The organism is Dickeya sp. MK7 (genome assembly GCF_000406305.1).
Taxonomy (GTDB): domain Bacteria; phylum Pseudomonadota; class Gammaproteobacteria; order Enterobacterales; family Enterobacteriaceae; genus Dickeya; species Dickeya fangzhongdai.
In genome coordinates this window covers 4012259-4069929 of sequence record NZ_CM001984.1, presented here as the reverse complement: position 1 = coordinate 4069929, position 57671 = coordinate 4012259, and the positions used below count along the sequence as shown (strand labels likewise).

Annotated in this window: 50 protein-coding genes (2 of these 50 running past the window's edge); 17 read left to right on the top strand and 33 right to left on the bottom strand. The window is 60.0% G+C overall.

The features are described from left to right. The 3 genes from DXXMK7_RS17600 to DXXMK7_RS17590 form a co-directional block, all read right to left on the bottom strand. Nucleotides 1-965, bottom strand: the 5' portion of a protein-coding gene (locus DXXMK7_RS17600; protein ID WP_038920201.1) for a sodium:solute symporter family protein. Its footprint begins 457 nt before the window's first position; 965 of the gene's 1422 nt are visible here — the first part of the coding sequence; it begins with the start codon at nt 963-965; its stop codon lies off the left edge, out of view. A gap of 37 nt (nt 966-1002) precedes the next feature. Beyond that, on the bottom strand, nt 1003-1887 hold the full coding sequence (locus DXXMK7_RS17595) for a dihydrodipicolinate synthase family protein (protein WP_038665811.1): 885 nt from the start codon (nt 1885-1887) through the stop codon (nt 1003-1005). An 81-nt stretch (nt 1888-1968) separates the two neighbouring features. Then, entirely contained in the window at nt 1969-3105 is a 1137-nt protein-coding gene (locus DXXMK7_RS17590; protein WP_038920200.1) for an iron-containing alcohol dehydrogenase, read from the bottom strand. Between the two features lie 214 nt (nt 3106-3319). Between DXXMK7_RS17590 and DXXMK7_RS17585 the strand changes: the two genes are divergently transcribed. The 4 genes from DXXMK7_RS17585 to DXXMK7_RS17570 all read left to right on the top strand — a co-directional run bounded on the left by DXXMK7_RS17585 (nt 3320) and on the right by DXXMK7_RS17570 (nt 7382). After that, entirely contained in the window at nt 3320-4606 is a 1287-nt protein-coding gene (locus tag DXXMK7_RS17585) for a four-carbon acid sugar kinase family protein (RefSeq protein WP_038920199.1), read from the top strand. Next, nucleotides 4599-5579 (top strand): D-threonate 4-phosphate dehydrogenase, encoded by a 981-nt coding sequence (locus tag DXXMK7_RS17580; RefSeq protein ID WP_038665817.1) that lies wholly within the window; start codon nt 4599-4601, stop codon nt 5577-5579. The genes DXXMK7_RS17585 and DXXMK7_RS17580 overlap by 8 nt, the downstream gene beginning before the upstream one ends. A gap of 227 nt (nt 5580-5806) precedes the next feature. Beyond that, nucleotides 5807-6634, top strand: a complete 828-nt coding sequence (locus DXXMK7_RS17575; RefSeq protein WP_038920198.1) for a DeoR/GlpR family DNA-binding transcription regulator — start codon at nt 5807-5809, stop codon at nt 6632-6634. A 250-nt stretch (nt 6635-6884) separates the two neighbouring features. Further along, a complete protein-coding gene (locus tag DXXMK7_RS17570) occupies nt 6885-7382 on the top strand; it encodes a VOC family protein (protein ID WP_038920197.1) in 498 nt (165 codons plus the stop codon). A gap of 71 nt (nt 7383-7453) precedes the next feature. Here DXXMK7_RS17570 and DXXMK7_RS17565 read toward each other — a convergent pair whose 3' ends face one another. From DXXMK7_RS17565 to DXXMK7_RS17520, 11 genes are all read right to left on the bottom strand, one after another. Beyond that, nucleotides 7454-8020: a TIGR00730 family Rossman fold protein gene (locus DXXMK7_RS17565; RefSeq protein ID WP_038920196.1), complete on the bottom strand. Its 567-nt coding sequence runs from the start codon at nt 8018-8020 to the stop codon at nt 7454-7456. A 373-nt stretch (nt 8021-8393) separates the two neighbouring features. After that, nucleotides 8394-9035 (bottom strand): orotate phosphoribosyltransferase, encoded by a 642-nt coding sequence (gene pyrE / locus DXXMK7_RS17560; RefSeq protein ID WP_038920195.1) that lies wholly within the window; start codon nt 9033-9035, stop codon nt 8394-8396. After that, the gene (locus tag DXXMK7_RS17555; RefSeq protein ID WP_049842471.1) at nt 9028-10092 is read right to left on the bottom strand and encodes a quinone-dependent dihydroorotate dehydrogenase; all 1065 of its coding nucleotides are present in this window, start codon (nt 10090-10092) and stop codon (nt 9028-9030) included. The genes pyrE and DXXMK7_RS17555 overlap by 8 nt, the downstream gene beginning before the upstream one ends. After that, nucleotides 10085-10921: a pyridoxal-phosphate dependent enzyme gene (locus DXXMK7_RS17550; RefSeq protein WP_371206768.1), complete on the bottom strand. Its 837-nt coding sequence runs from the start codon at nt 10919-10921 to the stop codon at nt 10085-10087. Before DXXMK7_RS17550 ends, DXXMK7_RS17555 begins: the two co-directional genes overlap by 8 nt. Before the next feature lie 18 nt (nt 10922-10939). After that, nucleotides 10940-11119 (bottom strand): hypothetical protein, encoded by a 180-nt coding sequence (locus DXXMK7_RS22910; protein WP_202960845.1) that lies wholly within the window; start codon nt 11117-11119, stop codon nt 10940-10942. Next, nucleotides 11116-12333, bottom strand: coding sequence for a Xaa-Pro peptidase family protein (locus tag DXXMK7_RS17545; RefSeq protein ID WP_038920194.1), 1218 nt, complete (start codon nt 12331-12333; stop codon nt 11116-11118). Before DXXMK7_RS17545 ends, DXXMK7_RS22910 begins: the two co-directional genes overlap by 4 nt. A gap of 4 nt (nt 12334-12337) precedes the next feature. Continuing rightward, nucleotides 12338-12694: an NUDIX domain-containing protein gene (locus DXXMK7_RS17540; RefSeq protein ID WP_038920192.1), complete on the bottom strand. Its 357-nt coding sequence runs from the start codon at nt 12692-12694 to the stop codon at nt 12338-12340. After that, nucleotides 12687-14099, bottom strand: a complete 1413-nt coding sequence (locus tag DXXMK7_RS17535; RefSeq protein WP_038920191.1) for a 4-hydroxyphenylacetate 3-hydroxylase N-terminal domain-containing protein — start codon at nt 14097-14099, stop codon at nt 12687-12689. The genes DXXMK7_RS17540 and DXXMK7_RS17535 overlap by 8 nt, the downstream gene beginning before the upstream one ends. 506 nt (nt 14100-14605) lie before the next feature. After that, on the bottom strand, nt 14606-15484 hold the full coding sequence (locus tag DXXMK7_RS17530; RefSeq protein WP_038920190.1) for a metal ABC transporter substrate-binding protein: 879 nt from the start codon (nt 15482-15484) through the stop codon (nt 14606-14608). A 111-nt stretch (nt 15485-15595) separates the two neighbouring features. After that, entirely contained in the window at nt 15596-16450 is an 855-nt protein-coding gene (locus DXXMK7_RS17525) for a metal ABC transporter permease (protein ID WP_038665848.1), read from the bottom strand. Beyond that, on the bottom strand, nt 16447-17199 hold the full coding sequence (locus DXXMK7_RS17520; RefSeq protein ID WP_107760414.1) for a metal ABC transporter ATP-binding protein: 753 nt from the start codon (nt 17197-17199) through the stop codon (nt 16447-16449). Before DXXMK7_RS17520 ends, DXXMK7_RS17525 begins: the two co-directional genes overlap by 4 nt. Nucleotides 17200-17583: 384 nt before the next feature. On the opposite strand from DXXMK7_RS17520, the gene DXXMK7_RS17515 reads away from it, so the two are divergent. Next, nucleotides 17584-18519 (top strand): extracellular solute-binding protein, encoded by a 936-nt coding sequence (locus DXXMK7_RS17515; protein WP_038920188.1) that lies wholly within the window; start codon nt 17584-17586, stop codon nt 18517-18519. 8 nt (nt 18520-18527) lie between these two features. Next, nucleotides 18528-19280 (top strand): molybdenum ABC transporter permease, encoded by a 753-nt coding sequence (locus DXXMK7_RS17510; RefSeq protein ID WP_038920187.1) that lies wholly within the window; start codon nt 18528-18530, stop codon nt 19278-19280. A 19-nt stretch (nt 19281-19299) separates the two neighbouring features. Here DXXMK7_RS17510 and DXXMK7_RS17505 read toward each other — a convergent pair whose 3' ends face one another. From DXXMK7_RS17505 to DXXMK7_RS17495, 3 genes are read right to left on the bottom strand one after another with little or no spacing between them, the layout of a single operon-like run. Beyond that, nucleotides 19300-20211: a BadF/BadG/BcrA/BcrD ATPase family protein gene (locus DXXMK7_RS17505; protein WP_049842466.1), complete on the bottom strand. Its 912-nt coding sequence runs from the start codon at nt 20209-20211 to the stop codon at nt 19300-19302. After that, complete coding sequence (locus DXXMK7_RS17500; RefSeq protein WP_038920186.1) at nt 20208-20756, bottom strand: glucosamine kinase; 549 nt, start codon at nt 20754-20756, stop codon at nt 20208-20210. The genes DXXMK7_RS17505 and DXXMK7_RS17500 overlap by 4 nt, the downstream gene beginning before the upstream one ends. Nucleotides 20757-20765: 9 nt before the next feature. Beyond that, nucleotides 20766-22073 carry an ABC transporter substrate-binding protein gene (locus tag DXXMK7_RS17495; RefSeq protein ID WP_038921115.1) on the bottom strand — a complete coding sequence of 436 codons (1308 nt, stop codon included), beginning with the start codon at nt 22071-22073 and terminating at the stop codon, nt 20766-20768. Between the two features lie 640 nt (nt 22074-22713). Here DXXMK7_RS17495 and DXXMK7_RS17490 point away from each other — a divergent pair. The 7 genes from DXXMK7_RS17490 to DXXMK7_RS17460 all read left to right on the top strand — a co-directional run bounded on the left by DXXMK7_RS17490 (nt 22714) and on the right by DXXMK7_RS17460 (nt 31516). Then, complete coding sequence (locus tag DXXMK7_RS17490; RefSeq protein ID WP_038920184.1) at nt 22714-25179, top strand: hypothetical protein; 2466 nt, start codon at nt 22714-22716, stop codon at nt 25177-25179. A 1-nt stretch (nt 25180) separates the two neighbouring features. Next, nucleotides 25181-26302, top strand: a complete 1122-nt coding sequence (locus DXXMK7_RS17485; protein WP_049842465.1) for a glycoside hydrolase family 105 protein — start codon at nt 25181-25183, stop codon at nt 26300-26302. Nucleotides 26303-26369: 67 nt separating this feature from the next. Next, nucleotides 26370-27470, top strand: coding sequence for an ABC transporter ATP-binding protein (locus DXXMK7_RS17480; RefSeq protein WP_038920183.1), 1101 nt, complete (start codon nt 26370-26372; stop codon nt 27468-27470). Between the two features lie 15 nt (nt 27471-27485). Continuing rightward, entirely contained in the window at nt 27486-28487 is a 1002-nt protein-coding gene (locus tag DXXMK7_RS17475) for a carbohydrate ABC transporter permease (RefSeq protein ID WP_038920182.1), read from the top strand. Nucleotides 28488-28499: 12 nt separating this feature from the next. Beyond that, entirely contained in the window at nt 28500-29552 is a 1053-nt protein-coding gene (locus tag DXXMK7_RS17470; RefSeq protein ID WP_038920181.1) for a carbohydrate ABC transporter permease, read from the top strand. Then, complete coding sequence (locus DXXMK7_RS17465) at nt 29553-30593, top strand: LacI family DNA-binding transcriptional regulator (protein WP_038920180.1); 1041 nt, start codon at nt 29553-29555, stop codon at nt 30591-30593. Between the two features lie 161 nt (nt 30594-30754). After that, nucleotides 30755-31516 (top strand): hypothetical protein, encoded by a 762-nt coding sequence (locus DXXMK7_RS17460; RefSeq protein WP_038920179.1) that lies wholly within the window; start codon nt 30755-30757, stop codon nt 31514-31516. A gap of 7 nt (nt 31517-31523) precedes the next feature. Here DXXMK7_RS17460 and DXXMK7_RS17455 read toward each other — a convergent pair whose 3' ends face one another. The 15 genes from DXXMK7_RS17455 to DXXMK7_RS17385 all read right to left on the bottom strand — a co-directional run bounded on the left by DXXMK7_RS17455 (nt 31524) and on the right by DXXMK7_RS17385 (nt 53350). Beyond that, nucleotides 31524-33971: a hypothetical protein gene (locus DXXMK7_RS17455; RefSeq protein WP_038920177.1), complete on the bottom strand. Its 2448-nt coding sequence runs from the start codon at nt 33969-33971 to the stop codon at nt 31524-31526. A 59-nt stretch (nt 33972-34030) separates the two neighbouring features. Then, the gene (locus DXXMK7_RS17450; protein ID WP_038920176.1) at nt 34031-37795 is read right to left on the bottom strand and encodes a contractile injection system tape measure protein; all 3765 of its coding nucleotides are present in this window, start codon (nt 37793-37795) and stop codon (nt 34031-34033) included. Further along, nucleotides 37792-40368: a hypothetical protein gene (locus tag DXXMK7_RS17445; RefSeq protein WP_038920175.1), complete on the bottom strand. Its 2577-nt coding sequence runs from the start codon at nt 40366-40368 to the stop codon at nt 37792-37794. Before DXXMK7_RS17445 ends, DXXMK7_RS17450 begins: the two co-directional genes overlap by 4 nt. A gap of 3 nt (nt 40369-40371) precedes the next feature. Further along, nucleotides 40372-41199 (bottom strand): hypothetical protein, encoded by an 828-nt coding sequence (locus tag DXXMK7_RS17440; protein ID WP_038920173.1) that lies wholly within the window; start codon nt 41197-41199, stop codon nt 40372-40374. A 97-nt stretch (nt 41200-41296) separates the two neighbouring features. Then, nucleotides 41297-45382: a baseplate J/gp47 family protein gene (locus DXXMK7_RS17435; RefSeq protein WP_038920172.1), complete on the bottom strand. Its 4086-nt coding sequence runs from the start codon at nt 45380-45382 to the stop codon at nt 41297-41299. 70 nt (nt 45383-45452) lie between these two features. Then, the gene (locus tag DXXMK7_RS17430; RefSeq protein WP_038920171.1) at nt 45453-45872 is read right to left on the bottom strand and encodes a GPW/gp25 family protein; all 420 of its coding nucleotides are present in this window, start codon (nt 45870-45872) and stop codon (nt 45453-45455) included. Nucleotide 45873: 1 nt separating this feature from the next. After that, complete coding sequence (locus DXXMK7_RS17425; RefSeq protein ID WP_038665902.1) at nt 45874-46173, bottom strand: PAAR domain-containing protein; 300 nt, start codon at nt 46171-46173, stop codon at nt 45874-45876. A gap of 370 nt (nt 46174-46543) precedes the next feature. Next, on the bottom strand, nt 46544-48334 hold the full coding sequence (gene vgrG / locus DXXMK7_RS17420; protein ID WP_038920170.1) for a type VI secretion system tip protein VgrG: 1791 nt from the start codon (nt 48332-48334) through the stop codon (nt 46544-46546). Between the two features lie 12 nt (nt 48335-48346). Beyond that, on the bottom strand, nt 48347-48994 hold the full coding sequence (locus DXXMK7_RS17415; RefSeq protein WP_038920168.1) for a peptidoglycan-binding protein: 648 nt from the start codon (nt 48992-48994) through the stop codon (nt 48347-48349). Between the two features lie 15 nt (nt 48995-49009). Then, complete coding sequence (locus tag DXXMK7_RS17410) at nt 49010-49192, bottom strand: hypothetical protein (RefSeq protein ID WP_038921113.1); 183 nt, start codon at nt 49190-49192, stop codon at nt 49010-49012. 19 nt (nt 49193-49211) lie between these two features. Then, the gene (locus tag DXXMK7_RS17405) at nt 49212-49670 is read right to left on the bottom strand and encodes a phage tail protein (RefSeq protein WP_038920167.1); all 459 of its coding nucleotides are present in this window, start codon (nt 49668-49670) and stop codon (nt 49212-49214) included. Nucleotides 49671-49737: 67 nt separating this feature from the next. Continuing rightward, nucleotides 49738-50208 (bottom strand): phage tail protein, encoded by a 471-nt coding sequence (locus DXXMK7_RS17400; RefSeq protein ID WP_038920166.1) that lies wholly within the window; start codon nt 50206-50208, stop codon nt 49738-49740. Nucleotides 50209-50259: 51 nt separating this feature from the next. Further along, entirely contained in the window at nt 50260-51813 is a 1554-nt protein-coding gene (locus DXXMK7_RS17395; RefSeq protein ID WP_038920165.1) for a phage tail sheath C-terminal domain-containing protein, read from the bottom strand. Between the two features lie 146 nt (nt 51814-51959). Continuing rightward, a complete protein-coding gene (locus DXXMK7_RS17390) occupies nt 51960-52757 on the bottom strand; it encodes a hypothetical protein (protein WP_038920164.1) in 798 nt (265 codons plus the stop codon). 5 nt (nt 52758-52762) lie between these two features. Then, complete coding sequence (locus DXXMK7_RS17385; RefSeq protein ID WP_038665918.1) at nt 52763-53350, bottom strand: DUF4255 domain-containing protein; 588 nt, start codon at nt 53348-53350, stop codon at nt 52763-52765. Nucleotides 53351-53734: 384 nt separating this feature from the next. Between DXXMK7_RS17385 and DXXMK7_RS22730 the strand changes: the two genes are divergently transcribed. From DXXMK7_RS22730 to DXXMK7_RS17375, 3 genes are all read left to right on the top strand, one after another. Then, nucleotides 53735-54244 (top strand): hypothetical protein, encoded by a 510-nt coding sequence (locus DXXMK7_RS22730; RefSeq protein WP_127353485.1) that lies wholly within the window; start codon nt 53735-53737, stop codon nt 54242-54244. A 401-nt stretch (nt 54245-54645) separates the two neighbouring features. Further along, entirely contained in the window at nt 54646-55275 is a 630-nt protein-coding gene (locus tag DXXMK7_RS17380) for an NAD-dependent dehydratase (protein ID WP_038920162.1), read from the top strand. 34 nt (nt 55276-55309) lie between these two features. Next, entirely contained in the window at nt 55310-55888 is a 579-nt protein-coding gene (locus DXXMK7_RS17375; protein ID WP_038920161.1) for a flavin reductase family protein, read from the top strand. A 58-nt stretch (nt 55889-55946) separates the two neighbouring features. On the opposite strand, the gene ssb1 is transcribed toward DXXMK7_RS17375, so the two are convergent. Beyond that, a complete protein-coding gene (ssb1, locus tag DXXMK7_RS17370; protein ID WP_038665930.1) occupies nt 55947-56492 on the bottom strand; it encodes a single-stranded DNA-binding protein SSB1 in 546 nt (181 codons plus the stop codon). A 244-nt stretch (nt 56493-56736) separates the two neighbouring features. Between ssb1 and uvrA the strand changes: the two genes are divergently transcribed. After that, nucleotides 56737-57671, top strand: partial view of an excinuclease ABC subunit UvrA gene (gene uvrA / locus DXXMK7_RS17365; RefSeq protein WP_038920160.1) — the start only. 1897 nt of this gene lie beyond the right edge of the window; the window shows 935 of its 2832 coding nt (coding positions 1-935); the start codon lies at nt 56737-56739; its stop codon lies off the right edge, out of view.

The following is a 57671-nucleotide window of genomic DNA, read 5'->3' as shown; positions in this document are numbered from 1 at the left end:
AAGATCGACGCTACCAGTGAGGTGGTCACCACGCCGGCCAGCCACGGGTTCATATCCTGCAGGAAGATCGGCAGGGCGTACAGGCTCTTGATTTCCGGGTGTACGAACTTGGCGGCCACACCGATAATCGCAATCGCCAGCGCGATCGGCATACAGAACAGGAACGCAATCCAGGTGGCGCGCTTGGCGGATTTCTCATCCTTGGTGGAGGCGATAGCCTGAATCACGAACTGGGTACAGAAAATGGAGCCGATGGTGCCGATGAGCCACGCGCCGATGGTGCTGGCGCCGATGTTGCCGTCCCAGGTCCAGTAGAATTCCGGCATCTTCTCGACCATCGGCGTGATGCCGCCGGTCATTTTCAGCGCCACGTACAGGATGATCATCACCCCGACGTACTTCAGGCCGCTGTGGATCAGCGTCACGTACGCCACGCCTTTGATACCGCCGAAGTAGAAGTAGAAGGTACTGACGATGGCGGTAATCAGCGCCGCTACCGGCAGGCTCACTTTCAGCACGGTGGAGATGGCGGCGGCGCCGCTGACGTAGTTACCCACGTTTACCAGCAACAGCGCGTAGATCATGATGATGGAGATGATGTTCTTGGTGGTATTGCCATAACGTTCGGCGATAGCGCCAGAAATAGTGATTTTCCCGGTGTTATAGATCTTTTTCACCAGAATCATCCCGAACAGCAGGAAGCCGATGGCGGCGCCGATCACCGACCACGAGGCGGCGATGCCGCTTTCAAAGGCCGCCTGCGAGGTACCGACCGTGGACTTGGCGCCGATAAACTCGGTCATCAGCAGCACGCCGACGATAAACGCCGGCAGCGCGCGTGAGCCTTCCATGAACTCCGAGTTGGAGTTACTGCGCAGCCGCAGCGTCAGCAAGGATGTAAGGGCGATGTAGACGACAATTATCCCGACGATGATAAGTGTGTCTGTCAGATCAAAATGGTTCATGGTTTTCGATCCTGTAGGAGTAAGGGTAAGTTCTCATTCAGTGCGAGAACGGTTTGATAATGGTGCGAATAACGTCTTCGTCTTGTGCTGAGAACTGAATCGGGTAGCGACTGACGCCCACATCCTGTCCCATCAACGTCAGCGCTTTCTTCACCACGGCCGGTGAGAACGCCACGGCGTACAGCGTCTTACGCAGTTCGCTCACCTGCTCCTGCGCCTGGCGGGAACCTTCGATGTCGCCAGCGTGGAAGCGATGCCAGATCTGGCTGATGGCTTCCGGCGCCACGTTGGCGAGGCCGGAAATACAGGCGGAACAGCCGTCGACAAAGCCCTGATGGATCAGCGAGTCCGGCCCGTTGAGCACGTCGCAGTTCGGCATGTCTTTCACCGCCTGCAGGAAGCCGCTCAGGCTTTCGTAGCTGCCGGCGCTGTCCTTGATGCCGATGATGTTGGGATGTTCGGCCAGAACCCGCACCGTTTCCGGTTGCAGGGTGTTGCCGGTGCGAGCCGGAATGTTGTACAGGAATATCGGCACCGGCAGCGCGTCCGCTACTTCACGGTAGTGGGCAATCAGCTCGCTTTGTTTGAGCGGCACGAAGTAAGGGGTGATCACCGACACCGCGTCCACGCCCAGCGCGGCGATGCGTTTGCCGAGCTTGATGGTTTCGCGGGTGGAGATTTCGCCGATGTGCGCCACCACCGGCACCTTGCCGGCGACTTCATCGACGCAGGTTTCAGTGACGGCCACTTTCTCGTCGGTGTGCAACACAAAGAACTCACCGTTGGTGCCGTTACAGAAAATGCCGTTGCCGTAGCGCATCTGGCGTTGAACCTGCTGGCGCATGGCGGCGGGGCTAAATTCCCCCTGATGGTCAAAAGGCGTGACGATCGCCGTCAGTACGCCTGTAATCGGTCTAGTCATCGTTATTGTTCCTCGTTATCTTCATCATCCAGAGCGACGTTGTTAAAAATCGAAGTTAAAACAAACAGTTAAAACTCACGATTAAAACAGCGTTGAATAAATGGCATGGACGTCTTGCGCCGTAACGGCGGTCGGGACGTTTTTCATCAGCCGCTGCACCTGCAGTGCGGATTCCACCAGATACGGCAGGTGATCCGGGCTGATCCCCAGTTGTTGCAGCGAAGACGGCAGGTTCAGCCGTTTCACCAGCGCAGTGAAGTAATCCACCAGCGCCTGGGCCTTTTGTTCGGTGGTCAGCGACAGGTCGGCATCCGGCAGCAAGTCGTAGGCCTGTGCGAATTTTTCCGCCGCCGCGTGCTGAACAAAGCGCATGCAGGGCGCCAGCAGGATGGCGTTCGCCACGCCGTGCGGGATGTGGTACTTGCCGCCCAGCGGGTAAGACATGGCGTGCACCAGATGGGTGCCGGAATGGGCGATGGAGGCGCCGCCATAGTAGGAGGCCCACAGCATATTCAGACGGGCTTCCAGATTGTCCGGTTCGTTCACCGCGGTTTCGATGTTGGCGAACAGTTTCTTCATGCCGATCAGCGCATAGTTGTCCGCCACCGGGTTGGCGATGGTGGCGGTGAAGCATTCGATCAGGTGGCACAGCGCATCGATGCCGGTAGACGCGGCGATATGCGCCGGCATGCTGGTGGTCAGTTCCGGCACCAGCGCCACGTAGTCCGGCAGCATGACCGGGGTGATGATGCCGACTTTGGTTTCTTTCTCCGGGATTGCCAGAATGGCGTTCGGCGTGGCTTCAGAGCCGGTACCGGCGGTGGTCGGGATCAACAGGGAAGTGGTGCGGCGGGTCGGCTTACGGCCTTCCAGCAGACTGTCGAGCGTGATGCCCTCTTCACCGGCGCACAGCAGCGACAGCAGTTTCGCCACGTCCAGCACGCTGCCGCCGCCCACGCCGACCACCAGGTCCGGCTGGGTGGCCGGCAACTGTTGCAGCACGGCCGCCACATCATGCTGGCTGGGTTCGGCCGGCACATTATCTATCAGGGAAAGTTGCGGCACGCCTGCTTTCAGCTGCGCGATCAGGGCCTGTACCCCGGCCAGCCCCACGATATTCTTGTCCGTCACCAGCAGCACGTGCTGCCTGCCGCGCAGGAGGTAGCCCAGATCCTGAAGTGCCTGATAACCGCTGATGAGGGTGCTGTTGATATTCATACTGGTACCTTGTCTTTTCGCTGTGACTTCAGCTGGATAAGTCTGATTTTTTTCAATCATATTTCCGTTTCATGACAGAAAAAAATCGTTTTGCTCGCATTGTGTGGATAATTTATAGGTTAAATTGGTTTTGAATAATTTGATGTTGCTCACATATAATCAAACGTGATTCAATATAATCATTTTCAGGTAATCGAACTGACGGAGAGCGGTTATGTCGGACGGGCGTGAACTCACCCGGATATTGGTGGTGGCGGATGACTTCACCGGCGCCAACGATGCGGGCGTCGGACTGGCGCTGCAGGGCGCACGGGTGAATGTGATGTTTGACACCGCGGCGATCCGTGCCGGGCAGCCGGATGACGCGCTGGTGGTCAACACCGACAGCCGTGCGGTCGCGGCTTCGCTGGCGGCGGAACGTACCGCGCAGGCGGTGGGAATGTGGCGTAAAAGCGGCGCACGCGGCTGGATTGTCAAAAAGGTGGACTCCACGTTGCGCGGCAACCCGGGCGCGGAAATCGAAGCCGCGCTGAACGCCGCCGATCTGTCGCTGGCGCTGATAGCGCCTGCGGCGCCGGCGCTGGGCCGCATCACCCGTGACGGGCAGGTATGGGTGCACGGTAAGTTGCTGACCGACACCGAGTTCGCCAGCGACCCGAAAACGCCGGTGCGTTCGGCGTCAATCGGCGAGCGGCTGGCGGAACAGACCGGCCTGGCGCAGGCGGCGCTGTCTCTGAACGAGATTCGCGGCGGCGATCTGGCGGCGCGCCTGCAACAGTTGCAGCACAGCGGGATACGGCTGGTGGTGCTGGACGCCGAATGCCAGCAGGACCTCGACCGTATTATTGACGCGGCGGCGCAACTGGCGGAAAAACCGCTGCTGGTCGGCTCCGCCGGGTTGAGCGAGGCGCTGGCGCAACATCTGGCGTTTCCGGCGCCCTGTCGCGCGTTGCTGGCGGTGATTGGTTCGATGAGTGAAATCGCTCAATTGCAGATCAAAGCGGTCAGCCAGCGGCCGGACGTCACGCTGATTGACCTGGATATCGCCGGATTGCTGGCGACCGGCGACGACACGCTGGCGCAAACGTGCTGGCAGGCGGCGGCGGTGCTGGCGGCGGGCCGCCACTGCGTGATTCGTACCTGTCACGACGATAACCAGCGATTTGAGGTGGACCGTCTGTGCCAGCGCTACGGCATGAGCCGTCAGCAACTGGGAGACACGATCAGTCGCCGGCTGGGTGAGCTGACGCGGCAAATTGTGCAGCGTCAGCGGCCGGGCGGGCTCTATTTATCCGGCGGGGATATCGCCATTGCCGCGGCGACCGCATTGCAGGCCAGCGGATTCCGTATCAATGGACAGATTGCATCCTGCGTACCCTGGGGGCGTCTGCTGGACAGTCTGGTAGGCGATATTCCCGTGATGACGAAAGCGGGCGGGTTTGGCGATGAGGCCACCCTGCTAAATGTTTTGCGATTTATTGAGGAGAGCGCGTGTGAGTAAAATTATTGCGGTAACTATGGGCGACCCGGCGGGCATCGGCCCGGAAATCATCATCAAATCGTTGGCGGAAGGCGAGTTGTCCGGCGCACCGGCGGTGGTAGTGGGCTGCGTGCAGACGCTGCGCCGCATTCTGGCGTTAGGCGTTGTGCCGCAGGTGGAGCTGAACGAGATTACGCGTCCTGCCGAAGCGCGTTTTGCGCCTGGCGTTATCAACGTGATCAACGAACCGCTGGCTGATCCGCAGGGCCTGAAAAAAGGGGTGGTGCAGGCGCAGGCCGGCGATCTGGCGTATCGTTGCGTGAAACGCGCCACCGAACTGGCGATGGCGGGCGAGGTACATGCCATTGCCACCGCGCCGCTGAACAAAGAAGCGCTGCATTCCGCCGGGCATCTCTATCCGGGGCACACCGAACTGCTGGCGAAGCTGACCAACAGCCGCGACTACGCGATGGTGCTGTACACCGACAAACTGAAGGTGATCCACGTTACTACCCATATTGCGCTGCGCAAGTTCCTGGATACGTTGAATCGTGAACGGGTGGAAACCGTGATTGCGATGGCGGACACCTTCCTGAAACGCGTCGGCTACCAGGCGCCGCGCATCGCCGTGGCCGGGGTGAACCCGCACGCGGGCGAGAACGGCCTGTTCGGCGACGAAGAGATCACTATCGTCGGCCCGTCCATCGAGGCGATGAAAGCCAAAGGCATCGACGCCTACGGCCCGTGCCCGCCGGATACCGTCTACCTGCAGGCGTACGAGGGGCAATACGACATGGTGGTGGCGATGTACCACGATCAGGGGCACATTCCGCTCAAGCTGCTGGGCTTTTATGACGGCGTGAATATCACCGCCGGACTGCCGTTTATCCGCACCTCCGCGGACCACGGCACCGCGTTTGATATCGCCTGGACAGGTAAAGCGAAGTCTGAGAGCATGGCGATCTCTATCAAATTAGCGATGCAACTGGCCTGATAGAATCGCAGAGTATATACCCTAAATAATTCGAGTTGCAGAAAGGCGGCAACCGAGTGAATCCCCAGGAGCTTACATGAGTAAGTGACTGGGGTGAGTGACAAATTGGCGTAAGCCGATTTGAACGCTGCTAGCAGCGGCCCCGAAGGGGCGAGGCCCATGAAATGGGGCGAGTAACGCAGCCAACGCATCTGCAACTTGAAGTATGACGGGTATGATTTTTTTGAATACGTCGTGGGGCACACACATTGACTGATACGTTGCGCATAAGCGGAGAACGCGTGAAAGGACAAAGCCGTCTCGATCAGATTCTGGACTATCTGAAAAGCCATAATCTGGTGACGGTGGATGAACTTGTGACGGTCATTGATGCGTCCCCGGCGACGATTCGCCGCGATTTGATCAAGCTGGACGAGCAGGGCGTCATCAGCCGTAGCCACGGCGGGGTGACGCTCAACCGCTTTATCCCTTCCCAGCCGACCACCAATGAAAAGCTGCAGCGCAATCTGTCGGAAAAACAGGCCATTGCGCGGCAGGCGGCGTCGCTGGTGCAGCCCGGCAACGCGGTAGTGCTAGATGCCGGCACCACCATGCTGGAGCTGGCGCGCAATTTAACGCATCTGCCGCTGCGGGTGATCACCGCCGATTTGCAGATCGCGCTGTTTCTCTCCGAGTTCAAGCAGATCGAAGTGACGATCATCGGCGGGCGCATCGACGACAGCAGTCAGTCCTGCATCGGTGAGCACGGTCGCCGTTTACTGCGCAGCGTCTATCCAGACATCGCCTTTATCAGTTGCAACTCCTGGAGTCTGGAGAAAGGCATCACCACGCCCACCGAGGAAAAAGCCGGCATCAAGCAGGATCTGGGCACGAACGCCAGCCGCCGGGTGTTGCTGGCGGACAGCAGCAAATACGGCGCCTACTCGCTGTTCTGTGTGTCGCCGTTGTCTGAACTGACCGATATCATCACCGACAGCGATTTGCCGCCGGAGGTGGAGCGCCAGCTGCGGGCGCAGCCGTTCAATCTGCAACTGGTGAACGTGGCGGGCCGCTGACCGGCGGCTTTGCCTTTATTCTCTATTTCCCTTTATTCCCCATTTCCCTTTACTCTCTATTTCTCTTCACTCTCTATTTCTCTTTACTCTTGCGTTGCTCTTCACTCTCTTTTTCCTTCGTTGTCTTGCCCGTTTTGATTTCCTCCGGCTCATGCGTACGGCGACTTTGGTTGCCGGAAATCGGCATATGTTCCACCGCGATAGTGTGTCAGGATGACTGCTTATACCATCAGGCTACAAGGAGATAAGCATGGGGATTACCCGCCTGAATCACGCGGTGCTGTATGTGTCCGACGTGGAGAAAAGCACCGCATTCTACCGCGATACGTTAGGTTTTCGCCCCAAACCGGGCGGCAGTCAGGCCGTGTTTACCCAGGCGGCGGAATCGGATAACGATCATGATCTGGCGCTGTTCGCCAAAAATCTCGGTCAGCAGCGGGCCGGCGTGTTTCGCGCCCGCGGCGAGCAGCCCGGCGAACATGAGCCGCCGGCGGGGTTGTACCATCTGGCGTGGGAAGTGGATACGCTGCATGAACTGAAGCGGATTCGTGACCGGCTGGCGCAAGACGGGCGGCTGGGGCTGGAGGAAGACCACGGCGTACACAAGAGCGTGTACGGCCACGACCCGGACGGCCTGCTGTTTGAGGTCACCTGGTTTATTCCCGCCGACCAACTGACGGACGCGGACCGCGATCACCAGGGCATTCAGCCGCTGGACTTCGAGCGCGAACTGGCGCGTTTCGGTTGATTGATGACGTTTCGGTTGATTAATGAATAGTTAAAAAGCTGAGGCACGGCTGCCTCAGCGTAGCGCTGCGGTTATTTATCCCACTTGGCTTTGGGCGGAACATAGGACAGTGCGCTATCCAGCACCGCTTCCGGGCGGTCGGAAACAATCAGCATGTCGAGGTACTCTTTTTTCATGAAGCCTTCGGTGACGATCTTGTTCACGAAGGTGATGTATTCGTCGTAATAGCCATTCACGTTGAACAGGATGCAGGGCTTGTGATGAATGCCCAGCTGCGCCCAGGTCCACTGTTCGATGATCTCTTCGAGCGTACCGGCGCCGCCCGGCAGCGCGATGAATACATCCGACAGTTCGGCCATTTTCGCTTTGCGTTCATGCATATCCGCGGTGATGACCAGCTCCGTCAGTTTCGGGTGGGCAATCTCTTTTTCCACCAGATGTACGGGCATGACTCCGGTCACGGAGCCGCCGTGCTGCAACGCGGTATCCGCCACCAGCCCCATCAGGCCCACTTTGCCGCCGCCGTAGACAATACCGGCCTCTTTCCCGACCAGATATTGAATAAGTTTTTCGGTTTCCTGCTGATAAATATTGTTATTGCCAGGCGCGGAACCACAGAATACGCAGAAATTTAACATATATTCCCTTTTAGTCAGGCGGTGCCAGCAATGAAATAAATCCAGAGTCTGGCGCTGCGGGCAAATATACCGGAGAGCAATGAGGGTACTGGAAGTGTCAGGGGCAATCAAGCGATGTTATTCAGCGAGAAATAGCCGGTAATATATTCTTCCTGCTTCAGGTTGTCGGTGTGATAAATGATAAGCGAAATAATAATCTACTGATTTTAAAATAAACCCTAACTGGTTTCGTTAATTATTATTCGGATGGTTTATGAGAGCGATTCACCGCCTGACAGCGGTATCGCGCAAGCATATATCCGTCATCCTGTGCGTTGGTTCCCCAGTCACCTGCTGATGCTGGTGACTGGGAATTCACTGCGTCGCCGCGGTGTTACTGGCAGTAGCGCGATAGATAGGCTTCCATCCGGCGAACCTGTTCGGCGTGCTGAGGTCGCTGGCGCATCACCTGCAGGATATCCGCGATGGTGGTCAGCGCGGATACGCGGAATGTGTTTTCCTGTCGAACGCTTTCCAGCGCATATCGCCCGCTGTCGTCCGCTTCCTGCCGGTCGATAGCCACAATATAGTCGGTGATGACGCCTTGTTGCTCCGTTACCCGTTCGCGTGTTTCCGCTACGGTTTTGCCGGAGGTCATGACGTCATCCAGCACGATCAGCGGTTGGTTGGCGATATCGGCGCCGATGGTAATGCCGCCGTCGCCGTACTGCTTCGCTTCCTTGCGATTGAAGACGTAGCTGATACCCGGTTTACGTCCGGATAACGCCAGCGCGGTGGCGATCGCCAATGGAATGCCTTTATAGGCCGGGCCATAAATAATATTCGCGGAGATATTTTCCTGCAGAATATATTCAGCGTAGAAGTTTGCCAGCGTATTGAGCTTTTCTGCTGAGGAGAACCGGCTGAAATTGAAAAAATAAGGGCTTTGTCGTTTGGATTTTAGCGTGAAGTCGCCAAAAATAATGATCTCGGCGTCAACAATAAATTTGGCGACGCGCGCTGATAAATCACTCATAGTAACTTCCTTTTATTGAAGATAAATGACGAATGCCTTGCTGGTCCATAATTTCCCGCAGTTGCCGCAGCATGGTGTAAATAATGCCGGGGCCGTGATAGACAAACGACGTTAATATTTGCACCAGATCGGCGCCGCGAATAATGCGGTCGTAAATATCCTGCCCGGTGAACAGGCCGCCGGAGGCGATAATCGCCAGTCTGTTTTTAGCCAGCGGATAGACGCGTTCCAGCATCTGTTCCGACAGCTTTTTCAGCGCCAGGCCGGACAAGCCGCCGCCAAGCGAGCGGGCTTTCGGGTGGTCGATGCTCTCTCTTTGCGTGGTGGTGTTGCTGACGATAATCCCATCCACCTGATGCTCGATGAGCAGTTCAATCAGGTCACGAACGGCGCTGTGTTCCATGTCGGGCGAGAGCTTGAACAAGATTCTGGCCGGTGCCGACGATGCCTGCCGGAGGGACTGGACCGTCGCCAGTACCGGGCGCAGGTGCTTTTCGTCGACCAGACTGCGCAGGCCCGGCGTATTGGGCGACGAGAAATTGAGAGTGATGAAATCTACCTGTTCCATCAGCCTCGATGCGCAGGTCGCATAATCTTGCAGCGGATCGTCGCTGTGTTTGTTTTTGCCGATGTTGATCCCCACCGGCGTGTCGCGTCGAACCTGAGCCAGATTGGCGGCAACGTAATCCAGCCCGCGGGAGTTGAAGCCATACTGGTTGATCAGGCTCTGCTGTTTGGGAAACCGGAACAGCCTCGGCTTGGGGTTGCCCGGCTGCGGCAAAGGCGTCACCGCGCCCGCCTCGACGAAGGAAAACCCCAGCGCCGCCAGCGCATTCACGGCTTGTGCATCTTTGTCAAAACCGGCCGCCAGCCCAATCGGGTGCGAAAAATGCCTACCCAGCAACGGTTGCGACATACCGGCCGTCAGCTCGGCCGACAGCGTTCCTGCGCGGATGCGCGGCGCATAGCGCAGTCCGTTGATGGCGCAACGGTGTGCGAATTCCGGCGGCAGACGGCGCAGCACGTGGGTAATCAGGCGATGAAGGTGCTCAGTCATAATCGTACGGATTGAAATGGGTGATGTGATGCTGCAGCGCCGGTCTGTCGAGCAGCGCGACCCCTTTGCGCTGTAGCCAGTCGCGATCGTAAAGGCTATCCAGATAGTTGACGCCGGTGTCCGGCGCGACCACGACCACGCTGTTGATATCGCTGCGTTGCAGCGCAACCAGACCGGCGAAGAGCACCAGACCTGCCGACCCGCCCAACAACAGCCCGCGGCTGGCGGCAATCTCGTGACACATCGAAATCGCCAGTTGGTCCGGCACTTTCATGATGTCGTCGAATTGCTCCAGCGCCGTATTGTCTGACCGCCAGGCCAGCCCGATGCCGTTGAGCAGATAAGGCCGAAACTGGCCGCCCAGCACGGCGGAGCCGACGACATCGCAGGCCAGTACTTTCTTGCCGGGGTGGCGCGCCTTGATGCCTTTGGCGATGCCGGAAAGATGACCGCCGGTGCTGACGCAGCCCACCAGCATGTCGAACGCCAGATCGTCAAATTCACCGGCGGTATTGGCTTCGTGATAGGCGGGATTGTCAGGGTTGTCGTACTGATTCGGCCAATAGGCGTTCGGGAGCCGGTTCAGCAGTTCTTTGACTTTTTCGATGCGCCGGGATTGGTAACCGCCGCTGGCGTCCGGCTCGGTAACGCAAATCACCTCGGCGCCGTAGGCTTTGAACCAGTTGAGCGTGGTTTGCGAAATTTTCGGGTCAACGACCACCATGACCTTGATGCCCAGCGAGGCGCCGATCATCGCTAGCGACTTGCCCAGATTACCCGAGGTGGATTCGACGATGACGCCGTCCCGTTTCAGCCGCCCGTCCGCCAGCGCCTGACTGATAAGTCCCTAGGCGGTGCGATCCTTGATGCTCAGATTAGGATTGAACTGCTCCAGTTTGATGTAGCAGGATTTTCCTGCCGGCACGAAATCATGCTGCAACCGATAGACCGGGGTGTGACCGATCAGTTCGTGAGTATGGTTGACGATCTGGGTGTGATTGACGGTTTGGGTATGGTGTTCGCTCATAGTGACATTCCTTTAATGACAGTCCATTCAGGCGCCCATTCGCGGGTCAGGCAGATATTGTGCTGGCGGGCAACCAGCAGCGGAGATTCAATGTGCAGCGCCCCGGTGCCAAACTGGTAGTAGGGCGTTTCGACGGACAGGACCATGCCTTCTTCAATCGGCGTCGTGTCGTTGGGGCCCAGTAGCGGCAGTTCATACGGCTCCAGCCCGATGCCGTGTCCGACGTGATGGCGGCGGTAGTGAAACAGGCCTCTGCTGTTAATCTTGTCCATCACCATATGAAAGACGTCCCGCCCCGTCATACCGGGTTCAATCTGTTGCAGTGCGAGGTCCATGCCTTGCTTCAGCGCGCCGTACTTTTCCCGGTACTCCTCGTTGTCGTGATCGAAAATCACGGTACGGGCGATATCGGACCAGAACCCCTGATAACTGGCGTCGGCGTCGAACCAGAGTACGTCGCCGCGTTGCAGACGGTTCTCCACGCGAGGCAGGCGTTGCCCGCCGACGGCATGCCGGCCGATTTTCAACATCGTAAGATCGGGAATGCTGCCGTCACCCGCCAGCGAGGCATTGAATAGCCGGACGATTTCGGTTTCCGGCATGCCGGCGTGTACGTGCTCGCAGACATGGCGCACGGCTTTTTCGTTGTTGATGGCGGAGGTGGACAACTGTTCGATTTCAAACGCGGTTTTGACCTGCCGGGTGCGGCGCAGCATGGCGGCAAACGGCACAAAGCGGATCGCCGGGAATGTGCGCTGCAACGTGAGCAGCGTCATGGCGTGCAGGCCGTCTTCGTCGATGCCGATTCGGCGCATTTCGGGGGAAATCAGCGCGGCGACAGCCTGTATTAACGCGGTTTCCGCATCGGCGAACGCCGTGTTCTGGCAGGAATAAGACTGCAGACGACGTTCCTCGTCGGTGAGCATGACTTCATCGTTCGGCTCACGGAAAAACGTGCCGTAGGTATGCACCAGCCCGATATTGCCTGGGCTATCCAGCACCTGATCGATTTCGCCGATCGCATGCACCAGGTGGATCTGTCCGACGTTGCTGGCGGTAATCATGACGTAGCATTCGCCCTGATAAGGCCGCAGCGTTTTCACCACGGGCATAAAGCCGGAAAAATATTTGATGTTCTGCGCCGTTGCGGCGATAACCATCTCAACATCATGCTCTTGCATGATGCTTTTTAGACGACTTGAATGATAAATCATATTGTCACCTGATAAATGCGGTCACCAGCGGCGCTACCTCGACATCGCCGGAAGTAATATATTTCACCTGTTCAATTTCATTATCCGGCCGAATATCCAGTGACACCGACGTTGTAAAACAATGCAGCAGCGTGTCGTCGGAATAATCATGCGATGGGCCGATAACGCTGCGCAGATACGTCATGTCTTCTTCGCGTAACTGGATATTCAATTCTTCCTGCAATTCCCGAATTAATGCGGTGCGAATATTCTCTCCGTCATTAATTTTGCCGCCCGGTAGATACCAGACATTCTTATTTCGGGGTTTTACGACCAGCAATTGATTATTCAGATAATGAACCAGGCAGGCGCATCTAATCATGGTTTCTCTCCTGGCAGGATGAATGCAGCAGTTGATCGAGCGTAGCGAGGAGATCCCGTTTGTCATATTCCTGATGATGTTTGGCGGCAATACGCAGCGGATCGCCGGCGTGGTAGATTTCATACACCATTTGTCGCTGGCCGAAGCCGTCGCCGGTCAGGTCCCAGCCCAGATTCAGCAGCGCGGTCCGGTATGGATCGAACAGTTCGTCCTGCTGCTGCGGCGGCAGAACGCCCAGCGTGACGGCATCGGGAATCGATAGCATCGAACCCGCGCACAGCGACTGGATAGTTTGCTGCATGTCTTTGTACCATAAAGGGAAATGGTAGCGGATCGCCTGAATGGCGCTGATGTCGGGGTTGCAGACGCCGTGGTCGTCGATGGTCGCCGCGTTTTCGGCAAGCTGGATAGCGCCTTTGAGCAAATCAAGGCTGGTGGTCATACGCCCCAACTTCTCCTGCACGTGCAGAAACCGGTCCAGCCCCAGCGTTTGCGCAATGCGGGTGGCGACGCCGGTCAGCAATTCGGCTTTGGCTTGCCCCCGGATGATGCCCTGATGGCCGGTATGGTTGCGGGCCTTGGTTCTGTCGTAGAACGCGTTGGATTTCTCCACGTCGCGGAAAATCAGCACCCGTTCCCAGGGCACCTGAACGTTATCCAGCAGCAGCAGGCAGTCGATTTCATCAAACAGATTGGCGATGGGATGGTCGAGCGGCGAGTGTTCCGGATAGGTCAGGGTTTTGCGGCACAGCATCCTGAGATTGGGGTCGGTGACATCAAGGGTAAAGGCGATGGCGAAGTCTTTGTCGTTCTCGGTCAGGCCGGGCATGTTAAAGATCAGCACTTCGTCGGAAACCGGCGTCAGCGTGGCGATCATCTTGGCGCCGCTGACGGTAATGCCGTTGCTGTCGTAGTGGGTTACCCTGACGCCGGCGGATGGGCTGCGCAGTTCGGACAGCGCGCGGCTGCGGTCCACCTGCGGATTGATGGCCGCATGCGAGACATACAGGTTATTCTCCCGGCAGTAGTCGTAATAACGGCGGGCGTTATGCGCGTAATCGCAATACTGATCGTGTCCCAGCGCTTCCGCATGACTGGCGATGGCCGCAATCGCGCTGTTGATGAAGTCCGGCGTTCTGCCCAGCATGCCGTAGGAGGTGTCCGCCACCGCTTTGTAGGAACGGCCTTTTTGTCTCAGGTCTTCAATGGAGCGGGGGATCAGCAGGCTGGCGGCGTACTCGTGATTAACCAGATGTACGGCCGGGTCCTGCTGCTGTAATTCATAATAGCGATTGATAAACCGAATAGCGCCGCAGAACATGGGATGTCGGGAGAGATGACTGACCGGTTCGCCATTAACATAAACATTCCGGGGTTTTTGCATCCTCTGTAGATAATCAGACATAAATCCTCTGTTAAATTCCGTTTCGGTAAAACCGTGAATAGGGACGAGAATTGTCCCTGCCTTCAACAATGAATAATTGTCTCTTTCATCAATCGATATACCCGTCATACTTCAGGTTGCAGGTGTGTTGTTCAACACGCAGGTGTGTTGCCCCGCAACGTGAATTAGTCAGGTATAAAACGCCAATAATCCATCATGTCTGGAAATATCCGACATGGCGGCGTATTTCAGGGTGCTGGTTAAATATATGGGTGATGCAATGTTGCCTTATTGTAACGAAAGGCATACTACGCTTTTTTATTCGGAATGCAAACGGTTGCTTTTTTCGTGGAATAGAGGGTTTTGAATAAATTAAAATTTAAATTAATTTCTAATAAATGCTTTTATTATATTTTTATCGCGTTGGGTTTTTTATTTTGTCGATATAATTTGAAGGGTTTTTATTGCGTCGCCCGACGCTGCCGCCGGGCGAAATAAGAAAATAGCCGTGGCCGGTTTTATCCCGATTACTTCATGCCTGCCGCAATGGTGTCGACGTTGTGTTTAAACGCGGCGGTGTAGGTAGCGGCCGGGCCGTTGCTGTCGGTCAGCGCTTCCGGATAGAGTTCGCCGCCCGGCTGCGCGCCGCTGGCGTCGGCGATCTGTTTCACCAGTCGCGGATCGGTCTGATTCTCGATGAAGTACAGTTTCACGTGCTCTTTCTTGATCTGATTGATCAGTTTGGCGACGGTTTTGCTGCTGGCTTCGGACTCGGTGGAGTAACCGATCGGCGACAGGAAACGTACGCCGTAGGCGGCGGCGAAATAGCCGAAGGCGTCATGACTGGTCAGCACCTTGCGCTTTTCCTTCGGAATAGCGGAAAACGTTTGGGTGGCGTAGTCATCCAGTTGTTGTAGCTGCTGAATGTAGCTGTCGCCCTGTTTGCGGTAATCATCGGCGTGTTCCGGGTCGGCTTTGACCAGCGCATCGACGATATTGTGGGCGTAGGTGATGCCGTTTTTCATGCTGTTCCAGGCGTGCGGGTCGGTGACGGTTTTACCGTCTTCTTCCATTTTCAGGGTTTTGATGCCTGTGGAGGCGGTGATGACGTCGCCTTTGTAGCCGGAGGCTTTGATCAGACGGTCCAGCCAGCCTTCCAACCCGAGGCCGCTGACGAACACCACGTCGGCCTGCGACAGGGTTTTACTGTCTTTCGGCGACGGTTCGAACTCATGCGGGTCGCCGTTCGGCTGCACCAGGTCGGTCACGCGCACGTGCTGGCCGCCAATCTGGCTGACCATGTCGCCCAGTACCGAAAAACTCGCCACCACATTCAGATCTTTCGCCATCGCCAGCGGGCTCAACAACAGGCTGGACAGCGCCATAACCAAAACAGAACGTTTCATCTTTTCCCTCTCAGTGTATTTGTGACGGACAATGTATTTATGACGGACAATGTATTTGTGACAGGCAGTGTGCTTGTGACAGACAGCGTGTCATGCAAAAACCATCAAATATCAGCGGCGCGTACGCAACATGCCGCCATTCGAGCCGAACAGTACCGAAAAACAGAACAACAGCGTGGTAGTGAGGATCACCGCCGGGCCGGCCGGCAGGTCGGCGTAATAAGACCAGGTTAGCCCCACCAGACTGGCGCAGGCGCCGATGCCCACCGCCACCATCAGCATGACCGGCAGGCGCTGGCTCCAGAAGCGGGCGCAGGCGGCGGGCAGCATCATCATGCCGACCGCCATCAGCGTGCCGAGCAACTGGAAGCCCGCCACCAGATTCAGCACCACCAGCGACAGAAACAGACCGTGGATCAAGGCGCGCGAGCGGCGCGACAGGATCTTCAGGAAGGTGACGTCAAACGATTCGATCACCAGCGCCCGGTAGATCAACGCCAGCACCAGCACCGAGCAGGAACTGATGACGCCAATGGTGATCAGCGCGTCGGCGTCGATGGCCAGAATCGATCCGAACAGCACATGCAGCAGGTCGACGCTGGAACCGCGCAGCGATACCAGCGTCACCCCCAGCGCCAGCGAGCCGAGATAAAACCCGGCGAAACTGGCGTCTTCCTTCAATTCGGTGTGACGGCTGACCACGCCGGACAGCATCGCCACCGCCAGCCCGGCGATAAACCCGCCCACGCCCATCGCCACCAGCGACATGCCGGAAATCAGGTAGCCGATCGCCACGCCGGGCAGCACCGCGTGAGACAGCGCATCGCCGATCAGACTCATGCGGCGCAGTAACAGAAAACAGCCGAGCGGCGCCGCGCTCAGGGTCAGCGCCAGACAGCCCACCAGCGCCCGGCGCATGAAACCAAAATCGCCGAACGGTTCGGTCAATAAATGAATCAGCATCATGGCACCAGCCTCAGTTGCGGCGGCATAGCTGTTTGCAAAGATGTTGTTGCTTGCAAAGGCGTGGTTACGCCGGTTGTGGACGACAGCACCTCGCCGCAGTCGCCCCAGCGGTGGCCTTCCGGGTGGAGCATCAGCACGCGGGGGAAGTGGGCTTCCACCTGTTCCAGGTCGTGCAGCACCGCCAGAATGGTGCGGCCTTCCTGATGCAATTGCCGGATCACCGTCAGCAGCGCGCGGGTGGTCTGGGCATCAATGCCGGTGAAGGGCTCATCCAGCAGGATCACCGGCGACTGCATCACCAGCAGCCGGGCAAACAGGACGCGCTGCAACTGGCCGCCGGAAAGCGTGCCGATGTGCGCCTGCGCGAATTCCGCCATGCCGACGGTATCCAGCGCATTGAGCGCGTTTTTGCGCCATGCGCCGGAAATGCGCCCGAACATGCCGCAGTGCGGTACGCACCCCATCAGCACCAGATCGTTGACGCTGAGCGGAAACTGGCGGTCGAACTCGGTCAGTTGCGGCAGGTAGCCCAGTTGGCGGCGCGCCTGCGGCGCCATGCAGAAATGACCGCCAAGCGGCGGCAACAAACCGGCCAGGGTTTTAAGCAGGGTGGATTTACCGGTGCCGTTGGCGCCGACGATCGCGGTCAGCGAACCGCTGTCAAAACAACCGTCCAGCGTGCCCAGCGGGGGCTGGCCGGTATAGCCGAACATCAGTGTATGTAGTGTTATCGAGTGTGGTGCAATCATGCCAGCGTCACCGCCCAGGAAATCAGACCCCATAACAGCGCCAGCACAACACCGGCGATACCCAGCCGGGCAAAAGCGGAAAAAGCGTAAAGACTGGTCACAGTATCCTCCATCATTATCGTTATAATATAACATAACGATTTTGCGCCAGCTGACGAGAGGTAAAAAAATGTGTCTGAATCGTAAGGCGGCAAGCCGACGAAGAAAACGTCGTGGCGAAAGGCGTTATCGAGGAATTTCAATGTATTGACGTCGCTGCCCGGCCCTGTAACGCCTTACAGCACGATCGGGATCACATATTTTGTCGCATTTTATTTTTTGAATTTGCCCGCATTCAGGAGGAACCTCGTTGTTTCTTTTTGTATATAACGGATGGAGTCGAGAGTGAACATTCGGGTTAGGTATCAACTGGCTGCCGTATTGGCGGCCGCGCTATTTGGGGGCAGCGTCGCGCAGGCGCAGGATAAAATTCAGTTAACCTATGCCGGGTCGATGGGCGTGGTGATGGACAAGGCGTTGGGGCCGACGTTCGCCAAAAAAGAGAACCTGACCTATCAGGGACAGGGGCAAGGCGCGTACGGTATGGCGCGCCTGCTGGCCAGCAAGAAGGTGGTGGCGGACGTATTCGTGTCGATCACGCCGGGGCCGATGCAGATTCTGAAAGACGCCGGACTGATCGACGACGCCATCCCGGTCGCCAGTACCCGTATGGTCATCGCCTACAACCCGAAAAGCCCGTTTGCCGCCAGACTGGCGGCGTCCGATAAGGCGAAAAACAGTGATTGGCTGAGCGTGTTGCAAGACAAATCGCTGAAATTCGGCCGCACCGATCCGTATAACGACCCACAGGGACAGAATATCGTCTTCACCATGCTGCTGGCCGAGAAGTACTACCATCAGCCGGATGCCGCCAAAAAGGCGCTGGGCGAGGTGCAGAACCCGGCGCAGGTGTTCATGGAAGGCGGGCTGCTGACCCGGCTGGAATCCGGCCAGATCGACGCCACCTCCGGTTACGAAAGCGCGGTACGCTCCGCCAAACTGCCGTATGTGTCGCTGCCGGATGAGATCAACCTCAGCAACCCGGCGATGTCGAAACAGTGGTATGACACCGTTAGCTTCACCATCAAAGACAGCGCGGGCAAAGATCAGGTGCTGCACACCCAGCCGCTGGTGTTCTACGCCGCGGTGCTGAAAAACGCGCCCGATGCGGCGCAGGCCCGTAAATTCGTCGACTTTATGTTAAGCGCGGAAGGGCAGGCGCTGTTCCGCCAGAACGGCTACGACGTTCCGAAAGGAACCGCGCTCTACGCCGCGAAGTAACCGCCGCGATGGCGTTTTGGCTGGCGATACCGGCACTGCTGCTGTTGGCGGTGCCGTTTGTCACGCTGCTGGGCATTACGCCGTGGCATCATTTCCAACTGGCGTGGGGCGACGGCGACGCTATCGCCGTTTCCGTCTGCCTCGGCCTGCTGTCGATCGCGCTGGTGATACTGCTGGGGTTGCCGGTGGCGCTCTGGCTGGCGCGCGCGAATAGCTCTCGCCGCCGCTGGCTGGTGGAACTGCTGGTGATGATCCCGCTGCTGACGCCGCCGCTGGCGATGGGCATCCTGCTGGTGTCGGTGTACGGACCGTACAGTCCGATCGGCGGTCTGTTATCCCGCGTCGGGCTGGCGCTGGTGAATAACCCGGCGGCGTTCGTGACGGCGCAGGTGTACGGGGCTTTGCCTTATTTCATCACCGCGGCGCGCTCCGCTTTCGCCGGTATTCCGGCGGCGGTGGACGAGGCCGGACGCATTCTGGGGGCCACCGCCTGGCAACGCCTGCTCTACCTGACCTTGCCGCAGGCCGCTTCCGGGCTGGCGGCGGCTGTCGCCATCGCCTGGGTGCGGGCGATGGGCGAATTCGGCATCGTGATGATTTTCGCCTATTTTCCACAAGGCATCCCGGTGAAGCTGTATATCAACCTGCAAAATGACGGCGTGGACGCGGTGTACGCACTGGTGTGGCTGCTGCTGGCGATGACGTTGCCGCTGCCGTTGCTCTGCCTGCGCTGGGCGACGCAGCGACAGGCGCGTGCGTGAGGTATCAGCGGTGTGAACGTCAGGCGTAGAGCGCGTAACGGTTGACGGCGATCAGCCGCGCGCCGTCCAGCGCGTCGCCGGCGGGCGGCGACAGCCGCTGTTGCCATGCTTCGGCCAGCCAGGGACGGATATGCAAACCGATGCTGCCCATCAGCGACAGGCGGGGCGGTTCATGTTTCGCCACCGCAGTGAGCAGCCCTTCAATTTCACGGGCGGTCTGTTGCAGCAGGCTGGTCGCCAGCGCATCGCCCTGACGGGCGCAGTCAAATACCGGTCGGGCGAAACGGGCGTAATCGCCCGGCTTGGCCTGATTCAGCCAGTCCGTCGCTTGCGCGTCGCCGTCAAACGGCAGCGCCTGCTGGCGGCTTAATGCCGACGGCGCCGCCCAACCCTGTTTGACTCCCCAGAGATATTGCAGCGCCGCCAGCCCGAGACGCGCGCCGCTGCCCTGATCGGAAATCGGAAATTCGTGGCCGCCGTAAGCGGTGATGGCGCGTTGATGCCATGCCAGCCCGCACGAGCCGGTGCCGGCGATCACCACCCCGGCGTCTGCTCCCTGATTTACCGCCAGACAGGCGCCCAGCGCATCGGTATTCAACACCTGCGCGGCGTAGGAATGCGGCAAAGCCAGAAACGCCTGATAAGCGCTGCGGTGTTCGGCGCCGGCCAGCGCCAGCCCGACGTGCAGACGCGAGCTGTCCTGCTCGCCCAATCCGCTGTGTTTCAGCGCCTGCATCAGCGCGTCGTCCACCGCCTGACGCACCGTTTCCACGCCCAGCAGCAGATTGGCGCGACCGCCGCCGCCCTGACCGAGCGGCGTGCCGTCGGCCCGGTAAATCCGTGCCCGACAGCCGGTGCCGCCGCCGTCAACGCCGGCATAAAGCGTTTCTCCAGCATAGGGTATGTCAGTGGCATAAGGCGCGGCGGTCATGAGCGAGCCTCCTGCGTGAAATAAGGGAGACAGGCCGCCGCCAGCGCGCCGCTAAAGCAGACCTGCTCCGGCTGGCGTGCCTCAGACATGCGCAGCAACGCCGCCAGTTCACGGGCGCTGCATTTTAGCAGCGGCACCGCCAGCGGGTCGTCCGGCTGCGCGAGAATATCGGCCGCCAGCGCGGCGTAATCACCGGCCTGCGCCTGCTTCGACCAATCCACCACCTGTTCGATGTGGTTGTCGAAACGGGCAAACAGCGTGCCGGCCAGCGGCGTGAGCGGCGTCATACCTTCCACCGCCTGCAGCATCGCCTGCACGCCCCACAGCCCGAGCCTTGCCTGACTGGCCGGGTCGCCCACCGGAAACAGGCTGCCGCCGTAGCGTTGCAGCCGACCTTGCCGCCAGCACAGCAGCCGGGTGAAGGTGCCGGTCACCACCAAAAAACGGTCTTCATCCGGCCACCGTTGCTGGCAGAGGTCGTTTTCCGTCTGCCAGTCGAACGGCGTGTCGCCATCGATGGGCAGGTGAATCAGCTGGCGTTTCATACCCCTCCGTTACTGAGCTTTCTGCTGCTGACGGTTGGCGGCGATGGTCTGATTGAGCCGTTTCACGTCGTTTTCCGTCAGGCGCAGATACTCGTCATAGGACACCTGATTGTTCAGGTACTGGGTAAAACGGGTCAGGATAATCGGGTACAGCTCGTTGCCGCCCAGACTTTCCATTTTCTCCCAGTCGAACACGTAGGCCGGGATGTTGGCGATCTCGGCGCGGGCGGTGTTCAGCCCGTCGATCACGTGCTGATCCTTGGTCTGGTAATGCAGATCCGGAATGTCAGCGCCGACGATGATATTAAAGTGCTCGGCAATGTCTCGCTGGTTGGCGTCGCTGCCCAGCCATTCCATGAATTCCGCCACTTCTTTCGGATGCTTGGTGGTCTTGAACGGCATGATGAAGGTGGCGCCGCCCATCGAGATACATTTTTCCTTACAGGGAGCGGGCAGCATTTTCCAGTCGAAGCCGTTGCCGATCTGCTTGCTGAACTGGTTCAACTGCCAGTTGCCGGAGAAGTAGGTGACGATGTTGCCGTTCACAAAATCGTCCGCCATGCTCTTGTACTGACCGCCGCCGGCGGCGCCCCACATTTCACGCGGGAAGATGCCTTCGTCCGACCAGCGCTTCAGATCCTTGATCCACGCCTGCGCAGCGGCGTCCGGGAAGTTGATCAGGCCGTCTTTGTCGTAGCGCGTGCCGTAGGAGTAGGCCGGGCCGGAGAAGCGAAAACCACTGCGGTCAATGGTGAAGGGAATGGCGACGCCGGTTTTTTCCGCCACCTGTTTCGACGCCTGCATCAGCTGCTCCAGGGTGTAACCTGGTTGCGGCAGCGGCACGCCGGCCTGCTGGAACAGGGTCACGTTGACGAACGGCAGGTCGGCGGTCCAGGAGGCGACGAAGCCGGGCAGGGCGTTATCCTTGTGTACCCCTTTGATGCGCATGATTTTTTCAATACTGGCGCCGTAGCGTTTTTCAAAACCGGCCGGGTCGGCCAGATAAGGGCGCAGGTCGAGCGTGTAGGAGAGCAGGCCCATCTGGGTGGTTTTGGCGATATCCGGCCCCAGACCGGCGGCCAGTTGCATCGGCAACTGGGTTTGCAGCGCGTTGTAGCCGGTGCTGACGAAATTCACGTCGATGTGATCGTTGCTTTGTGAAAACGTCTTAACCTTCTGCTCCATGAAATGGACCAGCTCCGGATCGTCGTCGCTGTATAAAAAGGTGATTTGCGTTTTGGCGGCAATGGCATTGCTGCTGGCAAAAGCGCCCAGCGTCATAAAGGAAAATAACAGCGCGTGCTGATAGCGATTCATCATACTCTCCCACCCATATGGATATATATACCCGTCATACTTCAAGTTGCCGGTGCGTTGGCTTCCCTCACTCACCCCAGTCACTTACTTATGTAAGCTCCTGGGGATTCACTCGGTTGCCGCCTTCCCGCAACTCGAATTATTTTGGGTAGCCCCGTCATACTTCAAGTTGCTGGAAGTTGCAGGCGCGTTGGCTTTATTACTCCGGGTATATTCGACAGCCCTGATGCGTTATGCAAATTTGCATGAATAGCCTATTCAGCGACTAATCATGAACAAAAATAGCGTTCTTTTTTGTGAAGCATATTAAATATATTTCGACTCATGGCTGAGTCAACGTCTTTTTGTGATAAGAATCGCATATTGTTCACGCGATAATTTACTCTATAATGCAAAAATACGATGTTAAGTGCAAATTACCAATGTATGCAAATTTTGCATTAATTGCCGTTGATTTCCGGGTTGGGCACTGGAAAGTTGCATTGCGCCAAATAAAGGCGGCGAGCGCACAATAACGGTGCAAATAAATACAACTGTGCAAATAAATGCCATAAGGTATTTCTTATTCATTAGCATTTTTTATTTGGTAATGCGTTTTCGATATTTCATTTATTCGCTCGCGCGGTAACAAGGATTCGCCATGAATATCGGTTGGGTGTTAAAGAAAAATAGCGTGATTAACCGGTTTATGATTACCGAACTGGAGGAAAAATATTATCCTGCCGAAGCGGACACCCTGCCGGATAATGTTAATTACCGCTTTATTAATGGCTTTGTGGATGTCGGCGTATTGCCTTGTCGGGTGCGGTTCCTGAAAGAAACCGCGCCGCGCGCCGTCAGCCTGCCGGAGCATCTCCGTTTTCATACGCTGTGGAGCGGCGGCGATGACGGCCAGTCGGTCAATTTCAGCGATTTCTGGCCTTGCCCCACCCATGTGCAGCGTTTTGCCCGCTGCTACCTGCACAGCGATAGCCTGCAACCGGCGCGTTTCCGGCTGTCTACCTGCGGCGGCGTGACCGTCTGGCTTAACGGCCGTCAGATCTGCCGGTTTACCCCGTTTAGCCGCAACACCGAACAACACTGTGAACTGACGCTGCCGCTGCAACTGGGGCTGAATACGCTGGTGGTGCACGCCGAGGAGCTGTGCGAGCGTGATACCGACTACCTGTTCAGCCTGCGCTATCTTGATGAGCCGCCGCTGCGCTGGCAGGCCACGCCGGACGCCGCCTGCAGCGAACGTATACAGGCGCTGGACCACTGGCTCAACAACCTGTCGCTGGTCGATAACCTGACCGACCGCGATACCCTGACGCTGCGGGCCGCCGCGCCGTTGCCGGAAGCGGCCAGCGTCAGTCATCGGCTGCTATGCAACGTCAACGAATCGGCGCCGGCCTGGCGGCAACAGCAATCGCTGGCGGCGGGCAACGCCGGCTGGCAGGTGACGCTGCCGACAGGGCTGGTGGGCTATTACGATCTGGTATGCAGCGCGGTGTGCGACGGCATCACGCTGAATCGCAGTATCAGCTTCGGCCGCCTGCCGACGCAGACCATGCCGTCGCTGCCGACGCTGGCCGCCCGGCGCGACTACCTGCTGCGCCACACCGCGCTGCACGGCTTCGAACGGATTGGCCGGGTGTTGGCTGCCTTCGCCACCGGCGAAGGGACGGCGGATATCATGCCTGCCCTCAATCAGGCGCTGCACAAGATCAGCCGTCGGGAAGACTGCGCCGACTTTCAACTGGTGCCGCTCATCTGGCTGTGGCAGCGCTATCAGGGCCAGCGGCTGACGGCGCATGACTGGCGGCGCGTGCGCAGCGTAATCCTCGGTTTTCGTTACTGGATCGACGAGCCGGGCAACGACACCATGTGGTTCTGGAGCGAGAACCATTGCCTCTGTTTTCACGTCGCGCAGTATCTGGCCGGACAAAACTTTCCCGATGCGGTATTTGTGTGCAGCGGCCGTCGGGGCCGCGAGCAGCAGGCCATCGCCCGTCAGCGGCTGGATCGCTGGTTTGACGCCATTCTGGAACATGGGCTGGTGGAGTGGAACTCCGCCGCTTACTACCCTATCGATCTGATCGGGCTGGTGGCGCTAGCCGAGCTGGCCAGCGATGCAAGCCTGCGTGAACGCGCCCGCACCGTTATCGACCGTATCCTGCTGATGACCGCCTGGGTGCATCAGAACGGCGTGGCGGTCGGCACTATGGGCCGCGCCTACGATAAGGAACTGCGCTCCGGCATGTTGACCGAACTGTCAGGCCTGTGTGCGCTGGTGTGGGGCGAAGGCTGGTTGATTCCGCATTGCGCGGCGCTGCCGCTCCTGTGCCTGAGCCAGTATCAACCGCCTGACGAGACGCTCGCCATCGCCCACTGGCCGTCGCCGCAGGGCGCGCAGGCGCGCTGGGTGCAGGGGCTGAACCGCAGCGCCCGCGTGATTGCCTGGAAGCAGCAGGACGTGGCGTTTTCCTCGGTATTCGATCATCACCCCGGCCAGCCGGGGCACCAGCAGCATGTGCTGGATATCCGTCTTGGCCGGCATTACGCCGCCCGGTTGTGGGTCAACCATCCCGGCGAAGATCGCCCGGACGGCGTGCATCGCCCATCTTATTGGGCAGGCAACGGCCGCCTGCCGCACGTGATGCAGCATCGCAACCGCGCCTGGATGATTTTCGATTTGCAGCACGACCTGCGCCGCTGGACCCATCTTTACCTGCCGCGCGCCGCGCTGGACGAGGTGGTGGTGGACGCGTGCTGGTGTTTTGTGCGCGGCGGCAACGGTTATGCCGCGCTGCACAACCCGGCCGGGCTGCAACTGCATACGCCGGACGGCGGACAGCCGGACAGCGAATTGCGCGCCTTCGGCGAGCATAACGTCTGGTACATCGCGGTGGACAGCGGGCAGGGCGCGGCGGGTTTCCCGGCGTTTATCGAACGCTTCCGCCACCGCCAGGCGCAACGGTCGGACGACGGCGCGGCGCAGTTTGACGACCCGGACTACGGCCTGATGGCCTGGCAGCCGGCGAGCGGTTTTTCTGTCAATCATCATCCCTTTGCGTTTCCCGACACGGTGTCGGTGATGCCTGAGCGTACCGAGGAGGATCGGTAACATGACGACTCAATCCATGAATGCGCCTTTATCCGCGATCGGGCCATCCGACCGCGAGCAAATTGATGCGCTGCTGGACAAGGTGGCGCTGGCGTTCTGCCGCCTGAAGGCCATCAACAGCGTGACCGATGACGCACAGGCCAGCGACACGCTGACTATCCAGTTCGAAGAGTGGGACTGGGAAGTGGGCGTCGGCCTGTACGGCTTCTGGAAACTGGCGCGACAGCGGCAGGATCACGCCATGCTGGCGGCGCTGGAACAGTGGTACGAACAGAAATTGCAGGCCGGGCTGCCGCCGCGGCAAATCAACTCCACCGCACCGATGCTGGTGCTGGCGCTGCTGTGCCGCGACAACCCGCGCCCGCACTGGCTGGCGGCGGTGGCGGAATGGGCGGACTGGCTGTTGCATTCGCTGCCGAAAACCGAAGACGGCGGCTTCCAGCATACGGTCAAGGAGCGCCCCAACACCGGGCAGCTGTGGGACGACACGCTGTTTATGGCCGGGCTGTTTCTGGTGGTCAGCGCCGGAGTGCTCAAACGCCGCGAACTGCTGGACGAAGCCGAATACCAGTTGCTGACCCACGCGCGCTATCTGGCGGACGCCGCCACCGGGCTGTGGTATCACGGCTGGACTTTCCTGGGCCGCCACCATTACGCCGGGGCGTTCTGGGGGCGCGGCAACGCCTGGGTGACGCTGGTGCTGCCGGAAATCTGTTGTCTGGCGGACGCGCCGCTCTCGGTGCCGGTACGCCGCACGCTGGAGGCGATTCTCACTCAGCAGACCCGCGCGCTGGCGGCCTGTCAGCATGATTCCGGGTTGTGGCACACCCTGCTCAACGACCCGGATTCGCCGCTGGAAACCTCCGCCAGCGCCGGTTTCATCGCCGGCATTCTCACCGCCCGCCAGCTCGGCATGCTGGCGGATTTCCCGCAGGCGGTGCTGGATAAAGGGCTGGCGGCGGTGATGGCGCAGATTGATGAACAGGGCGTGGTGCAAGGAGTGTCGGACGGCACCGCGATGGGGCACGACCTGCAGTTTTATCACGATATCCCCAATGTCGCCGTGCCGTACGGGCAGGCGCTGGTCATGCTGATGCTGCTGGCGCAGCGGCATTCTGTTTGAAAAACAGAAACGGGTTTGAAAAACAGAACCAGGTTTGAAAAACAGAAACGGGTTTGAGGAAACGGTGATGGCGAGTCTGGAACTGAAAAACGTCCATAAAAGCTATGGGTCGATACAGATTATCAAAGGCGTGGATCTGACGATCCGCGACGGGGAGTTCATGGTGTTCGTCGGGCCGTCGGGCTGCGGTAAATCCACGCTGCTGCGGATGATCGCCGGCCTGGAGCCGATCACCGACGGCGAGCTGTGGATCGGCGATCGCAAGGTCAACGATCTTGGCCCGGCGGAGCGCAAAATCGCCATGGTGTTCCAGTCTTATGCGCTGTATCCGCATCTGTCGGTGCGCAAGAACCTGGCGTTCGGGCTGGAAAACCTGCATTTCCCCAAAGACGAAATTGAACGGCGCATCGCGGAAGCCGCGCGCATGCTGGGGCTGGAGCCGTATCTGGATCGCAAACCGCGGGCGTTGTCCGGCGGGCAGCAGCAGCGCGTCGCCATCGGCCGCGCCATCGTGCGCGACCCGGATCTGTTCCTGTTTGACGAGCCGCTGTCCAACCTTGACGCCAAACTGCGGGTGCAGACCCGCGGCGAGCTGACCCGGCTGCATCAGAAACTGCGCACCACCATGATTTACGTCACCCACGATCAGGTGGAGGCGATGACCATGGCCCAGCGCATCGTGGTGCTCAACGGCGGGCGCATCGAACAGGTGGGGACGCCGCTGGAGCTGTTCAACCGGCCGAAAAACAAGTTTGTGGCCGGCTTTATCGGTTCGCCGCGCATGAACATGTTCCTCGCCACCATCAGCAGCGCGTCGGATGACGGGGTGGAAGTGCGCTGTCCGTCCGGCAACCTGTTGCGCCTGCCGTTTCGCGGCGAAGAGGGTAAAACGGTGGAGCTGGGTATTCGTCCGTCGCACTGTCAATTGGTGGGCGAGCACGACGACGGCGTGTCGCTGTGCATCGACCGCTGCGAAATGATGGGGCATGAAACCTTTATCTATGGCCGCTGCGGCGGTATCGACGACGAGCTGATCGTGCACCTGCCGGGGCATCATGAATTTCGCGCCGGCGAGCTGGTGTTTGTCCGCTTCCCGCAAGACTATTGCCACCTGTTTGATACCGACAGCGGCCAGACGTTGCCGCGTCTGACGGAACAGCATGCCTGATTGCAGGAGACAAGCATGAACCGAAAATCGTTGATTCAGCCCGGCGCGTCGCTGGTGGATACGCTGGTGACGCCGGTGGAGAAATCGGTCAACCTGCTGCAAAAATTCGGCGGCCGCCGGGTGATGCCGTGGTTTTTCATCGCGCCGAACATGCTGCTGTTCGCCGTGTTCGTGTTTATTCCGATCCTGCTGGCGGTGTGCTACGCCTTCACCGGCGGCACCAACATCCTGCTGTGGGATCGGCCGTACGTTGGGTTGCAGAATTTCGCCACCCTGCTGAGTTGCGAGCAGTACACCGTGCCGGCCACCTGCGAGCAGGATCTGTTCTGGACCGGCGTCTACAACACCGTCTCGTTCACCTTTTTTAATGTGACGTGCACGCTCGGCGTGGCGCTGGTCACTGCGCTAATCCTCAACCGCAAGATCATCGCCCGCGGCTTTTTCCGCGCCATCTTCTTCTACCCGGTGCTGCTGTCGCCGGTGGTGGTCGGGCTGGTGTGGCAGTGGTTCCTCAATCGTAACGGGCTGCTGAATCTGGTGCTGTCGTCGCTGGGCGGCCAGCCGATTACGTTTTTGCTGGAGCCGTCGCTGGCGCGCTTCTGGGTGGTGTTCGTGTCGGTGTGGTTTCACGTCGGTTTTTATACCCTGATTCTGCTGGCCGGGTTGCAGGCGATCCCGCGTGATATCTACGAGGCGGCGGCGGTGGACGGCACCTCGCGCTGGCGCGGTTTCTATCGCCTGACGCTGCCGTTGCTGGCGCCCAACATTCTGGTGGTGGTGATCCTGTTGACCATCAACAGCGTGCAGATTTTCGATGAAGCCTGGGTGCTGACCAACGGCGGCGGGCCGGGCACCGCCAACAACTTTATTGTGCAGTACATCTATCAGACCGCGTTTTCCTCCAACGCGTCGCTGTACGGGCTGGCCTCGGCGGCGTCGGTGCTGATGGGGGTGGTGCTGATGATCCTGACGGCGTTGCAGTTCCTGCTGACCCGCCGTCTGGAAGGCAAAAAATAACCGGGAGCCGGCATGATGAAGATAATCGCGTTTCTTACCCGCACCCGTTATCCGGGGCGGATTCACGTCACCGACATCCTGAGCTGGGTCTGGCTGGTGGTGGGCACGCTGCTGGTGTTGATCCCGGTGATGTGGGCGGCGATGTCGTCGCTGAAAACCCCGGCGGAGATCAACCGCTTTCCGCCCAGTTTTCTGCCGGAGGCCGCCAGCACCGTCACGCTGCCCGACTACCCGAAACCGCTGGAGCTGTGGCAGGCGAAGCAGGACGACGGCAGCAGCAAGACGCTGGCGATGGTGCGGCGCATTGGCCTGCTGGCGCAGATGGTAGACCCGCAAGCGCCGCAGGAGGTAGTGCGGGTGCCGGTGCAGAACCTGACGCCGCAGAAAACCCTGCATCTGGAAACCGACAACTACACCACGCCGATGTCGAAATTCCATTTCGCCACCTACCTGAAAAACACCGTATTCGTGACGGTGATGGCGACGTTGCTGACGCTGTTGCTGAGTTCAATGGCGGCATTCGCGCTGGCGAAATACGAGTTTCGCGGCCGCGGCACGGTGCTGACGCTATTTCTGTCCACCATGATGATCCCGCTGTCGGTGGTGATGGTGCCGACCTTTCTGGTGGTGATCGGCCTGCGCATGGGCGACAACCTGTGGGGGGTGATTATCCCCACCATCGCCACGCCCACCGGGGTGTTCCTGCTGCGCCAGTACATGCTGACCATCCCGGATGAGCTGATCGAAGCCGCGCGTATCGACGCCGCCAGCGAGTTTCGTATTTACTGGAAAATCATCCTGCCGCTTACCGCGCCGGCGCTGGCGGTGCTGGCGATCTTCTCGGTGATCTGGCGCTGGAACGACTTCCTATGGCCGCTGATCGTGCTGTCCAGTCAGGACAACTTTACGTTGCAGATCGGCCTGAATGCGTTTCAGGGGCAATTCTCGGTGCAGTGGCACTACATTCTGGCGATGACCATGCTGTCGTTGCTGCCGGTGACGGCGGTGTTTGTGTTCCTGCAAAAATACATCACCACCGGCATTGCCAACACGGGAATGAAATAAATGGCGACGCTCAAGGATATTGCCGACCGCGCGGGGGTGTCGATCAGCACGGTATCCCGGGTGCTGAACGGCACCGCGCCCATCAGCGCCAAAGTGCGCCAGCAGATTATGGCGATCGCCACCGAGCAGGGGTATCCGCTGCATAAGGCGAGCAAAACGGCGGACAACCCGGAGCCGCTGCGCCACATCATGCTGGCGACGCCGCGCAACCTGATGCTGGAAAGCGACCTCAATCTGGTGTCGCTGACGCTGATCAACCGGCTGAAAACCCTGTGTCAGCAGCGCAACATCCAGCTCAGTCCGTTTGTCGGCGAGCCGGACAGCATCAACGAACAGCAACTGTTGCAGGCGCTGCGCGGCGGGCGGGAAAGCGGCATTCTGATCGTCAACGACGACCACCCCACGTTGCTCAACGCGGTGGCGGAAAGCGGCGTGCCGGCGGTGCTGATCAACGGCGAAGACCCGACCATGCGGCTTAACACCGTGATGCCCGCCAACCACTACTCGGCCGCCGCCGCGGTGCGTTACCTGATTGCGCAAGGGCATCGGCGCATTCTGCATCTGACCTGGCATTCCCGCCTGACCATTCGCGAGCGTGAGCGCGGCTACCGCGACGCGCTGGCTGAAGCCGGTATCCCGCTGGACGAACGGTTGATTCTGTCGCTGCCGGATTTCCAGCCGCTGACCGCCCGCGACGCGCTGCTCGACTGGCTGGCGCGCCACCCGGATCGGCTCGGCGTCACCGCCATCTTCTGCGCCGCCGACAATCAGGCCATTGGCGTGGCGGAGGCGCTCAACCAGCACGGCCTGCGGGTGCCGGACGACCTGTCGGTGATGGGGATGGACGATATTCTGCCGCTGGATATGCTGCCGCTGGCGCTCACCACCGTGCATCTGCCGTTTGAAGAGATGGCGCGCGCCGCGCTGCAACTGCTTACCCAGCAACTGCTGCCCGCGCAGGCGCTCGGCGTCGCCCAGCGCATCGAACTGGCCGGGCATCTGGTGGTGAGGGATTCGGTAGGGGGGCTGGCTGGGGGATAAATCGACGTATTCAGGTGCAGAGCGAAGGGGGGCGGATAGCCGGATGGATTTTTATCTGCGTGATTATATTACCTTTTGGTTATTATTTTGTTATGGGATGGAACTGAGGCTCAGAGCTACAACACCTAGTGTTGTCATCATTACTGATCAGGAAAGGCAACATGTACGTACGCTCAGTTTATACTTCACATACTGGCGCGACTTCCGCCGCTGCTAACGTTATCCGGGCTTCTGAGCTGTCAAAAGCGGCGCTGGAAAATACTCAGGCATTTAAACAAGACCCCAAACGTTATCTGGATAGCCACCTGATGGATATTTCCGGTGTGATGCGTACCAATGACCAAACGGGTATGAATGCCTTGCTCAATGAAAATCTCAAAAAGGGTTATTTCGCGTTAATTCCCGATGGGGTAGAAAAAAACAAAGTCAGCCTCAAGCCAATCACGGTTGCCAGCACCGCCGAAGCAGGCAGCGTGATTTATGCGCATTGGATCCCGTTTAAAAGTGGTAATGTGCTGCCGGGTTATACTGATATTCCTAAATATCCGCACCATGCCGCCAGAGAAGATAGTGCCATGTTTGCTTTTACTCCAGGTATGAATGGTTGTGCTCTGGAGGTCAGAGAGCATCCGGGACGCAGTGATTATTACCGGGTGTTTCATAACCAGCACCCTACCAGCAAGCAACAGAGCGACATGATTGATACGGTGGCTGGCGGCCCGGTGGACTCGTTTACCGAAGGCGAGTATTTCCAGCACAACAGTGTGGCGTTGATGCCGGTGTCTGCCAATGTGATGCATTTCAACCTGCATCAGGGGGGGTGGGAGTTTATTGGTCAGCCTCAGGGCATTAATCCGCATAACAATGCCATTCAGACTATGCCCCAGGGGCGGATCGTATCCCGACCATTGGATGCTGGATGATGCTCACTCAAGGATTCCGCTCCCGCCGGTTTTTCCTGATGCGTTGCAGCACGGCGATGGCGACCACCACGGCGGCGAACAGCAGCAGGATTAACGTCTGATATTGCTGCCAGTACGGGTCCGCCACCAGCGCCAGCATCAATGCCGCGGCGAACAGCACCACAAAACCGGCGAACCACAGCGAGTCGGTGACCTTGCGCACCGGGAACAGCCACAGGCTGGCGACGCCGGTGACGACAATCCCCCAGAAGGTGATAAACAGCATCAGCCGTAGCACCCAGCGGTTGGGGCAGATCACGTCGATGACCGCATTGACGGCCGAGGCGATGCGCGCCAGCGGCGCGGGCAGATCGGCGGCGGGGTAGTAGGTCTGGCTGATGAGCTGCTGGCTGGCTTCGTCGAGCGGCAGCGGCCAGTAGGCGGCGCCGAGAAAACTCCAACTGCTGTAACGCACCAGTTCCGCCAGCTCGGTCGTTTGATGGCGGTTGGCGTCGGTAATCAGGACAGGCACCAGCTTGCGATACAGCTCGGGAATCGCGGCCTGCGGCTGCTGGCTTAAAAAATGGCGCAGGTCGCTCAACTGATCGAGCGTCCGGCGCGGTTTGACCACTCCGTCAGGGGGCTCCGGCTGCAAAATAAACCGATCCACATACGGCAGCAGTTCCCGCAGGTTATCCAGCGTGTAGAACCCTTGTCCTTTGAGCAGCGACTCCACCGGCACCATCAGGTTGACGGCGTAGCGGGGCGGTGAGTCGGGCGCGTGTCCGGCGGGGGTGAGGGTTTTGCGCAGCGCCTGCACAAAGCGAATAAACGTCTGCTGACCGGCGCGGGTGGTGAGCCGGGTCAGGTCGAAGTCCAGCGTCACGCCGTCGGCCAGGGTATCCGACGGACTCAAACCGAAGGTCAGCCAGGGTTTGGCCCGATTGATCCAGTCATCGTCAAGCGGGGTCTGAATGTTGGCGCTGAGACGGGCGACCAGCGACGAGGTGAACAGGCTGACCAGCGCCGGCGACGGCAGTTTTCTCGGCGTGGACACCACCAGATCGACATGGGTGCGGTAGCGGTGCGCCAGCCGGATGAAATCGGCGTAGGGGCGGGTTTTCCGCCAGTTGGGCGGCAGCACCAGTTGCGGGTCGCGCGCGCCCGGCAAGACCGCGGCGGAGAAATAGCCGATGCGGTCCAGTTGACGAAAGTTGAGGGTCTGCCCGTCGGCCAACGGCTGCCAGTAAGGGTAAAAACCGTAGAAGGTGGCGTCGGCGCCGTTAACGTTCGGGGTGCTGTCTTCACAACCGCAGTCGGCGGGCGCGCGCCAGACCATCGGCGGGGTGGTTGACGGGGGCGCGCCGTCTTTGCGGGCGATGTCCAGAATGCGTTGCCGGCTCTGGTGGCTGAGGCGGTCAAGTCCGGCCATTTTCATCGCCACCGCCAGCTGGTAGCGGTCGGCGAATGGGGTGTCTTTCAGCGTTGCCAGCCGCGCCAGCGCGTCTTTGTCTACCGATACCAGATTGAGATCCAGATAAGCCAGCTCCAGCGCATTTTGATTAAGCGAATAGACGGTGATCGGCGTGGCGGTGCTGGCGTCGCTGTTCTGCCGGGTGTCGGCGATTTCAGTACGTAGCTGATTGTCGGGGTGCGCATTATCGTTCTGCGAAGAACTGTCGCTCTGCGTCGTGGTCTGGGTGCGGCTGGGGTTGCCGTTGCTGACCGGTACGGCGTCCACAATCTGTTGCAGGATCTGCTCCTCATTGCCGCGCAACTGGCGGATCAACGGGCGCACCGCGTTGTTCAGTTCCACCGGACTGGCGAACTGGTGGCCTATCATGCCGTCCAGTTGGCTCTGGATAGCGTTGCGTTCCGCCAGCTTGCGCAGGTCATCCTCCGTCAGGGCGTAGTACTGCGGCGACGTCACTTCCGGCGGCGGCGGGACGGCGGCGGCGTCCGCCTGCGCGGTGAGAAATTCGATGGTTTTCTGCGCCGGCCACTGCAACAGCTCCGGCGCGCCCATGCGGCTGCGCCAGTAAGGGAAGAGCTGATCGAGCTCCGATACTTTAGCCAGCGACACCAGCAGCGCTTCGGCGAAGGTATTGCGGTTGGGCGGCGGCGTGATGCCGAATTCGCCGCAAAACGTCGCCAGCCATTTGCGCGTCTTGGGGCCGAACAGCCCGTCGGCGAGGTAGTCGCCCGGCTGGCGGTAATCCGCCTGATACGCCGGGTCGTCGTGATAGATAATCGCCAGTTTATCCTGCGTGATGCGGGTAAAGCGTCGGCTGTCCATCCGTTCCAGCGCCTGGAGGCATTGGGCGTAAGTCGGGGCGTCGGGTACGGCGGATGGCATGAGCGCGGGTTCCGGCAGTGCGGTATAGGCCGCCGGTGGGAGCAGTAATGCCAATGGCAGCAACAAGGCCAGCAGCCGCGCCAGCGTTGCGTTGCGCCCGGTGAAACGGTGAATCCTCATGGCGATGGCTCTCTCCCTTACGGTTGTCAGTGATGCGCAGGCTGTCCGGCAATCGGCGTTCAGCGCCAGACCACGTGCAGCGGCCGGTCCATCCAGGGGTATTTGATGGTCGAATATCCCCACGGCAGCCGGTCGAGCAGCATGTCGAACGGGCCGGGAACCACCTCCAGTTTCCAGCTGTCCGCCTGTCGCCACAGCGTGCCTTCGCGTTGCAGGAAGGTTTGGCGCAATCCGTCAACCGAGGTGTGGCCCAGCGCATTCCAGTGCTGAAGGAGGGCGTCCAGCAGCGCGTCCAGCGTGTCGCGGGCGGCGGCGTCAGGCGGTAGCGTTAACGGAAGCGGGGCGTTGAGCGGCAGGCCGCACAGCAGCTTGTTCAGCGCCAGCTGGTATTCGGCGCAGTTTTGTCCCCGATCGACCAGATATTGCAGGCAGTGGATGGCCTGATGGCGGGCGTCCGGCTGCGGGAAGGCGCCGTCCTGCACCAGCGCCAGCTTTGTCAGCAGGCGAGGGAGCCAGGGCGCGGCCAGCACCAGCCCGGCATTGGCGACCGGCAGCGGCTCATCGGTGCTCAGCGTCTCGTCGCCCCGCCAGTCGACAACCGCCGGAGCAGCCATATCCGGCACGGCCGCAGGCTGCGGTGCATCGGTATCGGCTACGGCATCAGCGAGGTCCGGCTGTTCAGGGGGCGACGCGGCGGCGATGTCGCGTTCAGGCGGTTGCCCGGCATCCGTGACGGCGACGACCGGCGGCGTGTCCTGATGCAGCCCGGCGGCGGTGATCAGCCGTTGCAGGCGTTCGGCCAGCGTGCGGGTCGAGGGGAAGCGCTCGGCCTGCGCCTGTTCCAGCAGAAAACGGTAGAACGCAGACGGCGACGGCTGATGGCTGCGCTGTTGCCAGTCGGCGGCCTGTCTGCCCAGATAATGGCTGATAAAGGCGGCGATATCCGCTGGCGAACCGGCGGCGAACAGACGGTGATACAGCGCGCGCCACAGCAGATTTTCCAGCTGCTGCGCCGCGCCGCGGTACGCCGGGTGACGATGACAGAGGTTGGCGATAAAGCGGCCGTAAGGGTATAGCGCCAGAAAGTCGGTGCGGCGCAACAGCAGCAGTAAGGCGGTGTGCAGCCTGTCGGATAGCGTGTCCGCCAACCGTTCGATCAGAGCGGGCGAACGCAGCGCGGGCAGCAGCAACCGGCGTACCGCTTCCGGCTGCGAGGGCAGCAGGCGCGCCAGCGCGGCGGATAGCGCGGCGATGTCATCGGCGGCGAGCGTCGCTGCAGCGTGCCCGGCGATCCGGTTCAGCAGCGCCAGCGCGGCGTCGTCATCCATCGCCGATGGCATTGGGGCATCAGGCGTCGTGGCGCCGACAGGCTGGCGCGGGGCATCCACTGACGAGGGGGCGGACTGGCTGACCGCATCGCGCAGAGCCAGCCAGTCCGGCGTGCGGTTGGCGGCCAGCGCGTCGATCATCTGCCCGTAAAACGCCTGCCGCTGTGCAACGGTCAGGCGGCGGGTGACGTTGTCGAGCGTGGCCGACAGGCTGCGTAGGTTGGCCGATGGCTGACGCAGCGCGATTAGCTGGGCAAGCAACTGGGCGGCCTGCGATGGGCGCAGAGCGGCGCACAGCCGCAGCCAACTGGCGGGGTGGTGTGTGGAGACCGCCAGCCAGCGCTGGAGCAGCAACGGGTTATGGGTCAGCAACCGTTGCAGGCAGCGCTGCAGGTCATTACCGGCATACGAGGACGCGGCGCGCCAAACGGTGCGCGCCTGATCCGGCGGCGTAAAGCGGCGCGTCGGGTCGGCGTGGACTAACACGTCGTATAGATAGTGGTAACAGGCGGCGTCAAGCAACGGCTGCTCCGGCGGCGGAAGGTCAGCGTCGATGTGACACGGCGCCGCGGCTTGCGGTTGAGGTTGAGACTGAGGTTGCGGCTCAGGCTGCGGTGACGGCGGCGGCGCGGGAGGCGAGCTTTCGCGCAGCCGGGTAAGCAGCGTCAGCAGCGCCCGGCGCACCGCGGTATCGGCCGGGGCGTGGCGCAGGCGTTGCAGCAAGGCGTCGATCAGCGCCTGACGCGACAGGTTATGGTGCGCCGCCAGTTGCCGCAGCAGCGCGTCCAGATAGCTTTGCCGGTTGAATTCGCTGCCGCGCTCCGCCAGCAGGTAGCTGAACGTGAGGCTCCACAGGCTGTGCGTCAACAGCGGCTCGCCGGGGGCGTGGGCGGAATGGTCGGCGATAGCCGGCTGGCTGGCGCGCACTTCTTCCATCAGCTCGCGGATAAACGGCGCGTCCGCTGGTTCCAGCAGGGTCAGCAGGCGATATTGCGTCGCCGCGGAAAAGCGCACCACCCAACGCTGGCGTACCTGACTCTGCTGGCCGCAGGCGATCAGCGCCGGGCGTAACGTCAGCAGCATCGCCGGCGTGCACTGGCGCCACACCCGATTCAGCGCTGCTTCATCCGCCTGTTGCAGCGCGTCAGCCCACTGTTGCCGTAGCGTGTTGACGGCGGGTTCTGCCGCGGCCGCTTCCCGATGTCTTATTGATTCGCCGCTAACCGGCCCGCGTCGCACCGGTTGAGCGCCCGACCTCATGACCGGCAGCGCGCGGGCGAGCGGCGCCATTTCTCCCCATAATGTGGTCAGCAGCGACAGCAACGGTTGTTTCAGCGCGTGGTCGCCCGGCCACGCCGCCAGCCGCAGGTACAGCGTTTGCAGCAGGTCGGTTCGTTCCATATTGTGGTGCGCCGCCATGCGGCCAATCAGCCCGGCCATGTAGCGCTGTTTGTTGAACTGGCTGCCGCGCTGCACCAGCAGATAATGCAGGGTGAATTCACGCAGCAGCTGATCCAGCGGGGCGCTCGGGTCTGTGGGCGCCGCGTCGTCGGGATGATGGAACCACGCCGGATGCCTGAGCACCTGTTGGATGAACGGTTGCGCCTGCGGCGCCAGCAACCCCAGCAGATCGTCGAAGGCGTGGTCATCCACCGCCTGCGCCATGCCGCGCACCACCTCGGGCTGTTGCCCGCAGGCGTAAAGCGCCAGCAGAAACCGGCCACGCTGGTCGCCGAGCAGCGTGGCCCAGACCGGCAGCAACTCCTGTCGCAGACGGCGCTGGCGCAGCGCCTGATGGATGCGCTGATGCCAGTGGCGGTGCAACCGCGCCTTTAGCGCGGCTGGCAGCGCATCCGCTTCCGGCTGGGCCGCCAGACAACGCAGCGCGATATCCTGATGCGCGGGCGTCAGCTGTTCCAGCCAGCCGTTTAGCGCGGTAGCCGGCAACTGAGAAACCAGCCGGGCGATCAGGCTGGTCGGGCGAGCGCTGGCGTTCAGTAACCGGTTCAGTCCGGCGCGGTGTTGGCGCACGGCGTCGGCCAGCCAGTGGCGGTGGCGGTCTGCCTGCCGCCAGCCTTGCCGACCGGGGTAATGCCAGGGCATCACGCCGTGTTGCAGGAAAAACTGCAACTGACGCCACTGCGCCGCCGGACCATCCAGCACCTGTATTTCCGCGGCATCGGCGTCGTGGCGTTGATGTGGCTGGGCCGGGTCGGACGGTTGCTGGGCGCGCAGCGCCTCCGTCAGCTGCCGCTTTAGCGCCGCCAGCAGCGCCGACTCCAAATCCGACGCCGGCAGCGCGCCCAGATCGAGCCGCAGGTGGTCGATCACCCACAGTTGATGGGGCGGCGAAAACTGGTCGAACAGCGCGTCGATCAACGGCAACAGCTGTTGCTGCACCCAGCGCGGGGCGTCTCGCTCGAACCGCTCCGCCTCGGACGAATGGCGAAAGTCGAGCGTCAGGCTGGCGGTGTGAATCCGGTGTGGCTGCGTCATGCGTCCTGTCCTGATGGTTGAGAAGTGGGGGATTGAGCGTGCAACGATTGCAACAATGCCGTCAGCCGGGCGGCCGCGTCGTCGCACGATGGCTGGCCGGGAGCTTCCCGTCTGGCGTCGAGCCATGCCAGCCAGGCGGTTTCAAACTCGACCGTGGCGTGAATATCGAGCCAGTGACAGCGCGGCAGCAGATGCGCCGGGCACTGTCGGGCGATCAGGGCCTCGGCCTGCGCCCGGAACACCGGGTTGCCGCCGCGGGCGGTGTAACCAGGCAGAATAAGACTGATCTGGCCGGGAAACGGGTCGCTGTCGGCGCGGGCGTCATCACCGCCGTGCGCCGGGCGCAGCAACAGGTGCTCCACCACGTACACCCCTTCGCACCGCTGATTAAGGCGGATGAGTTCGCGGCGCAGCTGGTTGATGACGCGCACCAGGTGCGCCGGTTGGCTGCTGGCGCCCAGGTGCAGCCATAAGCCGTTTTGCGAGCCGGGCGCCGCCGACAGCCGGAACAGCGCCTGATAAAAGCCGCTGACATCGGGCGGCAGAATGCGGTAATGCGCCAGCATCACGCCGCGTTGCAGCAGCTCGACCGGCAGTGGCCGCAGGCGCAGCGCCAGCACATCGCGCGCCGCCGCCGCATCGGCGCTGCCCGGCGCCGCGTCGCTCAGCGGCACATCCAGCAAACTGTCGAGGGCCGACTGATCCAGCCATTGCAGATGCGACTGACCCGCCGCGCTGTGCAGGAAGGCGTCATCGGCCATCAACTGCCACCCCTGCCGGGCCAGCGTCTGGCTATAGGGCCACGCGTCGGCGTCGTCCATCCCGAGCAGCAGCGCCACCCGGTCGGCGAAACCGCCCCGGTTTTCCCGTTCGGTCATCGGCCGGCGCGTGTTGAAACCGGCGCCGCGATCGCGGGTCAGACGGTCGATGGCCTGAATAAACCGGCGCTGGTACTCAAGCTGCTGACGGCTCTGCACGCGCTGATCCGACGCCTCGCCCGGCTGACGCCACAGTCGGGCGTCCAGCGTTTCGCCGTATAACGCCAGCAGATAGTCGAGCAGCCGTCCTTTGCGGTCCGGGTAGTGGTCGACCTCGGCCAGCAGGTGATGAAAACGCGCCGCCGCATCGTCGGGATACAGGAGATCCACCCCGCGGAACTGCTCATCATCCAGCAGGTTGAAGGCGTAACTGCGTCCGGCGTCGGTGGCGGGGGAAAACAGGTCGCGCAGGTTAGCCAGGTTGGCGCAAAAGTTGGCCATCAGCTGTTCAAACAGCAGCAGATAGCCGCGAAATTGCTGGATCTGCGCCTGTTCCTGCCGGTTCAGCGCCGTCGGGACGCGCGGCGCGTCCAGCCGGTAGACGCCGGGGAACAGCGACTGGATCGACCGGTAATCCGCCAGCTCGCGCCAGATGCCGTGCGGCGGCGGGATGAGGGCGGCGGTCTGGCGGCGGATTTGCTCGTGCAGCGTGCCGTTTTGCGCCTTACGCCGCACCAGCCGGATGCTCATGGCGCTGAAATCAATCGACAACGGGTGGCCCTGATGGGTCAGGTTGAGGTCGATGTCGTCGTGCTTTTTCGGCAGCAGGATCCAGTCGCCGGGGCTGAAGTGGTCCTGCGCATTGTCGGGATGGCCGTCCCGACAGGGTTGCGGGATCAGCTGCAACTGTCGGATGTGGCCGACGCCGTCGATGTTGATCAACCGGGTATAGAGCGCCGATAGCGGCCTGACGGCGGCAACACGCTCGTTGCCCGGCGCGCCGTGGTGGTCGGTGTAGTTATAGGCATAGTTATCGACATAGTTATCGGCATAGCTATCGGCATAGTTATCAGGGTAGCTGTCAGCATAGTTATCAGCATGGCTAGCGGTGTGGCTGTCGGCCTCGTCGCCCCGGAGCCACTGTTCGGCCTGAAAGTAGATTTCAGCCGCCAGGTTGTCGGCGTTATCGTGCAGATTGTTGGTGTTATCGTAGTTGGTGTTATCGTAGTTGGTGTTATCGTAATAGTGCAGCTCGATATCGGCGTGCAGCCGCAGCTCGCGACTGTCGATGATGCGGACGCCGGCGAGGTCTTCGCCCAGATTACGGGCGCGGTGGTAGAGATGCGAGGCCGCATCGACAATGTCGTCGCGCAGCGCCGGATGGTGGTCGCAACGCTGACGCGCCGCCTCGGTCAGCAGCAGATCGATGTGGTAGCGACCCTGACCGTCCGGCGTGACCCACGCCTGTTCCACCTCGTCCATCGCGTCCAGCACCGCCTGCTGATAATCCTGCCGGGTGCAGGGGCGGGGCGGGAAAATCTGTTCCGGCAGCATCAGCCCCTGCGCGGCGAAGTCGAGGCGACCGTCCGGCTGCGTCAGGTAATCCGCTACCTCAAAGTCGGTGCGGTAAATCAGGTCGGTGAGGGCGAAACACAACAGTTCCAGCAGCGTGACGCCGGGGTCGTGGAGGTTGTAGTCGGTCCAGCGGTTGCCGCTGAGCCGTTGGACCTGCTCCAGCCCTGCGCGCAGCAGGCTGGCGACGCTGTCAGGGTCGTCATGGGGCGCCTGTCTGGGAATAAATGACGGTTGCGCCATGCCTTACTCCTCGTCCGCCGGCAGCAGGCTGTTATGCATGTAGGCGTCATGCCACAGCCGGGTGAGGTGGTAACGAATAACGATGCCGTCGCCATAGCTGGTGTGGGTGCGGATCTGCAACCGGTAGGGGCGGATGCCGTCGTGGCCGCCGGCGGGCGTGTCGTCGCGCAACCAGCGCAGCGTCAGCTTGTCGGCGCGCGAATGGTAATAGGCGTGGCGGGCGCTGATGCGGTTTTTGCGGTTGAAAAAATTGAAGAGAAAACCGCTCGGCGCGCAGGTGTTCAGCGCGATGGCGTGGATCAGCGCGTAACGGCCGGAGTGACGGATACCGACGCCCGCCACCACCTCGAAGGCCTGGCACCCTTCCAGTTTCGGCGTGAGGTCGTGCCATTCGCCGTCGGCGGGCAGGCGGTCCGCCCATTGCGCGCCTGCGCGCCCTTGTGCGCCGATCACCCCGTTGACATCCAGCGCGTGGCGCGGCGTGGTGGTGTTGATGCCGGCCCGACCGTCGGGGGTGAACGTCAGCAAGGGGTCGGCGTCGGCGATGGCGTCCTGCCCGTCGCCGGCGTGGCGGTTGACCCGCAGCAGGTCGCTGTCCGGTTGCAGGCTGACCGACCACAACGCCCGGGTGGGGTCGCTGTCGCGGTAAAACGTCATCAGTCTGGCGTGGGTATCGAGTGCGGCGATCTTCAACCCCTGTTCCGGCGTTTTATCGAACCCTTCCTCGATTTTGTTGACTGACGAATCGATCAGGTCGGAAAAATGTTCGGCGGACGGCATGGCGCCCTGACGAAAATAGTTTTTCAAGGTGCCGCGATTTCGTTTTGCCACTCACATACTCCCCATGTCGCCGTTATTCTCCATCTCACCGTCATTCTCATCTCGCCGTTATGCCCATGTCGCCGAGTCGGCGTGTTTCCGCGATGGGCTAACGGACGGTGATGAAGCTGTCGCCGATAATCAGGTCGCCGATACCGATTTTTTCCGGCGCTCGCAGCCTGAGGTCCGGACTGAGCCGCAGGTCATGCTGCTCAACCGGCAGGATAATATTCCAGGGATAGCGTGGAGTTAGCCCGGTCAGACTCGGGTTGTTTCCGGCGGGATCGCCGGTTTGGTCGTGCGGCGCGGCGCTGTCGGTCAGTCGCCAGCGCTGTGTTTGCCCATCGCTCTGGCCGAGGCCGGTCTGACGGAGGGTGATCAGCGAAAAGCCGGTCACAAAACGCACGTAATCCAGATGCGCGATAAAGGCTTCGATTTGCCGCAGCGCCATTCCGGCGCCAAACCCCTGATTGGGGCTTTCTTCACGCCACGGACAGAGGTAGGCGGAGATATCCCGGTTCAACCGGCGCAGCGCCTGCCCCGGGTGATGCCCCGGCTGAAAGGCGACGCTACAGCGCACCTGAACCCTTTCGTACACCGGCGAGCGAACCGTAACGACGGCGCCCGGCGGCGCGATCGTCTGCAGCCAGGTTTGTATCCGGTGCAGCAGCGCGGCGCTGGCGTGCAAAGGTTCGCACGGCTGGTGCCGGCAGGCGGGGTGGCGCTGGCGCACCAGCAGCAGTACCTGTCCCGGATGGTGGCCCGGCACGCCGAAACGGGTATGCGGAAAACAGCGTGTCTGTTCGATCTCGGGAAAGTGTTGCAACACCAGCCGCTCGTAGTCCCAGCCGGTTAACGCCCGCCCTTTGTGGCGCAGTTGTTCGCTTAACCGTTGCCGGAATTGTCGCGGGGATTCTCGCGGCGCGCCGCCGGTCGACGGCATCATCAGGCTGATGGCGCCCAGCCCGGCCGGCGGGTTGAGCGCTCGCCAGCCTGACGCCGCGGCAGGCGGCGTCGGCTCGTCGTCCGGTTCCTGCCCGTCGGGCCACTGGCGCACGGCCTGCACCACGTGGGCGGCGACGTGCAGGCAACTGGCGTACTCGCCGATGCCCTGCCGGGTGCTGACCCGCAGCCAGTAGAGCCGGTCCGGCATCACGGTGTGCCGGTCGTTGATCGCCGGTGGGATATCCAGCGTGACGATGCCGGAGGTGATAAAGCCGTGGGTGGTATCGGCGATCACCTGATGCGGCGGCAGCACGCGCCAGTCGTTGTCGACCAGATAACGCCACTGGAACGCCTGCCGGTGGCGGATGGCCGTGGGGGCGGCCCGATCGTCGAGCTGGAAGAACAGGTTCAGCGCGCCGCCGAGCGACGACGCCTGTAACCCGATGAACAGGTTGCCGTCGTCGTCATAGCGCGGGAAAAAGGCGACGGGGCGGGTATCTCCGCCGCTTTCGGCCGCCGGGTACAGCATTTCATGACCGAACGGGTGCAGATGCAGGAGATGGCTGTCCGGCGCCGGTTCGTGGCCGGAGTGGCCCGGATGAATTCGGGCGCAGGCCCGATAGCCGAGCGTCAGCCGGTTGATCGCCGGGGTATAGGGCGGATTGGGCAGCGGCAGCGGTTTTCGGCGTCGGGCGTTGTGCATCAGCGTCTGACTGAGCAGCGTGCCGTACTGATGATGGCCGAAGCCCTGTTCCGGCTCGCACAGCGACAGGCGGATCAACCCGTTGCGGCTGGCGTGATCGACGCGGAACGCGTCAGCGTCGGCCGCGGGGCGGACGGGCTGAAAATCCTGCTTCAGGTCGCCCTGAATCTGTATGTCGGAGCGCAGCCGATCGCTGCCCGGTTCGCTGGCGAACAGCGCAAGCGGGCCGCCGACCGCCTTCCACTCGCCTTCGCGCAACACGGCCAACTGCGCCTGAAAACGGCGGTTAGCGTAGTCGCCGGGGTAACCCTGATAATGCTGGCGAAAACCGTCGCTGCCGCCCGGCAGGTTCGCCCAGTCGATCGTCAGCGTAATGTCCTGCACCGACTTTTGGGCGAGTTCGTAACTGGCGAGGGTCAGCGCTGGCTGCCCGGTTGGCTGCGCGCCGAACGGATAAAAGGTTTTGCCGATGTCGACCTGCCCGTCGCAGGTGTCTATCTGGAACGTCTGCACGCCGGATACCCGCGTGGCGAGGAGCAGCGGACCAAGCACGAAATCGCGGAACACCGAGTAGGGAAAAAACGGCGTTTCCGGCTTCATTTCCAGTTGCAGCGCCGGCGCGCGGTAATGCCAGAGGTCGCCATGAATGGCCGGATCGCAGGGAATTACCGCCCCGAAGCCGGGCGACAGGGTAAAGGTGAGCCGGAAGCCGTACGGGCCGTCGTCGTCCGCGCTCAACGGGTGGATACGGTAAGAGACGATGGTTTGCCAGCCGCTTTCGGTGCTGAGATGCAGCGTAAACAGCTCGCTGTAGAGGCGGTAAAAATTAACCTGCCGGTTGCCGTTCAGCAGTTCCGCCAGCGGCGGCTGGCTGTCGTCGGGCAGCAACTGGCGGCTTTTTTCCAGCACCAACCGCTGTTCATCGTCATTCAGCCAGTCGGCGCGGCTCAGGGTCTGGCGGCTGAACAGGTGCCCCAGCACACGACAGCCGCACGCCGGATCGCGGGTCTGACGCAGTACGCCAAGCAGGAAATACTTGTACAGCAGGCCGATAGCCTCATCGTCACGGCTGCGCTGCAACGCCTGTAGCTGGCGGGGCGTCAGCGCGTCGACCAGCGCGCCGATGACGGCGGGGGCGTCGTCGTCGGGCAGCAGCGGCGTCAGCGTCTTCGCCAGCGTCAGCAGCAGGGTGGTCAGCCGGTTGCGCAATACCGCCGGGTAAGGGGCATCCCTGAGCAGGTACAGTTGCTGCGCCAGATGCGGCCGCTCCGCCTCGTGCAGATTGACGGTCAGGCTGACCCGCCGCCGTCCTTCCGGCAGGTAGAGCACCGGGTCGATGATAGCGATGCCCGGCGCCGACGGCGAAGGATGGCGCTGCAAGGCCGGGGTTTCGCCAAACAGCGTCAGCAGCGTGCGTGAGCGGGGCTGGTCGCTGCGCCACGGCCACAGGCTGTCGCTGTGAATGGCGGTGACGAAATCCAGCTCCCGTTCCGGCGACATCAACGGATCGCGCTTGAGCAGCAGCGAATGCACCTGTTTGACCTCGGCGTCGCTAACCTGCAATGGTTGTTCGCTGCGATAGAGGATGTCGCGCAAGCGGGCGTCCTGCCCGGCGCTGAAGACTACGCCGCGCTCAAGCGACAGCGGCGTGGTCAGCCCGTTTTCCGGCGTCAGTTTCAGGAAGACTGCATCAGCCGTGAGCGGCTGCGGTTGCTGCCGGAGTACCTGGCGGTAGTAAAAGTCGAGGTGCCGTTCGGTAAAACGGTTAAGCCGGGCCTGCGCTCGGGCGAATAACTGCAGGAAGGTCAGGTACAGCGCGACTTCCGGGGCGTGATCGGCGTGGGACAGCGCCTGTTGCATCCGGCGACGACCGTCGGTCTGTAGCTGGCTGACGGCGTTGACGGCGGCGGAAAAACAGAGCTGTAACTGCTCTTCCAGCACCTGAATGCCCGGCAACTGCTGTTGCAGTAACTGTTGCTGTTCGCTGGCGATAAATCGGCCGTTGTCGTAGCGAATTCCCCATAGCGGGTCGAGGGTTTTCAACGCTGGGTCCGCCAGCAGCGACGGGCGGTAGCCGTCCAGCGCCTGCGCCAGAATCACCACGTACTGGAACGGCCGCACCAACTGCGCTTTCAGTACCGTCTGGATGGTCAGTTTGATGTGGTCGGCACTGGTGGTCTGGACGGGAATAAAGGCGCGGTACCACCGATCCAGATTCGCGTAGAGGGCGATCAGGTACGTCAGCGTCTGATCCATGCCGCGCGACTGCGCCTGCCGAAAACGGTTTTGTTCCAGCGCGGCGTCGAACGACAGGATGATCGCCATACCGGTGACTTCGCTTTTGGCGAACAGCGCCTGCCAGTTGCCCGGCTGTGTGGTGTCGCCGCGGTCAAATGACAACTGCGCGGCGATGTCGCTAGCCAGCACCAGCAGCGTTTCAAACGACATCTCATCCGCCAGGAACGCGCCGTCTTCCAGTGCCGGCGGCAGGCGCTGTTGCTGCGAAGTGGCCGGCGGCGGCAGCGGGGGATTCCAGGTCATGGTCATGGGGCGGCAGGCCTCGGTTAATGGTTGTCAGTGATGGATGAAAACCGGTGGCTTGGCGTGGCGGCGCGCGTCACGGCGTCGTCACCAGCGTGCCTTCGCGCAGATAGAACGGGTACACCATGTTGCTGCGGGTATTGGTGGCGATCAGGGTGTAGTCGAGATGAATCAACAGCTTGCCGTCGATGGCCTGCTGGTTGTCGATGACGATCGCCTGTAGCCGGATGCGCGGCTCGAAGAACAGGATGGCTTGTTCGATGCGGGCTTTCATGTCGGTGAGGGTGGAGAGGGTGAGGTCTTCAAACACCATGCCCTGAATATCGCAACCGTACTCCGGCGCCATGATGCGCTCGCCGGGGCGGGTGGAGAGCAGCAGCGTCAGACTTTGCCGGACGTCTTCGTCGCCGCTTACCATGCCGATGCTTTGCGCGGCGGCGTCAAACTGCGGCGGGAACCCCCAGCCGGTGCCGAGAAACGCATTATCGTTATCCACGTTATCCTCCTATCAATACGGTGAATTCGCCGAGCGCGATGTTGCCGCCGTGAGCGGTGGTATCGCCGATACGGGCGGCCGGTTTACCGCCGATCAGCACGGTGGCGGAGCCTTTAACGATGACGTCCGGCGGCCCGACGCACATACAGTTGTCGCCCATCACCGCCGCCGGCAGTTTGCCGATCAATACGGTCGGCACGCCGGGACCGATGACCGGACCGCCGACATGGGGGATCGGCGGCAGCCCCGGCGTCACCATCGGGCAGGCGTGCAAATCGGTCAGGCGGGCAGCTGGCGGCATCAATACTTTCCTTTATTTTTTGTAGATAACTAACAACGTTGTCTCGTTGCGTGTCGTGCCTGTTTGGCGTTAAAAACTGTGCTGAGGTGGTTGCTCCCGCCGGGTGAGCCGCATGGATGCGGCGAAAGCCCTTGCCGCGCCGGGAGCGCGTCAAGGGCGGCCCGAACAGCGGGGGCGAACGCCGAAGGCACCGCGCAGCGGCACAGTTTAGCCACCAGCCAGTGGTCAAGGAGAGGCGGCGTTTGAGCCTCTCTTTGTCGTGCGTGCGATGACGTTGCAAAGAAAAAATGAGGTTTATCCCGCACGAAATGTTGCTCAATTCCGCCAGACATTCGATAACTGCCTCTCTATTGATCTCTGTTAATCAGCGTTAATTGATCATCACGATGCCGCCCTTCACCACCGTCTGGCCGGAGGCCGACAGTTCGGCGGTGGCGTTGCCTTTGGCGGTCAGGCCGGTTTTGGCTGACAGGCTGACGTTCATTCCCTCTGCGGTGACGTTGGCTTTGGCGCTGATATTGATGGCGCTGGCGGCGGTCAGTTCGATTTTTCCTTTGGCGTTGAGGGTGATGTTCTTCGGGCTGTCCAGCGTGATGCCGGAGGAATCCAGCGTTACGCTGTTGCCGTTCTGGTCCAGCAGCGTCACCGTTTTGTCCTTGTCGCTCAGCACCGCCTGATTGCCGCCGGGGGTGGTAATGGTGATCACCTTGTCCTCTTCATTGAACTGCAGCGTCAACTGGCTGCGGGTCACCAGCGTTTTGATGGTGTTTTTGGCGTCCGGCGTGACCGGCGGCGGGTTTTTGCTGCTGTACAGACTGCCGAGGATCACCGGGTCCGACGGGTTATTGTTGAAGTAACCCAGCACCACCTCGTCACCCACCTCCGGCATGAATTGCGCCCCGATGCCGGTTGAGGCGTAGTAACTGGCCAGCCGCGCCCAGATGCCGTCGTTTTCCGCCTGCATCACCGGCACCGACACCTGAATGCGATGCTGCTGTTCCGGGTCGCCATCCAGTTTTTTGACGATGCCTATCTGTAATCCGTCCACGCCGGGCAGCAGACCGGCGGCGGGCGGCGGCGTCAGATCGCGGTGTTCGGCCGACCACGCCGGCGGCATGCCGAAGTCGATGTGGGTCAGCCACTGGCCGTCCTGAATGTGATGGCGGACGCCGCTGACGTAGAGGTGACCGTTAAAGCGCGCGCCGACCCCGGCCAGTTCGATCAGCGTATTGATGCGCGCGCGGGCGCAGCCCTGACAGGTCAGGGTGCCGCGCAGGCGAGAAAGGGCGGATTTGACCTGCTGGCCGCGGGCCCAGTCCCGCAGCGCGCTGTTAACCAGCGGCGTGGCGCTTTGCAGCCGGTATTCCGTCAGTCCCAGCACGCGGGCCAGCTCGTCGGCGCTCAGGTTGCCCTGCCGGCTGACGGACTGGGCGGCGGCCTTTTCCTGTAGCGGCTGCTGGTTTTTGATATCCCAGCCAACGCCGGTCACCGAGGTAAATTGGTGGCGGGCGTCAATGTCGGCGGTGAGTGAAACCAGGTCGTCGCCGTAGGTGACGGTCAGCACCGGCGAGGCGCTCAGACAAGGGGCGGCGACAGCGACGGCGCCGTCGTCGTTGCACACCACCAGCCCGTTGGCTTCCGCCCGGGTGAGCAGAAAATCCCAGTCGCTGCAGTTGAACTGCACCAGTTCGTCGTGCTGGGTATGGGTGGTGTCGACGCGCGCGCTGAGTCCGGCGCAGCGGTTAATCAGGCGGCTTAAAATGTCGCTGTCTTTCTGCTTGAGATAGTTGTCGTTGCGGCGGGCTACCGTCATGGCGATCGCCTTGTCCCGGCATTCGATCACCAGCCGTGAATGACCGGCGCCGCTGATGCTGATGCCGTGGCGAATGATGATCCCGTCGAACAGCAGCTGTTCCTGACTGGCGTAGCCGGCCGCGATGGTCAGGCTGTTGCCCGGCTTGAACAGGTCGCCGCTGCTGAGCGGAAAGCGGTTTTGCGGCATGTCGCCGTCCTGAATCACCAGCTCCGCGCGGGCGATATGGTTCACCCGTTTACAGACGTGAATGGATAACAGCTGGATATCGTTGCCGATTTCGGCGCCGTTGCTCTTGATGGTGCAGGTCACCACGCCGTCACTGTGTGTTGCCGGGGAGTCCGCCATATCGTCCTTCCGTTAGGCCAGTGGGGGAAAGTAGAGGCGGGTGCCCGGCACAATGTGACGCACGCTGGTCAGATTGTTGTAACGGGCCACCGCCACGTAATAGGCGCTGTCCTGATAGATCGCCTGGCACAGCTGCGGCAGGGTATCGCCCTGTTTCACCACCACGCTGTGGGTGAGGTCGGGCGAGGAGCGGTTGGCGCGCAGCGCCTGCTCGTTGCTGTCCAGATAGTTGTCAAAACGCAGCTCGACGGTGGCGCGCAGCGGCGCGCCGGCGGCGTCGAACAGCGAATAGCGGATGGCGAGGCGGGTCAGCCGCCCTTTGAACGACAGCGTGCCCCAGGTCAGCACCACCACGCTGGGTTCGTGCTTGTCGCCGACATAGCGGTACACCACGTTTTTAAGCTGGGTGATTTGACCGGCGACGTCCGGTTTTTGCGGCTGCTCCACCACGCCGGTGCCGTCAATCATCATTTCGAAGCTGAGCGTTTCGCTCTGATAGCTGGCGAAACCGAGCCGCGGCGCCAGGCTGCCGAGCGCGCGATTGCCCGCGGCTGACCGGTTGGTGTAATTGATGCCGTGTTCATGGCGGATGCCGGCGGGGTTGAGCATCACGTCAAATTGCTGTTTTTTGTCGAGGGTGCGGATAGTCAGCTTCTGCATGATGAACGGCTCCGGTTAACGTTCCCGCGGCTCGGTTTGCAGGTGATGAAATGAAATCGCTCCCGGCGTGGCGGACGGGTTGGTCGACGGCCCGGCGTCGCGGTTTTCCGCGTCGCTTTCCGCCTGATGGGGCGAGTCCGGCTCATTCGGCTGGATGACCCGGGAATAAATCGTCAGTTGTCGCACTTCTATCGCCATGATCATGTTTCCTTCTGGGTCACTGTTTGCGTTTGGAACGGCTGAAACACAGGACGATCTCTTCAATCGCCACGTCATTACGGGCGGCGTGGAAGCGATCGATTCTCCAACTGATCGGATAGGCGTTATAAAACAGCCAGATCCGCAAGGGGTCGCCCTGTTCATCCAGCAAACTGACGCTCACCTCTTTGGTGACGATCGGGCGGTTCAGCTGTCCTTCGAAACAGCTTTTGCACCAGCGCACCAGCGGCGAGTCGGCAGGGCTGAGGCCGCGGCGCAGCGTCAACGGCCCCTGTTTCACCGCGGTCGGCAGATAATAAACGCTGTTATTGCCGCCTTCGGTGAACGGTTCGGTTTCAATGCGCGATTCGATGCCGGACACTTCCTGAAAAGCCTGGTCTTCGCCGCTGTTGTCGATATTCACGCTGAAATAAAACGCGGGTAGCGGCCATTCGCCGCCGGGCGATTTTTTTTGCATCGGCATTACCGGGTCGTGTCATTTTCGTGTGGTTAACGCGGCTGCCCGCCGCGTTAACCGGGTGCGGTTATACCGCGACTTCCAGCCCTTCGTGCGCCAGCTCAATGGTTTCAATCGCCACTTCATTGCCGTCTGATTTCAAATCCGTGCCGCTGACTTTGGTCGGCCAGGCATTTTTCAGCTTCCACGTCATGGCCGGGCTGCCGCTTTCATCCAGCAAATTGATGGTGACGGCGGTGCGGGCGATGGTGTTCATCTTTATTTTCGAGAACCAGTCGTAGAAGTTATTGTCTTTGACGAAAATGCCTTTTTTCAGGGTCACGTTGCCGGATTTGATAATGCCGGGCATCTTGATGGTGGAAAATACCGGGCTGTTGCCGGCGCGGTATTCAATAATCTGGGCTTCGATATCCAGGCCGGTAATTTCCTGAAACGACGCCACCATGCTGGCGCCCGCGCCGCCGTCCCATTTCACTTCAAAGTGAAATTTGGGCATCGGCCATACGGTGCTTGACTGAGCGGAACCGTCATCTGCCATGGGTGTTCTCCTTGAAGAGGTGATAAAACATCAGATCGTCAGCGGTCAGAATCAGGATTTCTGCATCTGCTGCTGGAAGGTAATTTCGATAAATTCGGCCGGGCGGCTGATCGCCACCAGCACCGTAATGCGCAGGATCCCTTCCAGAATGTCCTGTGGCGTCATGGTCTTGCCGAGCCCGACGTCCACGCTGTAGGCGTCTTCCGGCGACGCGCCAGCCAGCCCGCCGCGTTTCCAGATCCCGAACAGAAAGTTTTCGATCATGCTTTCCATCGATACCCAGGTATTGGCGGTGTTGGGTTCGAACACGTAGGCTTTGGCGGCCTGTTTGATGGACTCTTCCAGCATGATCATGGTCCGGCGCACGTTGACGTAGCGCCAGTCGAGGCTGTTGCCGTCCAGCGTGCGGGCGCCCCACACCAGCGTGCCTTCGCCGGTAAACGTGCGCAGCGCGTTGATGGATTTGCCCTGGGTGGTGACGTTCAGGTCTTCCTGCTCGTCGGCGCTGATGTTGACGCTGGGGGAAACCACCGCGTTCAGGCTGACGTTGGCCGGGGCTTTCCACACGCCGCGGGCGTTATCGACCATGGTGTAGATGCCCGCCATCGACGCGGCGGGCGGCAGCAGGTTCTGCTGGCGCCGGATGTTTTCCAGCACGCTTTTGTAGATGGGGCTGATGGAGAATAGGATCTTGTGCAGCAGCGTTTTTTCCGCTTCGCTCTGATCTACCGTCAGTTTGGCGACTTCGTCCAGCATCTGCTGCTTTTTGGCCGCCTTCAGCTTGTTGCCGCCGCTGTTCAACTGCTCGGCGCTCAGCCCGTCCAGATCTTTGAACGCCCCGGCGATCTCGGCGTTCAGCACCGTGGTCAGGATGTCCGGGTTATTGATATTGGCGAAGCTGATGTCGCTGTCCTGAATGATCGAGGTGTTCAGCCACGGGTAGTACGCGGTGGCGTAGTCCAGGTAGTTGATGCCCAGCTTGGAACGAAAGGTAGCGATGCAATCGCCGCTGGGATCCTGCCTGTCTTTATAGCCTTCCCAGACGTCGAGAATGGCGACGCGGTTTTTCATTGTGCCGCCGCAGTGAGTCAGCACCGCCTGCTGCACATTGATGCAGTCGTCTTCCTTCAGGCATACCGCTTCAGGCGTCAGCACCATTGTCGGTTCCGGCTCCTTGAGCAGCGGCGTGATGCCGTTTTTCAGGGTATCGGCGTCGATTGCGTCCTGATAGCCGCCCACCGAAACGATGTAGCAGGGGCCGCCGCCGTTCTGGAAAAAGAACAGCATGCTGTAATACAGCAGGTAGCGGGTATTGGCCTGGGTGAGGGCATAGGTTTTGCCGGCCTGACTGAACGCGGCGTCGCCTAATACCGTGTCGGTTTTTTCGACGATATCGAATTTATGCAACGGCGCGCCGCCGAAATAATGGCGAAAATCCGACATGGAAGTAATACGCCATGCTTTATTGCGTAGCGATACGCCGCCATTTTCCGCCTTTTCGGTATAACCGATAAATGCCGGCACCGCAGTGGCGACTTCCACCACTGAATTGGGGAAGGCATTTTTCTCAACAATATAAACGCCTGGGGTTTTCATTACACCCATAATTTGATTCCTTCTGATTTGAGGTATATATATCCACCCCACGCATTACGGCGCGTATAATAAAGGATGGTGCCTGCTCCAGTGAGTAATGTGCTGATTGCTGATATTTTATTGTTTGTTTTTTATTGCCCTTTTTAATCGGTATGTCAGTTAACAATGATTTCCGAAACGACTTCTGATGTCTTTTCAATTTTTAATCGACATTGACTAAGCGGTGTCGCCACGGGTAATGGGTCAATTAATAATTTGTTTTCCTGATAAAGCTGAAAATGGTAATCGGACTTTTTCTGCATTTTTAACGGCTCCCGGGAAATAAACGCCTGCGCACTTTTTCCGTTAGCCAGGGTTTCCGTTCCCAGATAATCAAACTGATTGTCCTGACGGCTATCCTGAATACGCGATTGCGCATTCACATACGGCGCGGTGAACAGATATTTCCAGCGCCGCCGTTGGCTGAGAAACGGCACAATCAATAATGGCGCCGCCTGATGATCGATAAAGGCAGCGATAGCGGCGGCGCTTATCTCAATATCAACCAGCCAGGCCAGGCTCGCCGGCCGGGCGCGCAGACTGGCTGTTCCTGCCGGCGCCGTGTCATTGGCCGCCTGCAAACGCACCTCGCCGGGTTCCGACTCGCCAAGCGTGTAGCGAAAACGCGGCGTATCCCGCTCCGCCAGCCCTGGTATCGCGGTATAGCTGAAAAACCCGGCGTCCCGACTGCAAAACCACCACTGCAGCGATAACGCTTCCGTTATGAGCAGGGCGCTCTGCGCCCGATCCGCCAGTACCATCAGCCCGTCGGCCAAGGGTTTAAACAACAGTCCGGCTTGTTTCGCGGCGTGCTGGCTGGACGGCGCCAGTTCGCCATAAAACGGCAGGCTGGCGCAGCCGGCAAAGAATTCGTGCTCAATACGCAGCTGAAACAGCAGGCCGTAATCGCTCATGGTGATTAATCCTTTGTCACGTAATCCTTTGTCACGACAGTATGCAACTGCCCGACGCCTTCCGACTGAGACTGAATCGCCTGACTGTCGGCGATTCTCACCCGCAGGCGATACACGGCGGACGGCAAATAGCGGATTCCCAGCATGTTCCACATATTTCCAAGCTCATGGCGCGGCAGGCTGTCCATTTCCAATAATATTTGCTCAATTGCCTCGTCCATATCTGGGGCGTTATAACGGTTAAGCTGGGCATTCTTATGAAGGAACGCCATCGCATGCGCAATTACCTGTAATCCCTCCGCGTATTGCGCGCCGGTAAAATTCGCCGCCACCACCATGGAAACCCGAACGTATAACGGCGGCGTGGCGACCGCGAAGCGGTTACCGGGATTGGCGGCATTGCCCCGGTGCGTCAGCGTTTCCCTTTCAATATTCGACAGAAATACCACCAGCTTATTTTTCGCCAGCGGAAACATCTTGCCATCGTCATCGGCCGGGTTAGCTATCACTACGACATCGTCATGCAGATTTAGGGTATTTTTTAGGTATTGATTTAATTGTCGGGTCAGGTAATGGATAGAGGCGTGGATCATGGGGGGGCCTTTATTAATTATCCTCTTTAGAACTCGCTATAAATGAGGTGGCTGTAAGTCGTACAGCAAGTATTGCTGATGACATTCATGCTGAAAAGAGCATTCGGATTTCTGACTGAATTAATCATGATTTTTACTGGTGTTTGAAATGATTTATTCATTTCTATTGTCTTTTTTATTGCTTCTGTTTTTGATGTGATGTTTTTTACCTGCTTTTGTTAAATCTATTTGGCGCTTTTTTGTGCTTGATTCTTATGGTATTGTTACGCGATTATTGGGTTTGACCCTGCCGATTGTCAGGATTTTGAACCCGTATTTGAGGTTTTTCTCATCTTTTTTCTTGATGATTTTATTATCTCTATATTAGCTATTCGGAGGCTATACATGACCTTGGGGCGTTCTGTCAGTCTACTTTTACCCCTTATTTTACTTTCTTCCCACGCTATTGGAGCGGCGAAGTCATTCGATGGTATAACCTGTAAGAGTGATATTCCCTCAGCATTAATCGGGCGTCATATGCCAAATGAGCGTGTTGTTGCCATTGAAGAGCGTTACAAGAGTATTGATCTAAAAGATCTGGGGACTTACGGCATGGAAAGTGATGGTGATCCATGGTCGCTTATATCATGGCAAATATGCGGTCGGGAGTATTTCTTACTCGAGCGTCGCGAAATCGTCAAAGACGTCCTATCGTCACCTTCACCGAAAGAAAACCCTAAAGCACAAATCGTTTCGTGTGTAGTTGATGGTTCGAATTCCTTCGATACGTTTGTTACGTTTATCCCATCGGAGGAAAAACCATGGCCAAGGACGGTTGAACACGCCTGGCGCATCAATGACAAGACGGTCAAATTTTCGAAGGTTGAAGGCAAGGAAATTGTTTGCAACCCATAATGGTGAGGCAGCTCAACCTTTGAGTTGAACGGATCTGCCGGTTGAACGGACTTGCGCAAAAAGTTGCGCGGTCCGCTCATTTCTATAATTAGACTTCATTCATTTCGGTGCGTTGTTACAGCTTGGGAAATAATGAAAAACTATTGTTATTGTACGTTCTTTGAATTTCATCTGTTTTAGAAACACAAACAACCGACGGGGCATTCGTTTCTATTTCCGCAACATCACCGCCCATTGATTGCAATTATGCTTAAATGCTATGTCGGACATGACTCAGCCCGATTGGTGATTTGTGATATCTGGCGATTAATGCGATCGCACTATTCGGACTGCGTACCCTTAGCGTGATCTACTATTTTTCGAAGCTGCTTTGCCTCATTACCCAATAAAGAGAAATAAACATGAGATTATTACTGATCGGAGCAACCGGGCTGGTCGGTCATCAGGTGTTAGTAAAAGCGTTGGCCGATACACGTATTACGCAGGTGGTGGCGCCGGCGCGTCGTGCATTATCGGCTCATGACAAACTGATCGCGCCGCCGGTGGATTTTGAACAATTGCCGGAAGACGCCGACTGGTGGCAGGCGGATGCGGTAATTTGCACGCTGGGCACCACCATCAAGGCGGCGGGCAGTCAGACGGCGTTCTATCGGGTTGACCACGACTATCCGCTGACAGCCGCGCGGCTGGCTCACGCGCATGGCACGCCGGCCTACGTGCTGAATTCGGCGTCGGGCGCCAATGTATCATCACGTTTTTTCTATAACCGGGTGAAAGGCGAGCTGGAGCGGGATCTGGCCGGGGTGGGGTTTTCCTCGCTGACGCTGGTGCGTCCCGGTCTGATAGGCGGCGAGCGTGACGAGCGCCGGCCCGGCGAATGGGTGGCGCAGCAGGCGCTGCGCGTACTACATCCGTTGCTGCCGTTAAGCTGGCGTATTAATCCGGCCGAACGGATTGCGGACGCGTTGCTGGCGGCGGCGCTGAATCCTGCCGCGGGTGTACGGGCGATTACCTCTGAACATCTGGTGTAAAGTGAAGGGCAAAGAGCATAACGCAGGAGTCAATATGAATAGCGCGATTTCACCGGTTGAACTGGCAAAAGCCTATCGGCTGGTTAACCACGGGCCGACGGTGCTGGTATCGGCTTGTCATGACGGTGTGGACGATGTGATGGCGGCGGCCTGGTGTTGTGCGCTGGATTTCGCACCGCCCAAGCTGACCGTGGTGCTGGATAAGGCGACAAAAACACGCGAGCTGCTGGAAAACAGCGGTTATTTCGCCATTCAGGTGCCGACGGCGGCACAGCTGGAACTGACCAATCAGGTCGGCAGCATCAGCCTGCGGGATAACCCGGATAAGCTGGCGCGCTGCCTGGTGGAACTGTTTCGCTCCGACGAATCGGATGTTCCGCTGGTTGCCGGTTGCGCCGCCTGGTTACTGTGCAAACTGATTCCTGAACCCCACAACCAGCAAACCTACGACCTGTTTATCGGCGAGGTCATCGGCGCCTGGGCCGATTCGCACGTATTCAGCCACGGTCACTGGCATTTTGAAGCCGCCGACCCGAAATGGCGCAGCCTGCATCATGTGGCGGGCGGGCACTACTACGCCATCGGCGATGCGCTGGATGCGAAAGAGTCGTGACCATAAACTAACGCCCTGCAAGAGCAGGGCGTTGAGGGGGGAAATGTGGTGACGGCTATCAGAACGGAATATCGTCATCAAAATCCATCGGCGGCTCGTTGCTCGGCATCGGCGCGCTTTGCTGCGGACGGGACTGACCGCCGCCGCTGAACTGGTTAGCTTGCTGCGGCTGCTGTGGTTGCCCCCAACCGCCTTGTGGCGCGTTGCCGCCCGCATTGTTGCCCATGCCGCCGCCGGCCGGAGCGCCGCCGCCTGCACGGCCGCCCAGCATCTGCATGCTGCCGGAGATATCAACCACCACTTCGGTGGTGTAGCGATCCTGACCGCCCTGATCCTGCCATTTACGGGTGCGTAGCTGGCCTTCGATATACACCTGAGAGCCTTTGCGCAGGTATTCGCCGGCGATTTCCGCCAGCTTGCCGTACAGCGCGACGCGGTGCCATTCGGTGCGCTCTTTCTGCTCGCCGGTCTGCTTGTCGCGCCAGCTGTCCGACGTGGCCAGAGTCAGGTTAGCGACTGCGCCGCCGTTCGGCATGTAACGGACTTCCGGGTCCTGACCCAGATTCCCGATAAGAATCACTTTATTAACGCCTCTGCTGGCCATGTTGGTGTCTCCTGATCAATCACTTTTTAAAGTTTAAGCGAAGAATTCTAGCATGTCAGTGCCGCAGATTATACCGGTGTGAGAGTCGCGAGCCAGCTCCGGTCTTTTTTCCTGCGTTGCCGTTGTTTGCAATCGGATACTGGATATCCATTCAGTTTATTTTGTGCCATAATCGGCCGTTTCTACCGGTTTCCTTTCGTACGGAAAGGATGAAAGAACAGCGTCTATTGCGGGAAAAGTGTGCATGGATAAGATCGAAATTCGTGGTGCCCGTACCCATAACCTGAAGAATATCAACCTGATTATTCCACGCGATAAACTGATCGTCGTGACGGGGTTATCCGGTTCCGGCAAATCCTCGCTGGCGTTCGATACGCTGTATGCCGAAGGGCAGCGTCGTTATGTGGAGTCGCTGTCGGCCTATGCCCGCCAGTTCCTGTCGCTGATGGAAAAGCCGGATGTGGATCACATCGAAGGGTTGTCGCCCGCCATTTCCATTGAGCAGAAATCCACGTCGCACAACCCGCGTTCCACCGTCGGCACCATCACTGAAATCCACGATTACCTGCGTTTGCTGTTCGCCCGCGTCGGCGAGCCGCGCTGCCCGGAACACGATATTCCGCTTGATGCCCAGACCGTCAGCCAGATGGTGGACAACGTCTTGTCGCAGCCGGAAGGCAAACGGCTGATGCTGTTGGCGCCGATCGTTAAAGAGCGCAAGGGCGAACACACTAAGACGCTGGAAAATCTGGCGACGCAGGGTTACATCCGCGCCCGTATCGACGGCGAAGTGTGCGACCTGTCGGACCCGCCGAAACTGGAGTTGCAGAAAAAGCACACCATTGAAGTGGTGGTGGACCGTTTTAAAGTGCGCAACGATTTGGCGCAGCGTCTGGCCGAATCGTTTGAAACCGCGCTGGAGCTGTCCGGCGGCACCGCCGTGGTGGCGGATATGGATGACGCGAACGCGCCGGAACTGCTGTTCTCCGCCAACTTCGCCTGCCCGGTGTGCGGCTATAGCATGCATGAGCTGGAGCCCAGGCTGTTTTCATTCAACAACCCGGCGGGCGCCTGCCCGACCTGCGACGGGCTTGGCGTACAGCAGTTTTTCGACCCGGCGCGGGTAGTGCAAAACGGCGAACTGTCGCTGGCCGGCGGCGCTATTCGCGGCTGGGATCG

What these genes read in the sequence shown, in the direction of transcription:
- DXXMK7_RS17595 (WP_038665811.1), bottom strand. Translation starts at nt 1,887, where the DNA reads ATGACTAGACCGATTACAGGCGTACTGACGGCGATCGTCACGCCTTTT.
- DXXMK7_RS17590 (WP_038920200.1), bottom strand. Translation starts at nt 3,105, where the DNA reads ATGAATATCAACAGCACCCTCATCAGCGGTTATCAGGCACTTCAGGAT.
- DXXMK7_RS17585 (WP_038920199.1), top strand. Translation starts at nt 3,320, where the DNA reads ATGTCGGACGGGCGTGAACTCACCCGGATATTGGTGGTGGCGGATGAC.
- DXXMK7_RS17570 (WP_038920197.1), top strand. Translation starts at nt 6,885, where the DNA reads ATGGGGATTACCCGCCTGAATCACGCGGTGCTGTATGTGTCCGACGTG.
- DXXMK7_RS17565 (WP_038920196.1), bottom strand. Translation starts at nt 8,020, where the DNA reads ATGTTAAATTTCTGCGTATTCTGTGGTTCCGCGCCTGGCAATAACAAT.
- pyrE (WP_038920195.1), bottom strand. Translation starts at nt 9,035, where the DNA reads ATGAGTGATTTATCAGCGCGCGTCGCCAAATTTATTGTTGACGCCGAG.
- DXXMK7_RS17555 (WP_049842471.1), bottom strand. Translation starts at nt 10,092, where the DNA reads ATGACTGAGCACCTTCATCGCCTGATTACCCACGTGCTGCGCCGTCTG.
- DXXMK7_RS22910 (WP_202960845.1), bottom strand. Translation starts at nt 11,119, where the DNA reads ATGAGCGAACACCATACCCAAACCGTCAATCACACCCAGATCGTCAAC.
- DXXMK7_RS17545 (WP_038920194.1), bottom strand. Translation starts at nt 12,333, where the DNA reads ATGATTTATCATTCAAGTCGTCTAAAAAGCATCATGCAAGAGCATGAT.
- DXXMK7_RS17540 (WP_038920192.1), bottom strand. Translation starts at nt 12,694, where the DNA reads ATGATTAGATGCGCCTGCCTGGTTCATTATCTGAATAATCAATTGCTG.
- DXXMK7_RS17535 (WP_038920191.1), bottom strand. Translation starts at nt 14,099, where the DNA reads ATGTCTGATTATCTACAGAGGATGCAAAAACCCCGGAATGTTTATGTT.
- DXXMK7_RS17530 (WP_038920190.1), bottom strand. Translation starts at nt 15,484, where the DNA reads ATGAAACGTTCTGTTTTGGTTATGGCGCTGTCCAGCCTGTTGTTGAGC.
- DXXMK7_RS17525 (WP_038665848.1), bottom strand. Translation starts at nt 16,450, where the DNA reads ATGATGCTGATTCATTTATTGACCGAACCGTTCGGCGATTTTGGTTTC.
- DXXMK7_RS17520 (WP_107760414.1), bottom strand. Translation starts at nt 17,199, where the DNA reads ATGATTGCACCACACTCGATAACACTACATACACTGATGTTCGGCTAT.
- DXXMK7_RS17510 (WP_038920187.1), top strand. Translation starts at nt 18,528, where the DNA reads ATGGCGTTTTGGCTGGCGATACCGGCACTGCTGCTGTTGGCGGTGCCG.
- DXXMK7_RS17505 (WP_049842466.1), bottom strand. Translation starts at nt 20,211, where the DNA reads ATGACCGCCGCGCCTTATGCCACTGACATACCCTATGCTGGAGAAACG.
- DXXMK7_RS17500 (WP_038920186.1), bottom strand. Translation starts at nt 20,756, where the DNA reads ATGAAACGCCAGCTGATTCACCTGCCCATCGATGGCGACACGCCGTTC.
- DXXMK7_RS17495 (WP_038921115.1), bottom strand. Translation starts at nt 22,073, where the DNA reads ATGAATCGCTATCAGCACGCGCTGTTATTTTCCTTTATGACGCTGGGC.
- DXXMK7_RS17490 (WP_038920184.1), top strand. Translation starts at nt 22,714, where the DNA reads ATGAATATCGGTTGGGTGTTAAAGAAAAATAGCGTGATTAACCGGTTT.
- DXXMK7_RS17485 (WP_049842465.1), top strand. Translation starts at nt 25,181, where the DNA reads ATGACGACTCAATCCATGAATGCGCCTTTATCCGCGATCGGGCCATCC.
- DXXMK7_RS17480 (WP_038920183.1), top strand. Translation starts at nt 26,370, where the DNA reads ATGGCGAGTCTGGAACTGAAAAACGTCCATAAAAGCTATGGGTCGATA.
- DXXMK7_RS17475 (WP_038920182.1), top strand. Translation starts at nt 27,486, where the DNA reads ATGAACCGAAAATCGTTGATTCAGCCCGGCGCGTCGCTGGTGGATACG.
- DXXMK7_RS17470 (WP_038920181.1), top strand. Translation starts at nt 28,500, where the DNA reads ATGATGAAGATAATCGCGTTTCTTACCCGCACCCGTTATCCGGGGCGG.
- DXXMK7_RS17465 (WP_038920180.1), top strand. Translation starts at nt 29,553, where the DNA reads ATGGCGACGCTCAAGGATATTGCCGACCGCGCGGGGGTGTCGATCAGC.
- DXXMK7_RS17460 (WP_038920179.1), top strand. Translation starts at nt 30,755, where the DNA reads ATGTACGTACGCTCAGTTTATACTTCACATACTGGCGCGACTTCCGCC.
- DXXMK7_RS17455 (WP_038920177.1), bottom strand. Translation starts at nt 33,971, where the DNA reads ATGAGGATTCACCGTTTCACCGGGCGCAACGCAACGCTGGCGCGGCTG.
- DXXMK7_RS17450 (WP_038920176.1), bottom strand. Translation starts at nt 37,795, where the DNA reads ATGACGCAGCCACACCGGATTCACACCGCCAGCCTGACGCTCGACTTT.
- DXXMK7_RS17445 (WP_038920175.1), bottom strand. Translation starts at nt 40,368, where the DNA reads ATGGCGCAACCGTCATTTATTCCCAGACAGGCGCCCCATGACGACCCT.
- DXXMK7_RS17435 (WP_038920172.1), bottom strand. Translation starts at nt 45,382, where the DNA reads ATGACCATGACCTGGAATCCCCCGCTGCCGCCGCCGGCCACTTCGCAG.
- DXXMK7_RS17425 (WP_038665902.1), bottom strand. Translation starts at nt 46,173, where the DNA reads ATGCCGCCAGCTGCCCGCCTGACCGATTTGCACGCCTGCCCGATGGTG.
- vgrG (WP_038920170.1), bottom strand. Translation starts at nt 48,334, where the DNA reads ATGGCGGACTCCCCGGCAACACACAGTGACGGCGTGGTGACCTGCACC.
- DXXMK7_RS17415 (WP_038920168.1), bottom strand. Translation starts at nt 48,994, where the DNA reads ATGCAGAAGCTGACTATCCGCACCCTCGACAAAAAACAGCAATTTGAC.
- DXXMK7_RS17410 (WP_038921113.1), bottom strand. Translation starts at nt 49,192, where the DNA reads ATGGCGATAGAAGTGCGACAACTGACGATTTATTCCCGGGTCATCCAG.
- DXXMK7_RS17405 (WP_038920167.1), bottom strand. Translation starts at nt 49,670, where the DNA reads ATGCAAAAAAAATCGCCCGGCGGCGAATGGCCGCTACCCGCGTTTTAT.
- DXXMK7_RS17400 (WP_038920166.1), bottom strand. Translation starts at nt 50,208, where the DNA reads ATGGCAGATGACGGTTCCGCTCAGTCAAGCACCGTATGGCCGATGCCC.
- DXXMK7_RS17395 (WP_038920165.1), bottom strand. Translation starts at nt 51,813, where the DNA reads ATGGGTGTAATGAAAACCCCAGGCGTTTATATTGTTGAGAAAAATGCC.
- DXXMK7_RS17390 (WP_038920164.1), bottom strand. Translation starts at nt 52,757, where the DNA reads ATGAGCGATTACGGCCTGCTGTTTCAGCTGCGTATTGAGCACGAATTC.
- DXXMK7_RS17385 (WP_038665918.1), bottom strand. Translation starts at nt 53,350, where the DNA reads ATGATCCACGCCTCTATCCATTACCTGACCCGACAATTAAATCAATAC.
- DXXMK7_RS22730 (WP_127353485.1), top strand. Translation starts at nt 53,735, where the DNA reads ATGACCTTGGGGCGTTCTGTCAGTCTACTTTTACCCCTTATTTTACTT.
- DXXMK7_RS17380 (WP_038920162.1), top strand. Translation starts at nt 54,646, where the DNA reads ATGAGATTATTACTGATCGGAGCAACCGGGCTGGTCGGTCATCAGGTG.
- DXXMK7_RS17375 (WP_038920161.1), top strand. Translation starts at nt 55,310, where the DNA reads ATGAATAGCGCGATTTCACCGGTTGAACTGGCAAAAGCCTATCGGCTG.
- ssb1 (WP_038665930.1), bottom strand. Translation starts at nt 56,492, where the DNA reads ATGGCCAGCAGAGGCGTTAATAAAGTGATTCTTATCGGGAATCTGGGT.